Annotated in this window: 44 protein-coding genes and 1 tRNA gene (1 of these 45 running past the window's edge); 14 read left to right on the forward strand and 31 right to left on the reverse strand. The window is 72.5% G+C overall.

What is annotated here, in order from left to right; translation table 11 throughout:
• Positions 1-399 precede the first annotated feature (399 nt).
• Positions 400-864: a DUF3180 domain-containing protein gene (locus ACWD38_RS12895; RefSeq protein WP_184483523.1), complete on the reverse strand. Its 465-nt coding sequence runs from the start codon at positions 862-864 to the stop codon at positions 400-402.
• Positions 865-996: 132 nt separating this feature from the next.
• Here ACWD38_RS12895 and ACWD38_RS12900 point away from each other — a divergent pair, with 132 nt between their 5' ends.
• The gene (locus tag ACWD38_RS12900) at positions 997-1,944 is read left to right on the forward strand and encodes a helix-turn-helix domain-containing protein (protein WP_450124107.1); all 948 of its coding nucleotides are present in this window, start codon (positions 997-999) and stop codon (positions 1,942-1,944) included.
• 118 nt (positions 1,945-2,062) lie between these two features.
• Here the strand turns inward: ACWD38_RS12900 and folK are convergent, their stop codons facing one another.
• The 9 genes from folK to dacB form a co-directional block, all read right to left on the reverse strand.
• Complete coding sequence (gene folK, locus ACWD38_RS12905) at positions 2,063-2,557, reverse strand: 2-amino-4-hydroxy-6-hydroxymethyldihydropteridine diphosphokinase (RefSeq protein ID WP_184483527.1); 495 nt, start codon at positions 2,555-2,557, stop codon at positions 2,063-2,065.
• A gap of 8 nt (positions 2,558-2,565) precedes the next feature.
• On the reverse strand, positions 2,566-2,943 hold the full coding sequence (gene folB / locus ACWD38_RS12910) for a dihydroneopterin aldolase (protein ID WP_184483529.1): 378 nt from the start codon (positions 2,941-2,943) through the stop codon (positions 2,566-2,568).
• A complete protein-coding gene (folP, locus tag ACWD38_RS12915; protein ID WP_450124108.1) occupies positions 2,936-3,781 on the reverse strand; it encodes a dihydropteroate synthase in 846 nt (281 codons plus the stop codon). Before folP ends, folB begins: the two co-directional genes overlap by 8 nt.
• A complete protein-coding gene (gene folE, locus ACWD38_RS12920; protein ID WP_184485848.1) occupies positions 3,781-4,416 on the reverse strand; it encodes a GTP cyclohydrolase I FolE in 636 nt (211 codons plus the stop codon). Before folE ends, folP begins: the two co-directional genes overlap by 1 nt.
• A 100-nt stretch (positions 4,417-4,516) precedes the next feature.
• A complete protein-coding gene (ftsH, locus tag ACWD38_RS12925) occupies positions 4,517-7,018 on the reverse strand; it encodes an ATP-dependent zinc metalloprotease FtsH (protein WP_184483533.1) in 2,502 nt (833 codons plus the stop codon).
• Positions 7,019-7,234: 216 nt separating this feature from the next.
• Positions 7,235-7,792 (reverse strand): hypoxanthine phosphoribosyltransferase, encoded by a 558-nt coding sequence (hpt, locus tag ACWD38_RS12930; protein WP_184483535.1) that lies wholly within the window; start codon positions 7,790-7,792, stop codon positions 7,235-7,237.
• A gap of 34 nt (positions 7,793-7,826) precedes the next feature.
• Positions 7,827-8,804 (reverse strand): tRNA lysidine(34) synthetase TilS, encoded by a 978-nt coding sequence (gene tilS / locus ACWD38_RS12935; RefSeq protein WP_184485861.1) that lies wholly within the window; start codon positions 8,802-8,804, stop codon positions 7,827-7,829.
• A 121-nt stretch (positions 8,805-8,925) separates the two neighbouring features.
• A complete protein-coding gene (locus ACWD38_RS12940) occupies positions 8,926-10,032 on the reverse strand; it encodes a zinc-dependent metalloprotease (protein ID WP_184483537.1) in 1,107 nt (368 codons plus the stop codon).
• A gap of 58 nt (positions 10,033-10,090) precedes the next feature.
• Positions 10,091-15,298 (reverse strand): D-alanyl-D-alanine carboxypeptidase/D-alanyl-D-alanine endopeptidase, encoded by a 5,208-nt coding sequence (dacB, locus tag ACWD38_RS12945; RefSeq protein WP_450124109.1) that lies wholly within the window; start codon positions 15,296-15,298, stop codon positions 10,091-10,093.
• A gap of 297 nt (positions 15,299-15,595) precedes the next feature.
• Between dacB and ACWD38_RS12950 the strand changes: the two genes are divergently transcribed.
• Positions 15,596-16,084, forward strand: coding sequence for an inorganic diphosphatase (locus tag ACWD38_RS12950; RefSeq protein ID WP_184483541.1), 489 nt, complete (start codon positions 15,596-15,598; stop codon positions 16,082-16,084).
• 258 nt (positions 16,085-16,342) lie between these two features.
• Here the strand turns inward: ACWD38_RS12950 and ACWD38_RS12955 are convergent, their stop codons facing one another.
• The 3 genes from ACWD38_RS12955 to kduI are packed head-to-tail and all read right to left on the reverse strand — an operon-like array spanning position 16,343 to position 18,686.
• Positions 16,343-17,101, reverse strand: a complete 759-nt coding sequence (locus tag ACWD38_RS12955; protein WP_450124110.1) for an IclR family transcriptional regulator — start codon at positions 17,099-17,101, stop codon at positions 16,343-16,345.
• On the reverse strand, positions 17,098-17,856 hold the full coding sequence (locus ACWD38_RS12960; protein ID WP_184483545.1) for an SDR family oxidoreductase: 759 nt from the start codon (positions 17,854-17,856) through the stop codon (positions 17,098-17,100). Before ACWD38_RS12960 ends, ACWD38_RS12955 begins: the two co-directional genes overlap by 4 nt.
• Positions 17,857-17,864: 8 nt before the next feature.
• Positions 17,865-18,686, reverse strand: a complete 822-nt coding sequence (gene kduI / locus ACWD38_RS12965) for a 5-dehydro-4-deoxy-D-glucuronate isomerase (protein ID WP_450124111.1) — start codon at positions 18,684-18,686, stop codon at positions 17,865-17,867.
• Between the two features lie 169 nt (positions 18,687-18,855).
• Between kduI and ACWD38_RS12970 the strand changes: the two genes are divergently transcribed.
• Complete coding sequence (locus ACWD38_RS12970; RefSeq protein ID WP_343071607.1) at positions 18,856-20,541, forward strand: L-lactate permease; 1,686 nt, start codon at positions 18,856-18,858, stop codon at positions 20,539-20,541.
• A 405-nt stretch (positions 20,542-20,946) separates the two neighbouring features.
• On the opposite strand, the gene ACWD38_RS12975 is transcribed toward ACWD38_RS12970, so the two are convergent.
• On the reverse strand, positions 20,947-22,464 hold the full coding sequence (locus ACWD38_RS12975) for a hypothetical protein (protein WP_450124112.1): 1,518 nt from the start codon (positions 22,462-22,464) through the stop codon (positions 20,947-20,949).
• A 163-nt stretch (positions 22,465-22,627) separates the two neighbouring features.
• Here ACWD38_RS12975 and ACWD38_RS12980 point away from each other — a divergent pair.
• The 3 genes from ACWD38_RS12980 (at position 22,628) to ACWD38_RS12990 (ending at position 25,258) form a co-directional block, all read left to right on the forward strand.
• A tRNA-Thr gene (locus ACWD38_RS12980) sits at positions 22,628-22,701 on the forward strand.
• An 813-nt stretch (positions 22,702-23,514) separates the two neighbouring features.
• Positions 23,515-24,348, forward strand: coding sequence for a DUF4231 domain-containing protein (locus ACWD38_RS12985; protein WP_184483553.1), 834 nt, complete (start codon positions 23,515-23,517; stop codon positions 24,346-24,348).
• A 166-nt stretch (positions 24,349-24,514) separates the two neighbouring features.
• Positions 24,515-25,258 carry a hypothetical protein gene (locus tag ACWD38_RS12990; protein WP_184483555.1) on the forward strand — a complete coding sequence of 248 codons (744 nt, stop codon included), beginning with the start codon at positions 24,515-24,517 and terminating at the stop codon, positions 25,256-25,258.
• Positions 25,259-25,343: 85 nt separating this feature from the next.
• Here the strand turns inward: ACWD38_RS12990 and ACWD38_RS12995 are convergent, their stop codons facing one another.
• From ACWD38_RS12995 to ACWD38_RS13015, 5 genes are all read right to left on the reverse strand, one after another.
• Positions 25,344-26,585: a DNA polymerase III subunit delta' gene (locus ACWD38_RS12995; protein ID WP_450124113.1), complete on the reverse strand. Its 1,242-nt coding sequence runs from the start codon at positions 26,583-26,585 to the stop codon at positions 25,344-25,346.
• 137 nt (positions 26,586-26,722) lie between these two features.
• Entirely contained in the window at positions 26,723-29,707 is a 2,985-nt protein-coding gene (gene topA / locus ACWD38_RS13000; protein ID WP_184483559.1) for a type I DNA topoisomerase, read from the reverse strand.
• 190 nt (positions 29,708-29,897) lie between these two features.
• Positions 29,898-30,482, reverse strand: coding sequence for a hypothetical protein (locus tag ACWD38_RS13005; protein WP_184483560.1), 585 nt, complete (start codon positions 30,480-30,482; stop codon positions 29,898-29,900).
• A 158-nt stretch (positions 30,483-30,640) separates the two neighbouring features.
• Positions 30,641-31,318: a hypothetical protein gene (locus ACWD38_RS13010; protein ID WP_184483562.1), complete on the reverse strand. Its 678-nt coding sequence runs from the start codon at positions 31,316-31,318 to the stop codon at positions 30,641-30,643.
• Between the two features lie 211 nt (positions 31,319-31,529).
• Positions 31,530-33,839 carry a sodium-translocating pyrophosphatase gene (locus tag ACWD38_RS13015; protein WP_246458499.1) on the reverse strand — a complete coding sequence of 770 codons (2,310 nt, stop codon included), beginning with the start codon at positions 33,837-33,839 and terminating at the stop codon, positions 31,530-31,532.
• A gap of 599 nt (positions 33,840-34,438) precedes the next feature.
• Here ACWD38_RS13015 and ACWD38_RS13020 point away from each other — a divergent pair.
• Positions 34,439-36,802: a DEAD/DEAH box helicase gene (locus ACWD38_RS13020; protein WP_184483565.1), complete on the forward strand. Its 2,364-nt coding sequence runs from the start codon at positions 34,439-34,441 to the stop codon at positions 36,800-36,802.
• Between the two features lie 135 nt (positions 36,803-36,937).
• Here the strand turns inward: ACWD38_RS13020 and ACWD38_RS13025 are convergent, their stop codons facing one another.
• From ACWD38_RS13025 to ssd, 8 genes are all read right to left on the reverse strand, one after another.
• Entirely contained in the window at positions 36,938-37,582 is a 645-nt protein-coding gene (locus tag ACWD38_RS13025; RefSeq protein ID WP_343071608.1) for a bifunctional DNA primase/polymerase, read from the reverse strand.
• 367 nt (positions 37,583-37,949) lie between these two features.
• The gene (locus ACWD38_RS13030) at positions 37,950-38,402 is read right to left on the reverse strand and encodes an Rv3654c family TadE-like protein (RefSeq protein ID WP_184483569.1); all 453 of its coding nucleotides are present in this window, start codon (positions 38,400-38,402) and stop codon (positions 37,950-37,952) included.
• The gene (locus tag ACWD38_RS13035) at positions 38,399-38,758 is read right to left on the reverse strand and encodes a TadE family type IV pilus minor pilin (protein ID WP_184483572.1); all 360 of its coding nucleotides are present in this window, start codon (positions 38,756-38,758) and stop codon (positions 38,399-38,401) included. Before ACWD38_RS13035 ends, ACWD38_RS13030 begins: the two co-directional genes overlap by 4 nt.
• Before the next feature lie 107 nt (positions 38,759-38,865).
• Positions 38,866-39,069, reverse strand: a complete 204-nt coding sequence (locus ACWD38_RS13040; protein WP_425503618.1) for a DUF4244 domain-containing protein — start codon at positions 39,067-39,069, stop codon at positions 38,866-38,868.
• Between the two features lie 206 nt (positions 39,070-39,275).
• Entirely contained in the window at positions 39,276-40,040 is a 765-nt protein-coding gene (locus ACWD38_RS13045) for a type II secretion system F family protein (RefSeq protein ID WP_184483577.1), read from the reverse strand.
• On the reverse strand, positions 40,037-40,852 hold the full coding sequence (locus tag ACWD38_RS13050) for a type II secretion system F family protein (RefSeq protein ID WP_184483579.1): 816 nt from the start codon (positions 40,850-40,852) through the stop codon (positions 40,037-40,039). The genes ACWD38_RS13045 and ACWD38_RS13050 overlap by 4 nt, the downstream gene beginning before the upstream one ends.
• Positions 40,846-42,015, reverse strand: coding sequence for a TadA family conjugal transfer-associated ATPase (locus ACWD38_RS13055; RefSeq protein WP_184483581.1), 1,170 nt, complete (start codon positions 42,013-42,015; stop codon positions 40,846-40,848). Before ACWD38_RS13055 ends, ACWD38_RS13050 begins: the two co-directional genes overlap by 7 nt.
• Positions 42,000-43,118, reverse strand: coding sequence for a septum site-determining protein Ssd (gene ssd / locus ACWD38_RS13060; protein ID WP_184483584.1), 1,119 nt, complete (start codon positions 43,116-43,118; stop codon positions 42,000-42,002). Before ssd ends, ACWD38_RS13055 begins: the two co-directional genes overlap by 16 nt.
• Before the next feature lie 695 nt (positions 43,119-43,813).
• Between ssd and ACWD38_RS13065 the strand changes: the two genes are divergently transcribed.
• From ACWD38_RS13065 to ACWD38_RS13085, 5 genes are all read left to right on the forward strand, one after another.
• Positions 43,814-44,653, forward strand: coding sequence for an HAD-IB family hydrolase (locus tag ACWD38_RS13065; protein WP_184483586.1), 840 nt, complete (start codon positions 43,814-43,816; stop codon positions 44,651-44,653).
• Positions 44,654-45,170: 517 nt separating this feature from the next.
• Complete coding sequence (locus ACWD38_RS13070; RefSeq protein ID WP_450124114.1) at positions 45,171-46,976, forward strand: glycoside hydrolase family 3 protein; 1,806 nt, start codon at positions 45,171-45,173, stop codon at positions 46,974-46,976.
• Between the two features lie 4 nt (positions 46,977-46,980).
• Positions 46,981-48,228, forward strand: coding sequence for an exo-beta-N-acetylmuramidase NamZ family protein (locus ACWD38_RS13075; protein WP_184483588.1), 1,248 nt, complete (start codon positions 46,981-46,983; stop codon positions 48,226-48,228).
• 21 nt (positions 48,229-48,249) lie between these two features.
• Positions 48,250-49,998, forward strand: coding sequence for a serine hydrolase domain-containing protein (locus ACWD38_RS13080; protein WP_450124115.1), 1,749 nt, complete (start codon positions 48,250-48,252; stop codon positions 49,996-49,998).
• 102 nt (positions 49,999-50,100) lie between these two features.
• Complete coding sequence (locus tag ACWD38_RS13085; RefSeq protein ID WP_450124116.1) at positions 50,101-50,490, forward strand: PPOX class F420-dependent oxidoreductase; 390 nt, start codon at positions 50,101-50,103, stop codon at positions 50,488-50,490.
• 3 nt (positions 50,491-50,493) lie between these two features.
• Here the strand turns inward: ACWD38_RS13085 and ACWD38_RS13090 are convergent, their stop codons facing one another.
• Both ACWD38_RS13090 and ACWD38_RS13095 read right to left on the reverse strand, forming a co-directional pair.
• Complete coding sequence (locus tag ACWD38_RS13090) at positions 50,494-52,320, reverse strand: hypothetical protein (RefSeq protein ID WP_450124117.1); 1,827 nt, start codon at positions 52,318-52,320, stop codon at positions 50,494-50,496.
• Positions 52,317-53,954 (reverse strand): hypothetical protein, encoded by a 1,638-nt coding sequence (locus ACWD38_RS13095; protein ID WP_450124118.1) that lies wholly within the window; start codon positions 53,952-53,954, stop codon positions 52,317-52,319. The genes ACWD38_RS13090 and ACWD38_RS13095 overlap by 4 nt, the downstream gene beginning before the upstream one ends.
• Before the next feature lie 181 nt (positions 53,955-54,135).
• Here ACWD38_RS13095 and ACWD38_RS13100 point away from each other — a divergent pair, with 181 nt between their 5' ends.
• Together ACWD38_RS13100 and murQ are read left to right on the forward strand one after the other, a co-directional pair.
• The gene (locus tag ACWD38_RS13100) at positions 54,136-55,062 is read left to right on the forward strand and encodes a MurR/RpiR family transcriptional regulator (RefSeq protein ID WP_184483598.1); all 927 of its coding nucleotides are present in this window, start codon (positions 54,136-54,138) and stop codon (positions 55,060-55,062) included.
• On the forward strand, positions 55,059-55,988 hold the full coding sequence (murQ, locus tag ACWD38_RS13105; protein ID WP_184483600.1) for an N-acetylmuramic acid 6-phosphate etherase: 930 nt from the start codon (positions 55,059-55,061) through the stop codon (positions 55,986-55,988). Before ACWD38_RS13100 ends, murQ begins: the two co-directional genes overlap by 4 nt.
• Before the next feature lie 14 nt (positions 55,989-56,002).
• Here murQ and ACWD38_RS13110 read toward each other — a convergent pair whose 3' ends face one another.
• Entirely contained in the window at positions 56,003-56,935 is a 933-nt protein-coding gene (locus ACWD38_RS13110; RefSeq protein WP_184483602.1) for a nucleoside hydrolase, read from the reverse strand.
• 116 nt (positions 56,936-57,051) lie between these two features.
• Positions 57,052-57,671: the 3' portion of a Fic family protein gene (locus ACWD38_RS13115; RefSeq protein WP_184483604.1), read on the reverse strand. Its footprint extends 136 nt past the window's final position; 620 of the gene's 756 nt are visible here — the last part of the coding sequence; its start codon lies beyond the right edge, outside the window — the gene reads right to left on this strand; its stop codon occupies positions 57,052-57,054.

A 57,671-nucleotide genomic window follows, 5' to 3' on the forward strand; every position in this document is an offset into this window, starting at 1 on the left:
GAACCTCAGTGCCTTCCTCGCTGCGGGATCTTTTTCCCTAGTGGCTCCGCCACGAGGGAAAAAGCTGTCCTCGCGAGGAAGGCACTGAGAACCCGCGGGTGGTCGGCTTTTCGACGTGGGCTATGTGCTTCGCACATACAGGCACGGCCTTCGGCCGCGAGGCAGGCGTGGCTCTCGCCCGCCCACTGCACGGCTTCGCCGCGAAGCACGGCCTTTCGGCCGTAATGCAGGCTTTGCTTCGCCGCCTGAGGCAGGGCTTCGCCGCACGGCGCGGCCTTTGGTCGCGAGGCTGGCGTGGCTTGCTCGCTCTACTGCACGGCTTCGGCGCGAGGCGGGGGCTTGGTTCCGGTGCTCGGGGTTGGGGCGGTGGAGGTGGTTGTTCGCTTCGCGGGCGAGGGGTCAGTCTTCGTCTTCGTAGGGGTCTTCCGGGTCGTCGGGGTTGCGGAGGCAGTGCTCCAGCCAGAGGCCTGCTGCGATCAGGGCGGCCGCGCTGATCAGGCCTATCAGGGAGGCGGTCATGTCTTCGCGGGCGGCCTGGACCGAGTCCTGGAGCGGGAGCAGGTGGCCGAGCAGGCCTGTCCACACGCCGCACATGATCGCGCCGGCCATCGAGGACGCCTTCGCCAAGGCGACGGCGCGGGCCGCGGGCAGCGCGTCGACCGGTTCCGTGCCGGGCTTGCGCTGGATGCGGGGGCGCAAGGTCAGCGCCAGCACCACGTCGACCACCGCGATCAGCAGCAGCGTCGCGCCCGCGGGCGCGGGCAACCGGGGCAGCGCGCCGTAGGCCGACCGGGCACCGACGTACGCCAAGGCCGCCGCGATCAAGGCGGCCACGACCAACTGCCGCGCCTGCGTGAACGTCATCCGATCCTGCTGCCGAGGTGCCACGATTCCAGCATCGCACTTCGCGGGAACCGGACGGCAAGGCACCGGCCGACGATCCGCTCGCGAAAAGGACTTGAGTCTCCCCCGACTGGAAGGCCGAAGGTCTCACTCGTGGACGACACGCAGCGCTACACGATCGGAGAGCTCTCCCGGCGCACCGGGCTGAGCGTGAAGACCATCCGGTTCTACTCCGACAGCGGCGTCGTGCCGCCCACCGACCGCACGCACTCCGGGTACCGGCTCTACGACGTGACAGCGATGGCGCGGCTGGAACTGGTGCGCACCTTGCGCGAGCTCGGAGCCGGGCTCGACGAAGTGCGCCGAGTCCTCGCCGAGGAGACCACGGTGCGGCGGCTCGCCGAAGCGCAACTGGACCTGCTGGAGGACCAGATGCGGTTGCTGCGAACCCGCCGCGCGGTGCTGCGGGCGGTCGTGCACCTGAACCGATCGACCGAAGAGGTGAAACTCATGCACAAGCTGGCGACCATGTCCGACGCGGAACGCAACCGGATCATCGACGACTTCTGGGACGAGACCATCGGCGGGCTGGAGGTGAACGAGCAGTTCGCCGCCTGGATGCGGTCCGCGAAACCGGAGCTGCCGGACGACCCGAGCACCGACCAGGTCGAGGCGTGGATCGAACTCGCCGAACTCGTCGGCGACCCCGACTTCCGCGCCACGGTGCGGCGGCTGTGGGAGCAGCAGGCCGCGCAGCAGGGCGGCGGGGACGCCACCCCGGTGCAGACGAAGGAGGAGGCCGCGCGCTGGTGGACGCTGTTCGAAGACGTCGAGCGGGCCGAGGAGGCCGGGCACTCCCCGGATTCCGAGCGCGGCCGTGAACTGGCCGAGCACGCCGCCGAGCTCTGGGCGCGCCAGCAGGGCGCGACCGACGGTCCGGCCGCGCGCGCCGAGCTCGCGGACAGCTTCGGCGCGCCTTACGACGAGCGGCTGTCCCGGTACTGGGAACTGCTGGCGATCATCAACGAGTGGCCGCCGCACCCCACCACCGAACGGCAGGCGCACTGGCTCGCCGACGCCGTCCGCGCCACCCTGCCCTGATCGCGGCAGGGAACACGGCACCGATCCGGCTCGGGCGGAGCGGATTCCCGGGGGTGTCCGCGCCGGCCGGGCCGAACGGCCCGCTCGACCGACCGGTCGAGCGGGCCGTTGCGCCGGTTCAACTCAGGCGCAGGTCGTCTCGCCGGTGCACGGCGTCCAATTCCGCGGCGGGCAACGCCCGGACCAAGTCGCCCACCGGGCCGTGGCCCGGCAGCACCGCGTCCGGGTCCACCACCGACCACGGGATCAGCACCGTCGCCCGCGCGGGCGTGCCGGGATGCGGCAGCAGCAGCTCCGGGTCCTCGCTGCGCACGCCGTCCACGGTGACCACGTCCACGTCGAGCGTGCGCGGCCCCCAGCGGAGCTCCCGCACCCGCTCCGCCGCGCGCTCCAGCTCCTGGCCGCGGCGCAACCAGCCCCACTCGTCCACGTCGGCGGACGCCACGACCAGCACCGCGTTGAGGAAGTCCGGCTGGTCGGTGACGCCCCACGGCGCCGTCTCGTAGACCGGGGAGACCGCCACGACCGCGTCGCCGAACCCGTCCACCGCGGACCGCAAGTGCGCCAGCCGGTCGCCCAGGTTCGACCCCAGCGACAGCACCGCCCTGCTCATCGGCGCGCTCAGCCGTTCCGCGCCGCGCGCCGGGACCGGCGCATGGTGACCGCGACGTCCGCGAAGGTCAGCGGGATCGGCGCGGACGGCTTGTGGATCGTGACCTCGGCGGCGTGGGCGCGCTGATCGGTCATGATGCCGTCGGCGATCTCCGCGGCCACCGTCTCGATCAGGTCCCGCGACGGCCCGCTCACGACGTCCGCCGCGCGCTGGGCCAGCTCGCCGTAGTGCAGCGTCTGCGCCAAGTCGTCGTCGGCCGCCGCACCGGCCAGGTCCACCCACACCGTGATGTCGACCAGGAACTCCTGGCCGTCGCGCTTCTCGTGCTCGAACACGCCGTGGTTGCCGCGCACCCGCAACCCGGTCAACGTGATCCGGTCAGCCAACGGTCCCTCCGGTGTTCCACGCCGCGGTCACCGCGACCGCGTCCAGCGAACTGCGCACGTCGTGCACCCGCACCGCCCACGCGCCGCGGTCCGCGGCCAGCGCCGAGACCACCGCCGTCGCCGTCTCCCGGCCGGCCGGGGCGCGCGGAGTGCCGTCATCATCGGCCAGCAACTTGCCGAGGAACCGCTTCCGCGACGCGCCCACCAGCACCGGGAAGCCCAATCCGACGAACTCGCCCAGCCGGTTCAGCAGCGCCCAGTCGTGCTCCCCGGTCTTCGCGAAGCCCAAGCCCGGATCGAGCACGATCGCGTCCTCCCGGACGCCCGCCCGCAACGCCGCGTCGACCTGGGCCAGCAGCTCCGAGCGCACGTCGGCGACCACGTCGCCGTACTCGGCCAGCGAGTTCATGTCGCGGCTGTGGCCGCGCCAGTGCATCAGCACCCACGGCAGCCCGGTGTCCGCGGCGACCCGCGCCATGTCCGGATCGGCCAGCCCGCCGGACACGTCGTTGATCACCGAGGCGCCCGCTCCGGCGGTGGCCGCGGCGACCTCGGCGCGGGTGGTGTCCACGCTGACCGGCACCCCGCAATCGACCAGCTCCGCCACCACCGGCAGCACCCGCTCGATCTCGATCTCGGCCAGCACCCGGTCCGCGCCCGGCCGCGTCGACTCACCGCCCACGTCGATGATGTCCGCACCCGCCTCGAACATCTCGACGCCGTGCGCCACCGCGGCCTTGCGGTCCAGGTAGCGGCCACCGTCGGAGAACGAATCGGGCGTCACGTTCAGCACGCCCATCACCGCGCACCGGCCGGGCCGGGGAAGCAGCACGCTCATCACGAACCCCTGATCAACGACAACGCCTCGGCTCGGGACGAGGCGGAGCTGCGGAAGATACCGCGCACCGCGGAGGTCGTCGTGGTCGAACCCGCCTTGCGCACCCCGCGCATGCCCATGCACAGGTGCTCGGCGTCCACCACGACGATCACGCCGCGCGGCTCCAGCTTCCGCGCCAGGGCATCGGCGACCTGCGAAGTCAGCCGCTCCTGGACCTGCGGGCGCTTGGCGTAGAGGTCCACCAGCCGCGCCAGCTTCGACAGGCCGGTGACCCGGCCCTTCTCGTTCGGGATGTAGCCGATGTGCGCCACGCCGTGGAACGGCAGCAGGTGGTGCTCGCACTGGGAGTACATCGGGATGTCGCGGACCAGCACCAGCTCTTCGTGCGCCTCGTCGAAGGTGCGGTCGAGCACCTCGTCCGGGTCGGTGTAGAGCCCGGCGAACAGCTCCTGGTAGGCGCGGGCCACCCGGGCGGGCGTGTCCCGCAAGCCCTCCCGGTCCGGGTCCTCCCCCGCCGCGAGCAGCAGTTCGCGGACCGCCGCCGCCGCTCGTTCCTGGTCGAAAGCCGGTCGATCGAAACCGGTATCACCCGGCCGGGACTCGTCCCGTCCGGACTGCTCACCGAGATTGCTGATCACGTGTCGCTCCTCCACCGGCTCACACCGAACCGAGAAAGGGCACCGTCGACGTGCGACGGTGCCCCTTCTCGGTCTTGTCGCTCTCGGCGCGAGGCGGTCAGCGCCCGCCTTCGCCCTTGTCGTCTCCCCGCTGCTCCGATTCCGGAGCCTGCTGGGACTGCTGCGCGTCGGGCTGCTGGGCGCCGGACTGCTGGTCGGCACCCGCGTCCTGCCCCGACTGCGGCGTGCCCGGTGCCGCGGTGCCCGCTTGCGGGGCCTGCTGCGCACCGGCCGCGGGGTTCTGCTCCGCGGGCTGCTGCTGCGACCGCTCCCAGGACGGGACCCACTGCTGGTACGGCTGCTGACCGGCACCGCCCGGCGCCGTCGCCGGCGTCCAGCCGGGCGGGGCGCCGTAGTTCGGCGGCACGGCCTGCGGCTGGCCGTACTGGCCCTGCGGCTGGCCGTACTGCTGCTGGCCCTGCGGGTACTGCTGGCCCTGCTGCGGGTACTGGCCCTGCGGAGCCTGCTGCTGCCCCTGCGGGTGCGGGAACTGGACCGTGCCCTGCCCGCCCTGGGGCTGCTGGCCCTGGTTGTACTGACCCGCCGGGACGGCGCCCGCGGGCACCGAACCGTTCGGACCGGGAGCAGGGGCCTGCGGTGCCTGCGCCGGTTCGGGCGCGGGCGGGGGCCACGGCTCGCCGCGCTCGATGGCCAGCTCGCCCGGAGTCTTGATCGGCGGCTTCTCCGACGGGGTGCGCCCGCCGAAGTCGTTGAACGCCGTGATCCGGGGCCGCTTCTCGACCCTGGCGAAGATCCGCTCCAGGTCCTTGCGGACCAGCGTCTCCTTCTCCAGGACCTCCATCACGAGATCGTCGAGCACGTCGCGGTAGGTGTTGAGCACCTCCCACGCCTCGGTGTGCGCGGCCTCGATGAGCTTGCGCACCTCTTCGTCGATCTCGTGCGCGACCTCGTGCGAGTAGCTCGCCTGCTGCCCGGCGGAGCGGCCCAGGAACGGGTCGCCCTCCTCCTTGCCGTACTTGACGGCGCCGAGCCGAGCGGTCATGCCGTACTCGGTGACCATCGCGCGGGCGATCTTCGTGGCCTGCTCGATGTCGCTGGAGGCACCGGTGGTGGGCTCGTGGAACACGAGCTCCTCCGCGGACCGGCCGCCGAGCGCGAACACCAGGCGCCCGATCATCTCCGAGCGGGTCATCATGTCCTTGTCGTCCTCGGGGACGACGAGCGCGTGCCCACCGGTGCGGCCGCGCGGCAGGATCGTGAGCTTGTAGACGGGATCGACGTCCGGCATCGCCCAAGCGGCCAGCGCGTGCCCGCCCTCGTGATACGCGGTGATCTTCTTGTCCCGCTCCGAAATGATCTTGCTCTTGCGGCGCGGGCCGCCGACCACGCGGTCCACCGACTCCTCCAGAGCCGCACCCGTGATCAACTGACCGTTCTCGCGGGCCGTGAGCAGCGCGGCCTCGTTGACCACGTTCTCCAGGTCCGCGCCGGAGAACCCGACGGTCCGCTTGGCCAAACCGTCCATGTCGGCGTCCTGCGCCAACGGCTTGCCCTTCGAGTGCACGTCCAGGATCGCCTTGCGGCCGCGGATGTCCGGCGCCGACACGGGGATCTGCCGGTCGAAGCGGCCCGGGCGCAGCAGCGCCGGGTCCAGGATGTCCGGGCGGTTCGTCGCGGCGATCAGGATGATGCCGCCGCGCGAGTCGAACCCGTCCATCTCTACCAGCAGCTGGTTCAGCGTCTGCTCGCGCTCGTCGTGCCCGCCGCCGAGGCCGGCACCGCGCTGGCGGCCCACCGCGTCGATCTCGTCGACGAAGATGATGCACGGCGCGTTCTGCTTGGCCTGCTCGAACAGGTCGCGGACGCGGGAGGCGCCGACACCGACGAACATCTCCACGAAGTCCGAACCGGAGATCGAGTAGAACGGGACGCCGGCCTCACCGGCGACCGCGCGGGCCAGCAGCGTCTTGCCCGTACCGGGCGGACCGTAGAGCAGCACGCCCTTCGGGATCTTCGCGCCCAGCGCCTGGTAGCGGCCGGGGCTCTGCAGGAAGTCCTTGATCTCGTGGAGTTCCTCGACGGCCTCGTCGGCGCCGGCGACGTCGTTGAACAACGTCTTGGGCATGTCCTTGGTGAGTTGCTTCGCCTTGGACTTGCCGAAGTTCATCACCCGGTTCCCGCCGCCCTGGACGTTGTTCATCATCCACATGAGCAGCAGCACCAGCAGACCGATCGGCAGCAGATAGATCAACATCTGCGTCCAGAACGAGTCCTGGGTGACCTCGGTGTTCCACTTGTCGACGTTCGCCTGCCGGATGTCGTTGACCACCGCGTCGGTGGCGCCGGCAGGGTACTGCGCCATCAGCTGATTGCTGTTGGCGAAGCTCTGACCCTGTTTGAGGTTCAGCAGGACGCGTTGCTCTTTGTCCTGGATGGTCGCCTCGGCTACCTTGCCCTCGGAAATCTGCCGGAGAGCTTCGGAGGTCGAGACCTGCTGATAGGCCTTGGTCTCATCGAAGAGCACGCTGAGGCTCATTATCAGCGCTAACACCGCCAGGATCCAAAGCAGCGGGTTACGGAGCAGGCGCTTGAGGTCCATTCACTTGCGGCCGGCGGTCGGCCTCGACCCTCCCTGACTTCACTTCGGGCAACGGCACCGGTGAACGGCGCACGAACCGTCGCCGCCGTCAACCCCCTCGGACCAGCGTACCGGCCGCCGCGAGCGCGCCACCACGCCGAGCGTTGTGCAGGTCGACAAGCCTACCCCCGAACGGAACCGGACCTTTCCCACACCTGCTCCCAGCAGGCGCGCTCCTCACCGGCCGGAGGTGTACACCTTCGGATCGAGGGTGCCGATGTAGGGCAGATCACGGTAGCGCTCCGCGTAGTCGAGCCCGTAGCCCACGACGAACTCGTTCGGGATGTCGAACCCGACGTAGCGGACGGGCACGTCCACCTGCACGGCGTCCGGCTTGCGCAGCAGCGTGCACACCTCCAGCGAGGCGGGGTTGCGCGAAGCCAGGTTCTTCAGCAGCCAGGACAGCGTCAGGCCGGAGTCGATGATGTCCTCGACGATCAGCACGTGCCTGCCCGCGATGTCCCGGTCCAGGTCCTTGAGGATCCGTACCACTCCGGAGGACGAGGTCGACGAGCCGTACGAGCTCACCGCCATGAACTCGAGCTGCGTCGGTCGCGGCAACTCCCTGGCGAGGTCGGTCATGAACATGACCGCGCCCTTGAGCACGCCCACCAGCAGCAGATCGCCGCCTCTGGCGTCCTGGAAGTCCTCGGCGACCTGCTTGGCCAACTCGGCCGTCTTGTCCTGGATCTGCTGCTCGGTGATGAGCACTGAAGCGATGTCGCCGTCGTACACGGACCGGCTTCCCCTCTCGCTGTTGGGTGCACGTTCACCCGCCGCTCACCGGCCCGGCGGTTCCCCGTCCACCACGTTCCACCTGAAGCCTGCCATGCGCCCGGCGCAGCACAAAGCCGCCCGGCAGCGCACGAGGGCCCTGACCGCGCCACGCACCGGCCAGCGCGTCCGCCGCGCGGAGGTGGGCGTCGGAGAGCTCGGCGACCCCGCGCTCCAGCAACCACCCGCGCAGCACCCTGCGGCGCACCGCGGGCGGGTGCGCGGCCAAGGCCGCCGCATCCAGCTCCGCACCCCGTTCCACCTGCGCGCGAACGGTCGCGGCGACCTCGTCGAGGGCGTCGGCGTCCTCCCGCAGCTGGCGCGCGGTGCGGGCCAGCGCGCTCGCCACGCCGCCCTGCAGCACGTCCTCCAGCAGCGGCAGCACCTCTGTGCGCAACCGCACACGGGTGAACCGGCTCTCGCCGTTGTGCGGGTCCTGCCACGGACGCAGGCCGGCCTCGGCGCAGGCCCGCACCGTCGTGTCCCGCGAGACGCCGAGCAGCGGGCGCGCCCACGGCCGGTCCCACGGGCGCATGCCAGCGATGGAGCGGGCGCCGGAGCCGCGCCCGAGGCCGAGCAGCACGGTCTCCGCCTGGTCGTCGAGGGTGTGCCCGAGCAGCACGGCCGCCCCGGCGGGCCGGGCCCGGTCGAGCTCGGCGTACCGGGCTCGCCGCGCCGCCGCTTCCGGGCCGCCGGGGCCGGTCACCCGCGCCGCCAGCACCGCGACGTCGGCGAACCCGAGCCGCGCGAGCTGATCGGCGGCGCGCGCGGCGACCTCGGCGGAACCGTCCTGCAAGCCGTGGTCGACGACCCGGGCGCGGACCCGCAGCTCCTGCTTGCGGGCGCAGTGGGCGGTCGCGGCGGCGAGCGCGAGGGAATCCGCTCCGCCCGAGCAAGCCACCACCAGCGGCGCGTCCCGCACCTCGGCGGTGGCGGCGAGGAAACCCCGCACCGCGGAACGGACCTCGAGCATCGCGGGCCCCGCCTCGACGGGCGCGCGACGATCAGAAGCGGAGGTCACCGCCCCATTGTGGTCCCCGGCGGACGCGCACCGGGCGCTCGGTCCGCCGCTCGCCCCGAAGCGGAGCGGGCTTTCACCCGTGGACGCGGCGCAGCCAGGCGGCGGGGTCGGTGGTCTCGGCGCGGGTCGGCAGGTGCTCCGGTGAGGTCCACACCGCGTTGAACCCGTCCATGCCGACCTCCCGCACCACGTGCCGGGTGAACGCGGCGCCCTGCGCGTACTGGCGCATCTTCGCGTCCACGCCGAGCACGCTGCGCAGCAGCCGGTCCAGCAGGCCGCCGCCTTGGCGGCGTTCGGTGAACCGGCGGCGGATGGTCGCCACGCTGGGCACCACCTCCGGGCCCACCGCGTCCATCACGTGATCGGCGTGGCCTTCCAGCAGGGTCGACAGCGCCAGGATCCGATCGAGCGCGGCGCGCTGCCGGGGACCTTGCAGCAGCTCCACCAGGCCGAGCACGCCAGGACTGGACTGGGCGTCGGGCCCCGCCCGCACCCCGCGCACCGCGCCGGGCAGCCTGCTCAGCAGCTCACCGGGCGAGGAGTCCAGGTCGGACAGCAGCATGCCGAGGCTGTCGGCGAAGTGGTCCCGCAACCACGGCACCGCGTTGAACTGCAACCGGTGCGTCGACTCGTGCAGGCACACCCACATGGTGAAGTCGTCCGCGGGCACGTCCAGCGCCTGGCGGGCCGCGACGATGTTCGGCGCCACCAGCAGCAGCCGCCCCGGCCGGGTGCCCTGGTCGCTGGGCAGGAACGGGTCGTACTGCCCGAGGACCTTGGTGCCCAGGTACGACAGCACCAGCCCCGCTTGCACGCCCGCGCCGCGCACGCCGAGCCCGCCGAGCAGGTCGCTGCCGGTGGAACGGGAGTTCAGCGCGATACCGGTGAGCTCGGAGAGCCCGCGCGCCGCGGCCCGCACCCACTCGGTGCGGTCCACCACGTCGCCTTCGAGCACCGGCAGGTCCAAGCCGAGCCCGGTCAGCTCCCGCACGTGGGTCTCAGCGGCGACGCTCGCCCTGCGGAGCTCGCGCACCGCGTGCGCCGCCTCCGACCGGGAGACCTCGGGGCCGGTCTGCATCAACCGGCCCGCGGTGGCCGCGGCGAGGTCCCAGTCGAGCGTCCGCCGCGCTCCGTCCCGGCTGTTCGGTCGGGGCGGCAGCGTGGCGGATCGCGAAGTCACGAAACCGACCGTACTCCGGGTGAGCTGGGCCGCGACACCGCTGCGGCGGCGCGTCCGGTCAGCGGCATCCGCACTGCTGGATCGCGCCCGCGACCTCGTCGAGGGCGGGCCGGACCGAGTCCGGGGCGGCCGTGCTGTTGGACATCAGCGCGAACACGAGCAGCCTGCCGTCCTGGGTGAGGATCGTGCCGGAGAGGCTGTTCGCCCCGTCCAGCGTGCCCGTCTTCGCCCGGACCCAGCCGCGCCCGTCGCCATCGCCGTAGCGGTCGGCGAGGCTGCCCGAACCGCCCGCGACGGGCAGCCCGGTCAGCAGCGCCCGCAGCTTCGAGCTCCGCTGCGAGAGCCCGCCGTCGCGCTCGGGCGCGGTCGCGGTGGCCATCAGGTCCGCCAGCACCTTCGCCGGGATCCGGTCCTGGGTGGACAGGCCGCTGCCGTCGGACATCTGCACGCCGGTGAGGTCGACGTCGTTGCGCTGCAGCACTTCGCGCACGGCCTTCACCGAACCGGCGAAGGACGGCTCGTTGCCGGTCTTGATCGCGACCTCGCGGGCCAGCGCTTCGGCGAGCACGTTGTCCGAGTGGATCAGCGTGGTCTCCATCAGCTTGCGCATGGTCGGCGAGTCGACGGATCCCAGCGCCTGCGCGTTGTTCGGCGCCGTTCCCTCCGAGACCGCCGACGACGGCACCCCGAGCCGGGAGGCGAGCTCCTCGCCCGCCTTCGCCGCCGGCGAGAGGGTGCGCGTTCCGTAGTCGTCGGTCGGGTCCGCGCGACCTCCGTCGGCCATCACCGACTCCATCGGCGCCATGATCCCGGCCGGGATGTCCTCAGGCAGCCAGCCGGGAGCAGTCGACTCGCCCCGGTAGCGGCTGGTGTCGACCTGGATCGACGTGACCTGGCCGCCCGTCGCGGCCCGCACCTGCGCGGCGAGGTCGTCGAAGCGCGCCGCTCCCGGGTACACCGACTCCTCGCCCGCGGGCAGCGTCGTGAGGGTCGGGTCGCCGCCGCCGACGAGCACCACGCTGCCGGGCTCGGACCCGCGCACCACCTTGGTGGTGAACCGCGCGTCGTGGTCGAGCTCCAGCATCGCCGCGCTCATCGTGAGCAGCTTGCCGGTGGAGGCGGGCATCATCGGCCGGTTCTGGTCGCGTTCCCACAGGGTGCGCCCGGACTGCACGTCGACCACGGCGCCCGTGACGGGGGCGAGCACGGGGTTCGCCAGCGGCTCGCTCACTGCGGCCTCCACCCCGGACCGGCCGGGCTCGGGCGCGCTGGTGCCCACCGGGCGGATCGACGGGGCGAGCCGCACCGGCGCGGGAGCGTCGGCGAGCCGCGCGGCGTTGAGCCCGCTGATCAGCGCGGGCACCCCCACCGCGAGCCCCGCTCCGAGCACGACCACGGTCAGCACCGCCAGCAGCACCGTCGCCAGCTTGCGGCGCGGCGCGGGAGCGGCCGGGCGCTCGTCCTGGTGGTCGTGCTCGTCGTGGTCCTGCTCGGGTTCGGGCTGCGGTTCGATGCGCTGCGGCGTCGCCCGGTGCGCGTCCTGGTGCGGCTGCTGCTGGAAGGAAGCGGGCGCGGCGAAGTCCTGCGGCTGCGCGGGCGGCGGCGGGCTCGGCTGCTGCGGCGGCGCCGGTCGGGGCGGCGCGGGCCGGGCCTGGGCGGACTGCCGGGCCTGCGGCGCGGGAGGCGGGCCGGTGAAGTCGGGGCGGCGGAACTGCTGCGTCCGCTCCGCGTCCGACGGTCCCGGCACCGGAGGCCGCGCGGGCTGCGGCGGCGCCGGCGGGACGATCGGAATCCGGGTGGTCGGCGGGCCCGGGTCGAACGCCTGCGGTCGCTGCGGCCCGGGAGTCTGCGGGCCGGGCCGGTCGTCGGTGGCGGGGCCGTCGCCTTCGCGGAACGCCTGCGGCGACTCCGCGCGGCCGTCGGTCCGGCGGGAGTCCTCCGGCTGGCCCGCCTGCTCGCGGCGCCGGGTCTCCTGTTCGAGGTCGGCGAGGCTGAACCGCTGGGTGTCCTCGATCCGCCGGAACTGCTGGGTCTGCTCGACGGGCGCGGGGCCGATCGGGGTGCCGGCGTCCGCGGTGAACGCCGAGTCCACGGCGGGCGGCGGCTCGACGCGCGGCCGGGAATCGGTGGACGAGGGCGGCGACGCGGCGGCGTCCGCGGTGAACGCGGAGTCGTCGCCGTCGGACTCGGGTTCTTCGGGTTCCGCTTCGACGCGCGCCTGCTCGGCGGTGGGCCACTCGTCGCGGTCCGCGCGGCCGGTCTCGGCGGCGGTGTCCGGCGCCGGGCGGTCCCGCAGCGCGTCCTCGCGCTGGTCCTCGCGCCGCAGGTCGACGCGGGCGGTCGCGTCGGTGGCGGTGCCGAAGCGGCCGGTGGCGACGTCCGCGGTGGCGTCCCGCGACTCCTCGTCCGCGTCCCGGCGGTCGTCGACGTCCCGGCGGTCGTCGACGTCCCGGCGGTCGTCGACGTCCCGGCGGTCGTCGACGTCGCGGCGGTCGTCGACGTCGGCGGTCGCGTCCCGCTCGGTCTCGACATCGTCGGTCGCGTCCCGGTCAGCCTCGGCGTCGGCGGGCGCATCGCGGTCGTCGACGTCAGCGGGGGCGTCCTGGTCGGCGTCGGAGGGCGCGTCCTGAGCCGCCTCGGTGGTGGTGCCGGTCGCCGAGTCCGCGGCCTCCGGCTCGGCGGCGGGCGCCGCCTCCTGCGCCGCGGTGTCGTCGCGGCGCTCGGTGTCCGGCCGGTGCTCCGCGATCGCCCGCCGGTCGAGGCGCTCGGTCGCGGGTCCCGCGTCACCGCGCGACTCGGTCTCGGTGACCGGCTCGGTCCGGGAGTCGCCGGTGGTCCGGGGCTCGTCCGGGGACACCGCCCGCTGCGGGCCGGTCGTCTCGACGTCGTCGGTCGGCTCGGCCTGCGCTGCCGTCGCGGTGTCCACGGCGGAAGCGCCGGGCGCCTCCGGTTCGGCGGCCGGTACCGGCCGCTGCGGCCCCGTGACCTCGACGTCCTCGACGCGATCGGCCGGGACCGCGGGCTGCGGGCCGGTGACTTCGGCGTCATCGAGGGCTTCCGGTGCTGCGCCGGTCCCATCGGCGGGAGCCTGCTCGGCGGGCTCAGCCACCGCGCTCTCGTCCGCAGCGGTCCCGAAGGTCGCGGTCCCGGAGGTCGCAGGCTCGGGTGCCGCGGTCTCAGAGGTCGCGATCTCAGGGGCTGGGGGCTCGGGTGCCGCGGTCCCGGACGCCGTGTCCTCGGTCTCGGGCGCCGCCGTCGCGGCGGACCCAGCGGCCGGAGTCTCGGCGGGCGTGGTCCCGGTCGACGTGGTCTGGGCGGCCGTGGTCTCGGTCGACGTGGTCTCGGTCGACGTGGTCTCGGTCGACGTGGTCCCGGTCGACGTGGTCCCGGTCGACGTGGTCTGGGCGGCCGTGGTCTCGGTCGCGGTGGTCTCTGGCCAGGCGCCCGCGCCGATCCAGCTCGGTCGGCCGGAGCCGCCGGGCCGCTCCGAATCGCCCTGGTCCGGCTCCTGCTCCGCCGCTTCCGGTGCGGGTGGCTCGTCCTGCGCGGCCGTCTCCGGCCGGGACGAGTCGTCGCCGACCTCCGACGAGGCCGCCGGTCGCTGATCATCGTGCGTCCGCCCGGGTTCCTGCTGGCCGGCGGAGCTCGCGTCCTCCGAGTCGCCGGTGGGCGCGGGCTCGTCCGAGTCCGTCGTCGACTCGGCTTCCGCCTCGGCGGGACGCTCCGCCTGCGCCGGTGCACCGGTCGCGTCGGTTCGGGTGCCGTCCTGGGCGGAGGCCTGGTCCTCCCCGGCGTCCGAGCCGGTGGTGGACGAGGTGTCGTCCGGGCCGGTCGTGCCCGAGTCCGCCGCGGTGGATGCCGCGCTCCCCGATTCCGAAGTCCCGGAGTCGGCAGCGGTCGCGTCCGAGGACTCCGCCTTCGAAGTCCCGTCCTCCCCAGCCGTCGAGTCCGCGTTCTCCGGCTCACCGGCAGCGGAATCGGACTTCTCGGATGCGGAGGAATCGGTGGCAGCGGCGTCGGAGGTCTCCGATTCGTCCTTCGAACCCCCGGTGCCCTGCCCTGCCGAATCCCGGGTCTCCGCGGTCTCCGCGCCCGAGATCATTCCCGTGACCCGGGACCCCGTGGTCTGCCAGCCGGAGAAGTCGTGCGCGGCGGCCTGCCGCCCGGCGTTCGGCTCGACCGAGCCGACGAAGCCCACCGCTCGGGCCACCGGCGCGGTGCCCGGCGTGCTCGGCGCGTCCTCGTCGAGGGTGCCCCGCACCGTCGACCCGCTGCTCATCGCCGCAGCCGTGTCCGAGCTCGCGTCCGACGAGTCGTCGCGCTGCTCGGCCTCGCTCGACGAGCCCTGCTCAGCGGATTCCCCACCTGACGCGGCGTCCTCGTCCTGCGCCCGCGCGGCGCCCTCGGCCGCCACCGAGTACGCAGGCCGTCCGTCCGGCTCCGCGGAACCGCCCTCGGTCGTGCTCTCATCCGGCCGTTCCTCGGGCTCGGCGTCACCGCCGCCGACCGCACCCGCGGCCCCAGCCTCCGAATCGCCCCCGGCCTGGTCGTCGTCCGGAGTCGCGGAACCACTCGTCCCGGACTCGGCCGCGGAACCACCGGCCGTCGATCCGCCGGAACCGGCACCGCTCGCACCGGAATCGCCGGACGAACCGGCCCGCTCGGCACCAACGGGCTCGGCTTCCTCAGCGCCGGAACCACCGTCCCCGGAACCAGCCGCCCCGGTCTCAGCGTCCCCAGCGCGCGATTCGTCCGCGGAATTCGATGGTTCCACCGCGGTCTCGTCGGCCTGCTCCGAAGACGACCGCCCGGAATCCCGATCGCCGTCCGCCCGATCGGCCTTCTCGTCCTGGTCGATCCGGACCGTGCCCGTGATCGAGGCCCGCGCGGACGCCTTCTCGGTGTTCCCGCCGGTCGACGTGGTCTCGGCACCGGACGCTTCAGTGTTCACCGGCTGTTCATCGCCGGAAGAGGCCGACTCGTTCCGCTCGCCCCCGGCGGAAGCACCCGCCGCCGCCTCAGCGGTCGTCCCCTGGTCCTCCACCGGAAAGCCGGGATCGTCGCCCGCGGACTCCTCCGCCTGGTGCTCCGTCGGCCAAGGCTGCTCATCAGCACGCGCGCGATCCCGCTCGGGATGCTCGGCGTCCGCGCTCCGCCCCTGCTCATCGCCCTGCGAACCCGCCGTTGAGGCGGCCGCTTCCGTGGCGGGCTGCTCGGTGGCGTCGGGCTCGGACACCTCACCCCTGAGGCTGTGGGGTTCGGGCACGGGCTTCCTCCTCGACGGTTCGCAAGACTGCCAGATGCGAGCTGCCGCACTGCGGTGGGGCTCGGCGCGCGGCCGTGGTCCACACTAGACGTGGTCGTGCCGCATCACGGGCGGCCACTCCGACGTGTGAGCCTGCCGCTCGACCTCGGGTGACGCCGTGCGGTGAACGACGAAATCATCGCAGGTCAGGACACTGACGATGTACGGGACCGGGATGCGGGACCGGCCTGGCAACGGCGGCCGGACGGTCGGGCACAGTCTCGACGAGCAAGCTGGCGAGAACGAGTGAGGAACCGCGTGGACTTCGACGTCACCATCGAGATCCCCAAGGGGAACCGGAACAAGTACGAGGTGGACCACAAATCCGGCCGGATCCGGCTGGACCGGACGTTGTTCACCGCCACCCAGTACCCCGCCGACTACGGCTTCGTCGAGGACACCCTCGGCGAAGACGGCGACCCGCTGGACGCCCTGGTGCTGGTGCAGGAGCCCACCTTCCCGGGATGCCTGATCACCGCGCGCGCGGTCGGCATGTTCCGGATGCGCGACGAGAAGGGCGGCGACGACAAGGTCATCTGCGTCCCGTCGGACGACCCGCGCCAGGAGCACCTGCGCGACATCCACCACCTGGCGGAGTTCTACCGCCTGGAGATCCAGCACTTCTTCGAGGTGTACAAGGACCTGGAGCCCGGCAAGAGCGTCGAAGGCGCCACCTGGGTCGGTCGCACCGAAGCCGAGGCGGAGATCAAGCGCTCCTACGAACGAGCCAAGGAACAGGGCCACTGAGACCCGGATCTTCCTTGGAACGGCCTGCTTAGCGGGTCGCTCAGCGGAACCTCAGCGGCTTCCTCGCTGCGGGATCTTTTTTCCAAGTGGCTCCGCCACGAGGAAAAAAGCTGTCCTCGCGAGGAACCCGCTGAGAACCCGCCGGTGGTCGGCTTGCTCTAGCCGGTCACTGCTCAGCGGCTTCGCCGCTGACAGGACGAGGATCAGAAGATTGCACCGAAGGCCCTTCCCGGATCGGGGAGGGCCTTCGTCGTGGGGTCAGCGGGGTTGGTGGCCGAGGGCGGTGGAGACGTCCATGGCGGCGGCGCGGATTCGGTCGCCGAACTCGCGCAACCGGGTCATGTCGTGCTCCAGGGCGAGCGTCGAGACGCTTACTCCGCCGACGACGGCACCGGAGTGGTCGCGCACGCAGGCGCCGGTGCAGCGCACGCCGAGCTCGTTCTCCCCGTCGTCGAGCGCGTACCCGGCGGCCCGGACCTCGTCGAGCTGCGCGTGCAGCTCGCGCTGGGTGGTCAGCGAGTTCGCGGTGCGCGCGGGCAGGTCACCGGCACCGATGAGCTCACCGACGGCGTCGGCGGGCAGTTCCGCCAGCACCGCTTTGCCGATGGCGCTGGTGTGCCACGGCAAGTGCATGCCGATCCGCGAGCCCATCCGGTACGGCTTGTCCGGCTCGACCTTGTGCACGTACAGCAGCTCACCGCCGAAACGCATCGCGAAGTGCACGGTGCAGCCGGTGTCGTCGCGCAGCCGCACCAGCGCCGGATCGGCCTGCGCGGCCGGATCGAAGCGGTAGAGCACCTTTCCCGCCAGCGCGAGCACCCGGTCCCCGGTGCGGTAGCCGGTGTCGTCGCTGTGCGCGAAACCGGTCTCCACCAGCACCTGCAGCAGCCGGTGCACGGTCGACTTGGGCAGGCCGGTGGCGGCGGCGAGCTCGGTGACGCGGCCGTGGTCGGCGAGCGCTTCGAGCACGCGCAGCGCCTTGCGGACCGCGCCCGGCCCTTCGGTGGTGCTGGTCACCGGGCCATCCAACCACCGTCGACGACGAGGACGTGCCCGTTGACGTAGTTCGACGCGTCCGAGGCCAGGAACACCGCGGCCCCGGTGAGGTCGTCCGGTTCGCCCCAGCGCCCGGCGGGGATGCGTCCGCGCAGCTCCGGCTCGCGCTGCTCGTCGGCCTGCAGCACGGCGGTCTGATCGGTCCGGATGTAGCCGGGCGCGATGGCGTTGACCTGCACCCCGCTCGACGCCCACTCGTTGGCGAGCGCCTTGGTGAGCCCGGTGACCGCGTGCTTGGCCGCCGCGTACGCGGGCACCCGGACGCCGCCTTGGAACGACAGCAGCGAAGCGATGTTGATGATCTTCCCGTGCCCGCGGGCCAGCATCCGCTCCCCGGCGAGCCTGCTGAGCAGGAACACCGCGTCGAGGTCCACGTCGAGCACTCGCCGCCAATCCGCGTAGGACACCTCGGCGGCGGGTTCCCGGTGGATGATCCCGGCGTTGTTGACCAGCACGTCGACCTGCCGCTCGGCGAACGCCGCGCGCAGCCGCTGCTCGGCCGCCGCCGGGTCCGCGAGGTCGACGCCGACGGCCTCGGCCTCGGCACCGCGCCGGCGCACCTGCTCGGTCACCTCGTCGAGCGTGCCCTCGCGCCCCAGCAGGACCAGACCGGCACCGGCTCCGGCGAGTCCTAGGGCGATCGCCCGGCCGATCCCGGTGCGCGCACCTGTGACAAGCGCGGTCCGCCCGCGCAGCGAGAACAGTTCAGCGCTCATGCCCACCCCTACCGCAGTTCCGCGACGGCCACGTGGTCCATGTCGTCGAACGACTGGTTCTCCCCGGCCATCGCCCACACGAAACCGTACCGGTGCGTACCGGCTCCACTGTGGACGGACCAGCTGGGCGAGACCACCGCCTGCTCGTCGCCCACCACCAGGTGCCGGGTCTCGCCGGGCTCGCCCAGCAGGTGCAGCACCCGGTGCTCGGCGGGCAGGTCGAAGTACAGGTAGCACTCGGTGCGCCGGTCGTGGGTGTGGGCGGGCATGGTGTTCCAGACGCTGCCCTCGGCGAGTTCGGTGACGCCCATGACCAGCTGGTCCGAGGCGATTCCCGCCGTGTGCACGTACTTGCGCAACTCGCGCACGTTCGCGGTGGCCTGCGCGCCGAGCCGCGCGGGTTCGGTGTCTGCGTGCCGCGCGACCCGCGTCGGATGCGCCGCGTGCGCGGGAGCGGAGACCAGGTAGAACCGCGTGCCGTCGCCGCGGAACGCCACCTCGCGGGTGCCGACCCCGACGTACGCGCAGTCGCGGTGCTCCAGGCGGTGCTCGGTGCCGTCGGCGATGACGGTGCCCGGCCCGCCGAGCGCGATCACGCCGAGTTCGCGGCGCTCGCAGAAGAACTCGCCGCGCAGCGCGGGTTCCGCGGTCAGCTCCAGCACCTGCCCCGGCCCGGGAACGGCACCGCCGAGCACCACCCGGTCCTGGTGCGAGTGCACGGTGCGGATCTCGCCGGGCGCGAACAGGTCGGGCACCAGGTAGTGGGCGCGCAGCGCGTCGGTGTCGAAGCCGGGCACCTGGTCGGGGTGCGTGGCGTGCCGGTTCTCCATGCGGAGCCTCCTCGTTCAGGACCGGGCGGACCGGCCGTTCGCCGGGAATTGGGCCGGGCGGCCGATAGCCAGTCGACGGTGATCGGGGTCACCATGGCCGTCACCGAATATGGAACCCCGTTCTGCTTTTCGGAACAACCCGCCGTTCGGCGGGTCTGTGGAGGTCACCGTGCCGCCCTACCACCAGAGCCCCGATCCCACCGGCTCCCTGCTGCTGTCCGCGCTGCTCGCGCTGCTGCCCCTGGTCACGCTGCTGTTCCTGCTCGGCGGACTGCGTTGGAAAGCGCACTGGGCCGGGCTGGCGACCCTCGGCGTGGCGCTCGTCGTCGCCGTCGCGGGCTACGACATGCCACCGCTGCTCGCGCTCGACGCCGGGCTGTACGGCATGGCGCAGAGCCTGCTGCTCATCCTCTGGCTCACCTTCAACGCCATCTGGATCTACAACCTGACCGTGCACAGTGGACACTTTGCGGTGCTGCGCCGGGCGTTCGGCACGCTCGGCGAGGACATCCGGGTGCAGTCCATCGTCATCGCCTTCTGCTTCGGCGCACTGCTCGAAGCGCTCGCCGGCGGCGGCGGACCGGTCGCGATCTGCGCGGTCATGCTCATCGCGCTCGGCGTCTCCCCGCTCAAGGCCGCCGCGCTGGCGCTGGTCGCCGACACCGCGCCCGTCGCGTTCGGCGGCATGGGCAACCCGATCACCGTGCTCGGCGAGGTCACCGGCCTGCCCGCCGCGGAATTCGGCGCGGTCGCCGGGCGCCAGGTATCGGTGCTCGCCGTCGTCGTCCCGTTCGTGCTGCTGCTCGTCGCCGACGGGCGCCGCGGCGTGCGGCAGGCGTGGCCCGCCGCGCTGGTCGGCGGGATCTCGTTCGCCGCAGCGCAATTCCTCACCTCGAACTACCTGTCGTACCAGCTCGCGGACATCGTGGCGGCGATCGTGTCCGCCGGTGCGATCCTGCTGCTGCTCCGGGTGTGGCGCCCCGGCGAACCGGTCACGGCGGCGCTGCTCCCCGACGACCGGGACGCAGACGCGTCCGGCGCTCCGGCGCCCACCGAACCCGCGGCGCTCACCACGACCGCCCGCCCGCAGGCCGAAACGTCCGCGCCCGCAACGGATTCCCGCGCCGAAACGCTGCGCGCCTTCGCCCCCTACGCGATCATCGTGCTGGTCTTCGCGCTCGCGCAGTTCGACTCCGTGAAAGCACCGCTGAAAACGCTGACCTGGAGCTTCGACTGGCCCGGTCTCACCGTGCTCACGGCCGCCGGCACTCCCGTGGACACCGAGTACGAGTTCGCCATCGGCTCCGCCACCGGGACCCTGCTCCTGCTGTCCGGCCTGCTGGCGCTGCCGTTCCTGCGGGTGCGCCCGAAGGACGCCGTGCTCGTCTACGGCCGGACGCTGCGGCAGTTCGGCTGGGCCATCCTCGCGATCCTCGCCGTGTTCGCGCTGTCCTACGTGATGAACCTGTCCGGGCAGATCACCACGCTCGGCGTCTGGCTCGCGGGCACCGGGGCGTTCTTCGCGTTCCTCTCGCCCGTCGTGGGCTGGTTCGGCGTCACCATCACCGGCACCGACGCGGGTGCGAACGCGCTGTTCGGCGGCCTGCAGACCACCGCCGCCCAGCAGATCGGCGCGGACCCGGTGCTGCTGGGCGCGGCGAACTCCTCCGGCGGCGTGATGGCGAAGATGATCTCGCCGCAGAACCTGGCGATCGGCACCGCGGCGGTGGGACTGGTCGGACGCGAAGGCGAGCTGTTCCGCCGCGTCTTCGGCTGGAGCCTCCTGCTCCTGCTCCTCATGTGCACCCTGGTCTACCTGCAGTCGACCCCGGTACTGAGCTGGATGCTCCCTTGAGCGCCTGCCCTTGATCTCGACCTGCGCAGGGGGCGGGTGGCGGAACCTCAGTGGCTTCCTCGCTGCGGGATCTTTTTCCCAAGTGGCTCCGCCACGAGGGAAAAAGCCGTCCTCGCGAGGAAGCCACTGAGAACCCGCTGCGGTGCCGGCAGGCAGGGTGGTCACTGCTCAGCGGCTCCGCCGCTGACAAGACAACGACAAATACCCCCGCTCACCTGGAAAAGACACGGGCGCCGAGAACGAGCCTGAGGGGAGTGAACGGACTGTTCGTCCGGTCTGATCGGACGAACGGTCCGTTCACTCCGCGCTCCACCCTGCCGTCGGCGGCGTCCTCCCCCAATTCGGGGTAGGGGGACGACACCGCCGCACCGCAGATCATCGTCGCCGCGCGGTGATCTCGCCGGATCACTGCTGCCGGCGCGGCACCGCGGCGACGAGCACGCCGCCGAGCAGCAGCAGGCCGGTTCCGGTCCAGAACAGCGGAATCGTGTAGTACGCGCCGCTCGTCTTCGCCAGCGGCGGGGCGGCGGCACCCTGCGCGGGCGGCGCCGGTGCGGGCTGCTGCTGCGCGGGAACCTCGCACACCACGCCGCCTTCCGGCGCTCCCGCCCGAGCCGTCTGCTCGCCGAAGGTCACGTGGGCCAGCGCCGCGTCGGGCATGCCGAGCGCGGTCCCGGGCAGCAGCTTCAGGTCGAACAACCGCGCACCCGCCCGCATTTCGGTGCCCTGCGCCTCCTCGGTGAGTTCACCGATGCTCAGCCGCAGCACGCCGATGTCGAGCACGCGCTCGTTGAGCGCGGGCCCCACGACCGGCAGCTCGCCGGGCGCGCCCGGCAGCCCGATCGGCAGGTCCGCCGTCGGATTCGCCGCGTCGATCACCACGAGCTCCCGGCCGCCCTGCGACACCCGCAGCACCGGAGCCTCGTAATCCACAGTGGACGTTTCGGGGTCGCCCGTGGCGGTGACCGTCAACTTCGGCTCGCTCACCACGTCCACGCGCAGTTCCTGCGGAGTGCCCGACAGCAGCCGCACGCTCGCCAGCTGCATCGCCGACGTCGCCCGCACCGCCTTGCCCGCCGAACCCGGCACGTCGACGAGTTCGATGCGGGACTGCGCGCGCACCGCGTCCGGCACGTTCAGCAACGATCCCGCGCCCGATTCCGTCGGCGCACCACCGGAAAGCAGCCCGCCGAGCCGCGCGAGCGACCCCGGCATCTCCCCGGCGAGCGCCGCCTCCGGGGCGTCCCGCTGCTCCGCGGGCAGCAGCTCGGAGACCTGTTGCGGCCCGTCCGGCAACGCGGGCAGCACGTTCACCGCGGACAGGCTCCCCAGCGAACTGCTCGCCTCCGAGATCGGCGACACGCACGGACCGAGCCGGTCGTCCCACCGCGCGTGCGCGCTCCCCTCCAGCAGACCGAGCTTCACCAGCGCATCAGCGGGCGACGCGGGCGGCCGCACCCCGGTCACCGTCGGCTCCGCGTGGTCCGGCACCGCCGTCTGCACCACCGACGCACCCGGAACCTGCGGCGAATACCCGCCGATCGCGGCACCGAACGGCGCGGCCTCGGCGGTCGCCCGCTCGTGCGCCAGGTACGCGCCGGAGTCGGCCTTCGACTTCGCCAACCCCAGGCCGAGCTCGATCAGCGACTGCTTGCGCAACGCGTCCTCGTAGGCCGGATCGTCGAAGATGCTCTCCCCCGGAACCGTTCCCGGCAGCACCCGCACCACGCCGATCCCGGTGCCCACCTCCGCGGAGATCGGCCCCGGCTGCACCGGCAACTCCAGCGCGGGCGGCTGATCCGGGTCCACCGGCGTCGGCACCGGGGTGGTCTGCGCGAACGCGGCGGGCATCCCCAACCCTGCGACGGCCAGCGACACCGTCGTCACCGCGGTGAAACGACGCAGCGGTCGAACTGATCGCATCCGTATGCCCTCCATCGGCACATCGGTGACGAGCGTCACCGCACATATCAACGACGGCCCCCCGTCCAGGTGACGCTGATCTTCGCCGCAACCGGTGACGCCGCACACCGGCAACCCCTCCGCCGGACGCCCCCACCGGACCCGCTACACTCGTCCCCGCAACGCCGCCTTAGCTCAGTCGGCCAGAGCGACGCACTCGTAATGCGTAGGTCAAGGGTTCGATTCCCTTAGGCGGCTCGCTGAGAAGACCGCAGGTTCACTCCGGTGACCTGCGGTCTTTCTCGTTCGGCACCCGCATCCGCGGTGAGGGCCGCTCGCCGCCGGGCCCATCCGAACATCATCCGCGCACCGGGCCGCGCTCGATTCCGGAGAACCCGAATCACACCCGGAACCACTCGGGGAATTTCGAACGCCTTCCCGCGGGGCGACCGGCCACTACCGCGCGCGCAACCACCCGACGATTTCCGGAACGACACCGAAGTACCGAACTGAACTGCTGCAACGCCGTTCTGACCCGAAAATCGCGACACCTCGGAACCAGCCGGAGACCACAATTTTCCCGAGTTTCGAACTCCGCCGTCCGATCGCCCATCCACGCATTTCGAAAATCGATTCGCGGCACCGTTCGCACACCGAACCGGCGGACCGGATCGACGAATCCCACCTCCACGGCCGAGCCGTTCGCGACCGCTCGCGGCACCACCACCCCCACCGGACATCCCTCTCCCCACCCGGCCCACTGCACCCCGGACGCCCCTATAGCAGAGGGATCGCTGGGCTGATCGTGGCCCACGTGATTGGGCCGGACGGACGCGCTGCCACAGTGGAGAACCCCGATCCGGGGCGAGTAGTCGCGGCGACTGAGCACTTGCGCCATCGACTGTTATCACTGGCAGGTTTCGACGAAGATGCCTCGCGGTCGACCTGCGGTGATCACAAGGCGTAACAGGGTGTAGGCCGAACAGCCCATTCAGCTATCACCCGACCGGTCGATTGTCGTCGTACTTGGGGAACTACTTCGATCACAGTGACGCCGGAAGGATCGATGTGATGGAGCGTTGGGACGCGGGCACGGGCATCATTGGGGGCGGGGTCATCGCCGGGGAAACCCAACCGCAGGACTGGGAGCGCCGAATCAGCGAGCTGTCCGAACAGCTCTACCGAGCGCGACTGCTGCAACGACTTCTACTGATCTGGGCCTATCCGGGGAACGTGGCCCTCACCGGGCTCTCGATCTCCGGGATCGTGCTGCTCACGCCCCCGATAGCGGTATCGGTGGCGGCGGTGGCGATACCCGTCGGCTCGGTCGCGGTATCGGCGCGCACCGCCTACCGGCACCACTTCGCGGTGCGCTCGGTGGCCGCGGAGCTGCGCGAGTTCGAGCGAGCGCACCGCGAGCACCAGCTCGACGAGTGGAACGCCGGCGACCTGCTCGGCATGCGCAAGCGCTACCGGGCCGAGCTGCCGGACGTGATCGAGCGGTACCGCACCGAAGCAGGCAGCCACCGCTGGAAGGACCAGCTGCTGCAGACGGTGGTCATCTCCGGATCCATCATCAGCGCCACCGTCACCGCGGCCTCGGCCGCCGTCGTCGGCGCGCGCTGGGCCGCGGTGGCCATGAGCCTGCTGGTGGCGGTCGCGGCGGCGTTCGGCGGCTACTCGAAGTACCGGGAACGCGCCGCGAGCCTGCAGCAGACGGCCGATGTGCTGGAACGCGAATACCATTCGGTCGAATTACGGGCCGGGCGCTACAGCCGGTTCGACGACGAGAGCGACGCGTACGCCGAATTCGCCGACACCGTCGAGTCGTTGCGCGAAGAACAAGCCAAGCGCCAACAACACCTCAACCAGTCCGTGGACGTCACTTCCATCGTCGGACAGTAATTCCAAGATCACCCCACTCACACGAACGTGTCGCCCGCCGGTCACTCCGCACACTGCCAGTCGATAATCCGCGGCTGTCGTGATCGCTGATTAGTGGCCGGTCCCGGCTCCGTACGCTGCGACCTCTGGCGCACAGGTGAGCGCCTGTGCAGAGAGGAGCAAGGCGATGAAACGCAGCCTCACCACGGTCGCCGCAGTGCTGGCGGGCGCCGGTGCCGTCGGATTCTCCGGTACCGCCCAGGCAGCCCCGCAGTTCCCGGCCGAGCTGCCCGTGGACAACGGAATCGCGCAGACCGCCTTCCACGGCGCCGGAACCCTGCACGGCGTGCAGCGCACCGTCGGCGACGTGGTGCGCGCACCGCAGGCGCTGGCCGCGCAAGCCGGCGAGGCCTCCGGCCGCACCGGCGAGGGCAACGTCATCGGCGACACGCTGCACGACCTGTCCCAGGCGCACACCCACCCGGTCAACACCCAGGGCGCCACCATCCCGCTCGGCGGCGTCATCCCCGCCTCGAAGGCGCGCGCCGGTGCCACGCCGATCGACGGTGTCACCCAGGCCCCCGCCACGCGCGGCATCACCGACTTCGTCGACACCACCGGCAACGCCATGCTCGATCTGATCAACCAGATCCCGCCGGAGCAGCTCAACGCGAACAACAACATCTCCGCCGAGAACGGCGAGCCCGGCGCGGCGGGCACCGCCGGCCAGGACGGTGCCGACGGGAAGCCCGGCGGCACCTCGTCCGCCGTGAACACCCCCACCACCAAGCCGACGACGGCGGGCACCCCCAAGGGCGGACTGCTCGACCTGAGCAACGCCGGCGGCGCGGTCGGCAAGCCGCTGGCCGACGGCCTCACCGGCACCCCGCTCGCCGGGCTCGCGGGGCTGCCGCAGGGCGGCGGCGCCTGAGACGGCCCGAAACAGCCACGGCCCCCGTGCTCTGGGAGGAGAGCGCGGGGGCCTTTCCCGTTCCAGGGCGGCCGAACGAACCCGCTCAGCCGTGGTGCAGGGTCGCGACCATCGCCTCCACCGCGATGATCGGCTTCACGTTCTGGGTGAGCGCGGTGCGGCACTCCAGCACCGCCTCCAACCTCCGCAGCGCCGACTCCGAGGTCCACTGCGCCGCGGCCCTCGACACGTCCGAGGCGTAATCGGGGTGGTTCAACGGAGCTCCCGAACCCGACCGGGAGACCAGCACGTCGCGGTAGAAACCGGCCAGGTCCACCAGCGCCAGGTCCAGCGCGTCCCGCTGCGAGCGGGTGGCGCGGGACTTCTGCCGCTTCTCCAGCTCCTTGAGCGCGGCGTTCGCGCCGCGGGTCGCCGACGCGGTGCCCTTGCCGGTGCCGCCCGCACCCATCGCGGTGCGCAGCTCGTCCTTCTCGGCTTCGTTGCGGTCCTCGTTCGCCGCGACCGCCTCCGACTCGGAGGACTTCACCAGGCCGCTCGCGGCCGTGAACACGTCGGAGAACCGGCGCAGACCAGCCGGAATGCTCAGCACCTTGTCCCGCCGCTCGCGCGCGGCCGGGTCCGTCGCCAGCCGCCGCGCCCGCCCGATGTGCCCACCGCACACCGACGCGGCCCACTGCGCCATCCCGTCGTCGACGTCGTCGCGTTCCCGCAGCACCTCGGCGATGGACGCGGCGAGCGGAGTGCGCAGCTGCATCGCCCGGCACCGCGACCGGATCGTCACCGGCACGTCCTCCGGGTGATCAGAAGGCGCGCACAGCAGGAAGACCGTGCGGTCCGGCGGTTCCTCCACCGCCTTGAGCAGCGCGTTCGCCGCGCCCTCGGTGAGGCGGTCGGAATCCTCGATCAGCACCACCCGCCACTGCCCGGTGGTGGGGCGCCGCGCCGCGGCCTGCACCAGGGCCCGCATCTCGCGCACCGAGATCGTCAACCCCTCCGGCACGACCACCCGGACGTCGGCGTGCGTGCCCGACATGACGGTGCAGCAGGCGGAGCACCGGCCGCAGCCCGGCATGGCGTCCGCCTCCGTGCACTGCAGCGCGGCGGCGAACGCGCGAGCGGCCACCGATCGCCCCGAACCGGGCGGGCCGGTGAACAGCCACGCGTGCGTCATGGCTCCGGCGGGCGCGGGCTCACCGCGCACCTGCAGATGCGCGGCCTGCGCCGCGGCGAACAGCGTGCGCACGGCGACGGGCTGGCCGACGATGTCCGCCCACACCCCGGTGGCCGGTGGCACGGTGCCTTCGACCGGGTCAGGGGACTGCGTCATCACGTCACCTCCGGGCAGCGTCGACTCGCACTGTACGAGGCCGCACCGACACGAGATCAGCGGGTCGCGACCCGTCCTCGGGAGAGGATCGGAGCAGCGGCGGCGCCGAGCCGCGGCTCAGCAGGCAGGGGCTCGGCTCAGGCCCCGCCGGTGGACGAGGTGCTGCGCGTCGACGAGGAACGGGACCCGCTCGCACGCGACGACGGGCTCTTCGCCGACTTCGACGCCGTGGACTTGGACGCCGTGGATTTCGACGCGGTCGACTTGGACGCGGTCGACTTCGACGCCGTGCTCTTGGTCGCGGCGGACTTCGACGCCGACTTCGTCCCGGTGCTCTTCGTGCCGGACGCCTTGGACGCGGTCTTCGTGCCGGTGCTCTTCGTCGACTTCGACGTCGTGCTCTTCGCGGTCGACTTCGCGGGGGCCTTCTTCTTCGCCGGAGCCTTCGCCCGCCGCTCCGCGATCAGCTCGACCGCCCGGTCCATCGTCAGCGACTCGACGTCATCGCCCTTGCGCAGCGACGCGTTCGTCTCGCCATCGGTGACGTACGGACCGAACCGCCCGTCCTTGATCACCAGCGGCTTGCCGGTGTCCGGCTCGTCGCCGAGCTCGCGCAGCGGCGGCGCGGCGGCACGGCGACCGCGCTGCTTGGGCTGGGCGTAGATCTTCAACGCCTCGTCCACGGTGATCGTGAAGATCTGGTCCTCGGTCTCCAGCGACCGCGAATCGGTGCCCCGCTTCAGGTACGGCCCGTAGCGGCCGTTCTGGGCGGTGATCTCCTCGCCCGACTCCGGGTCCTTGCCCACCACGCGCGGCAGCGACAGCAGCTTCAACGCGTCGTCGATCGTCACCGTGTCCAGCGACATCGACTTCAACAGGCTGCCGGTGCGCGGCTTCGACTTGTCGCCCTCCGGGAGGATCTCCGTGACGTACGGGCCGAACCGGCCCTCCTTCGCCATCACCTCGTGGCCGGACTCCGGGTCGGTGCCGAGGCTGCGGCCCTCCATCGGCGTGGCGAACAGCTTCTCCGCGACCTCGGAGCTGAGCTCGTCCGGCGGCAGGTCGTCGGGCAGGTTCGCCCGCTGCGACTCCTCCGAGCTCAACGGGCGCTCCAGGTACGGCCCGTAGCGGCCCACCCGGACGTAGACCGTGCGGCCCTCGTCGTCGGTGAACATCGGGATCGAGTTCACCTCGCGCGCGTCGATCTGCTCGACGCTGGAACCGACCAGCTTCTTCAACCCGCCGGCGCGGCCGATCGAGTCGCCCGGACCGACCTCGCCGCCGAAGTAGAAGCCGGACAGCCACTTGGTGCGCTGCTGGCGCCCCTCCGCGATGCGGTCCAGCTCGTCCTCCAGCGCGGCGGTGAAGTCGTAGTCGACCAACCTGCCGAAGTGCTGCTCCATCAGGCCGACCACGGCGAACGCCACCCAGGACGGGACCAGCGCGGAGCCCTTCTTCCACACGTAGCCGCGTTCCTGCACGGTGCTGATGATCGACGCGTAGGTGGAGGGACGGCCGATGCCCAACTCCTCCAGCGCCTTCACCAGGCTCGCCTCGGTGTAGCGGGCGGGCGGGTTCGTGCTGTGGCCGTCCGGCTCCAGCTCGGCGGCGGTGATCGGCTGGTCCTTCGTGAGCTGCGGCAGCCGCGACTCGGCGTCGTCGGCGACACCGCCCGCCTCGGAGTCCACCGACTCGACGTAGGCCTTGAGGAATCCGGCGAAGGTGATGGTGCGGCCGGACGCGGCGAACGTGCACTCCTCACCGCTGCCGGCGGTGCCGGTGATGCGCACCGACAGCGTGGTGCCCTTCGCGTCCGCCATCTGCGAGGCGATGGTGCGCTGCCAGATCAGCTCGTAGAGCTTGTAGCCGTCGGTGTCGAGCTCCTTGGCGACCTGGCCCGGCGTGCGGAAGCTCTCCCCCGCCGGACGGATCGCCTCGTGCGCCTCCTGGGCGTTCTTGACCTTGCGGTTGTACTGGCGGGGCTGCGGGGACAGGTGGCTGTCGCCGTAGAGCTCCCTGGCCTGGTTGCGCGCCGCGCTGATCGCCGTCTCCGACAGCGTCGTCGAGTCGGTACGCATGTAGGTGATGTACCCGTTCTCGTACAGCCGCTGCGCCGTGCGCATCGTGCGGTCCGCCGAGTAGCGCAGCTTCCGGCTCGCCTCCTGCTGCAGCGTGGAGGTCATGAACGGCGCGTACGGCTTCCGCGTGTACGGCTTCTCCTCGACGCTGGAGACGCTGAGCCGGGCATCGGTCAACGCGTCCGCGAGGCGCCGGGCCTCCTGCTCGTCGAGCGGCCGGGCGTCGGCGTTCTTGAGCCGCCCGTCCGGGCCGAAGTCCCGGCCGGTGGCGACCTTCGCGCCGTTCACGGTGACCAGCCGCGCACCGAAGCGCGGCGGCTCGGCGGCGGAACCCGCGTCCATGGTGGCCGAGATGTCCCAGTACGAGGCGGGCACGAACTTGATGCGCTCCCGCTCGCGCTCCACCACGATCCGGGTCGCCACGGACTGCACGCGGCCCGCCGAGAGCTTCGGCATGACCTTCTTCCACAGCACCGGGCTGACCTCGTAGCCGTACAACCGGTCCAGGATGCGGCGGGTCTCCTGCGCGTCGACCAGGTCCTGGTCCAGGTCGCGCGGGTTCGCGGCGGCGGCCTGGATCGCCGATTCGGTGATCTCGTGGAACACCATCCGGCGCACCGGCACCTTCGGCTTCAGCGTCTCCATCAGGTGCCAGGCGATCGCCTCGCCCTCGCGGTCGCCGTCCGTGGCGAGGTAGAGCTCGTCGACTTCCTTGAGAGCGTCCTTGAGCTCGCTGACGGTGGACTTCTTGTCCGCGGTGACCAGGTAGAGCGGTTCGAAGTCGTTCTCGACGTCCACGCCCAGCCGCGCCCAGGACTGGCCCTTGTACTTGGCGGGCACGTCGGCCGCGCCGCGGGGAAGATCCCGGATGTGGCCGCGGGACGACTCCACCACGAAGTTCGACCCCAGGTAGGAGGCGATCTTGCGAGCCTTGGCCGGGGACTCGACGATGACCAACCGCCGACGTCCGGAGTCCGCCCCACCGGAGGACCCCGAAGCCCGGCCGTTGTCGCCGCTCTGCTTCGCCCGTGTCGACCCAGCCACGCTTACCTGCTCTCTTCTCGCGGAGGCGTCCGATCCGCCAGTGTGCACCGCATGCCGTCCCAGGTACCGCACCCAGGGAGGCACAGCGTGGCACACAACACGCCTGCACTCGCGTCTTCCGTCCCGTACGAACGTATCGGGTAGCGCTCATGTTCCGTTGTGTGACCTGCCGTGACCTGTGGGGTGATCCTCAGGACACCAGCGGCCACGTTCGCTCGATCGCACCATCGGGTGTCGGGCCGACGAGCTCGGCGAGGCGTTCGATCCGCCGCCTGCCGGTGACCCGCAACGCCGGCCCGCCCGCTCGTGGCCCCATGCACCGCGCGGGCAGCCCGGCCTTGGCCAGCGCCGCCGCCAGCGGCTCGTACGTCTCCGGGGCGTGCGGGTCCAACCCGAGCAGATAACCCCCCGGCACCGGCCGGCCGGCGGTCAGCGCCCACAACCGCAGCGCGGCGCCGTCCGGGGCGAAGCCGGCGGGCACCGACTTCACCGCCCCGCGCAGCCACTGACCGGCGAGTCCGGTCAGGTCGGAGCGGAACGCGGTGCGGACCAGCGGGTGGCCCTCCTCCGAACGTCCGAGCTCGGCGGCCACCCCCCGCTCACCGCACGCGCGCACCAGCGACCGGGCCCGCCAGTCGTCGACGACGACCACGGACAACCGGGCGGCGGTACCGCGCCCGAAACCGACCGCTTGTCCCGGGCCGCACAGCAACCCCGCGAGGTCGGCCACCCGGGGGTGGCGAGCCTCGGCGGAGTAGAAGGACAGCTGGTCCACGATCCGTGATCGTAGAACGTCCGTTCGAGCTTGACCAGGGCCTCCGCCCGGACGAGCGATCGATCGACCTCGTCCGGGCGATCTTCGCGACTCGACTACCGGCACCGGGCCGGAGCGGATCACCGGTGCTCAGCACCGGTCCCGCGCCGCCCGATCGATCAGCCCGGAGGCTGCTGCTGGGGCTGTTGCTGCTGCTGTTGCTGCTGCATCTGCTGCTGCTCGACCGCCGACTTCGTCAGCTCCTGGCACTCCGGGGCCTTCATGGCGGCGTCGTTGAGCTGCTGGTTCTTGGAGAACTCGGCGAACTGGGCGCTGAAGTCGAGCTGCTGGCCCTTCTTCAGCTCGTCCTGCACCCCGGTCATCCCGGCGGTGAACGCCTGCTCGTTCGAGGTGTCGACCTGCTCGGCCTTGCCCTTCGCGGTCGTCAGGATGTCGCGCACCTGGGTGAACCCGTCCTTGAAGGTGCCCGCCACCTGGTCGGCGCCCTCGATGGGCGAAGGGCCGATCTGCTCCAGGCCCGTCACCGTCTTGTCCGCGGCGTCGTACGCGGCGGTCATCTGCGCGACCGACGTGGTCTTGAAGGTGTCGGTGTTGGTCTTGTCCACCTGCGGCGCCTGCTGCTGCGACGCGGAGAAACCACCGACGAGACCGCACAGCTTGCCGGTCCAGGCCACGCCGTCCGCACCGGCCTGCGCCCCCTGGGGCTGCTGCTGTTGCTGTTGCTCCTGCTGCGGCGGGGGCGGCTGGGCGGGCTGCTGCGGCTGCTCGTTGGAGCAACCGGCCAGCGCCAGCGGGACGGCGGCGAGCACCGCGACGGACGTCGAACGGATATTCATGCGCATTCCCTCAGGTTGTTTCACCGTGCTCCCCGACTGTCCCGCATCCGCGGGGCCGCCTCCGGAACCGGGGGCCCTCCGGCTCCCGTTCGCGCTGCACAACCGGGATGAATTCGCATTCCGCGAAATTTCCCGGAATGCGGGAAAACGGTCGTGAGAACCGAAATGGGGCGCCCGGCGATTCGCCGGGCGCCCCATCAGCGGGTCGCACCTAGGCCGCGCCGTTGACGATCTTGTCGTCGTCCGCGGGAGCGTCCGAGATCGCCGTGCTGCGGCGCTTGGACACCACGATGGCGCCCACGATCACCGCGGTCGCCAGGACCGCGATGGTGATCCGCACCGGCACCGAGGCCGAATCGCCCACGGTCAGCGTGACCACCGCCGGAGCGATCAGCACCGACACCAGGTTCATCACCTTCAGCAGCGGGTTGATCGCCGGACCGGCGGTGTCCTTGAACGGGTCGCCGACCGTGTCACCGATGACCGTCGCCGCGTGCGCCTCGGAGCCCTTGCCGCCGTGGTGACCGTCCTCGACCAGCTTCTTCGAGTTGTCCCAGGCACCACCGGAGTTGGCCAGGAAGATCGCCATCAAGGTGCCCGTGGCGATCGCACCCGCCAGGTACCCGGCCAGCGGACCGACCCCGAGGCCGAAGCCCACCGCGATCGGCGCCAGCACCGCCAGCAGGCCCGGCGTCGCCAGCTCGCGCAGCGAATCGCGGGTGCAGATGTCGACGACCCGGTGGTACTCCGGCCGGGTCGAACCGTCCATGATCCCCGGGTTCTGCTTGAACTGCCGCCGGACCTCGTAGACCACGGCGCCCGCGGCACGGGACACGGCGTTGATCGCCAGCCCGGAGAACAGGAACACCACGGCCGCGCCGATCACGATGCCGACCAGGATGTTCGGCGCGAACACCTGGTAGGACGCCGCCGTGATCTCCGCGCCGACCTCGCGGGCCGCCTGCGTGATCGCGTCCTGGTAGGAGCCGAACAGCGCCGTCGCCGCCAGCACCGCCGTGGCGATGGCGATGCCCTTCGTGATGGCCTTCGTCGTGTTCCCGACCGCGTCCAGCTCGGTCAGGATCTTCGCGCCGTCGCCCTCGAACTCGCCGGACATCTCCGCGATGCCCTGCGCGTTGTCGGCCACCGGACCGAAGGTGTCCATCGCGACGATCACGCCGACCGTGGTCAGCAGACCGCACCCGGCCAGCGCGATCGCGAACAACGCCACCGTCAGCGTGCTGGAGAGCAGGAAGGCGCCGAACACGGCGACCCCGATCACCAGCGCCGTGTAGACGGCGGACTCGAACCCGACCGACAGGCCGGTGAGGATCACCGTGGCCGCACCGGTCTGGGAGGACCTGCCGACGTCCTGCACCGGGCGGTGCTCGGTGGCGGTGAAGTAGCCGGTCAGCTTCAGGATCACCGCGGCGAGCAGGATGCCGATGACCACCGCCACGAGCGCGATCAGCGCCGGGCTCCCGGAGCTGGCGCGGACCTCCTCGGACACGCCCGTCAGGGCCGAGAACGAGGACGGCAGGTACAGCAGCGCCGCCGCGGCGCACAGCACCGCCGAGATCGCGGCCGAGATGAAGAAGGACCGGTTGATCGCGGTCAGCGCGCTCTCCGTCGCCTTCGCCTTCGTGATGTACACGCCGATCACGGCGGTCACCACGCCGATCGCGGGCACGATCAGCGGGAACAGCAGGCCCTTGAGCCCGAACGCGGCGGTGCCCAGGATCAGCGAGGCCACCAGCGTCACCGCGTAGGACTCGAACAGGTCGGCCGCCATGCCCGCGCAGTCCCCGACGTTGTCGCCCACGTTGTCGGCGATGGTCGCCGCGTTGCGCGGATCGTCCTCCGGGATGTCCTGCTCGACCTTGCCGACGAGGTCGGCGCCCACGTCGGCCGCCTTGGTGAAGATGCCGCCGCCGACTCGCATGAACATCGCCAGCAGCGCGGCTCCGAAGCCGAAGCCCTCCAGCACCCTGGGCGCCTCACCGGCGTAGACCAGCACGACGAGGGAAGCGCCGAACAGGCCGAGGCCGACGGTGGTCATGCCGACGACGCCACCGGTGCGGAACGCGACGCGCATCGCCTTCTCCCGGCCCTCGCCGGGATCGTTGGACGCCGCCGCGACCCGCACGTTCGCGCGGGTGGACAGCCACATGCCGAGGTAGCCGATGGCCGCGGAGAACGCCGCGCCGAACAGGAAGAAGATCGAACGCCCGATGCGTTCACCGGTGCTGTTGGCGGGTAGTACGAACAGCACCAGGAACACGATCACGGCGAAGCCGCTCAGCGTCCGGAACTGCCGGTTGAGGTACGCGGCGGCACCTTCCTGCACCGCCTGCGAGATCTGCTGCATCTTGGCCGAACCCTGGCCGGCCGCCAGCACTTCCTTGATCAGCACGTAGCCGAAGGCGAGCGCCGCCAACGCGATGATCATGACCACGCCGACGATGGCGTAGTCGGAGCCGCTGAGTTCGAGTGCTCCGGGGGCGTTCTGAGCGAGGTCCATCCGGTGCGTCGAGCTCGGTGGTGCAGCGCCCTGGGCGACCCAGCCGGGCTGGACCGGGGACAGCAGGGACATCCGTCCTCCTCGGGTGTGGCTCGGTGGCACGCCGGAGGGGCGGTAGTGCGTCCACTCCGACGCTCGGTACGGCCTCGCCCGCGGCGCGGTCCAGCAAGGTCCGCCCGCGAGCGCTGTCGTGGCCGCGAAGTCTATTCAGGCCTGACGTGTCTTACTTCACGATGTGATACGCGCCTCTCCACGACGTGCTGCTTTGTTATCTGCGAATCGATCCAGTTTGGACTTGATCACCCGTTCAGCCACACTTCTATGTGGACCGAACGGGTTACTTCGTGTATCGCGTGTCGCTGGCCGGATCGATTCGGCGTGTCGCCTCATCGGCGGTTCCGCGACGAGCGATCGGCGCGGAGCCCGCCCGCGCGCACGGGCGGGCTCCGCGCGTCCGGTGGACACCTCACACCCGAACGGCCCCCGCACGAGCCCAATGCCAGCGCGTCGGCGGCCGAGTCCACCCGAACGAGATCATCGAGCGCCGTCCGCACCGAGCGCGTGCAGTGCGGGAACAGCGTTGTGCGACGCTCGACGGTGTGAACTCGGCGCACCGGAACGCGGGCAGGACGAGCCGCGGGAAGCGGTTGCTGGACCGGGTGCTGGCCGGGGTGCCCGCCGACGAGTCGCCGCTGCGTCACGTCGAACAGCTCCCCGACCGCCCCGCGCGGCACGCGGACTGGCCCGGTTGGGCTCCCGACGAGCTGATCAGCGCGCTGCGCGCCCGCGGCGCCGAACGTCCCTGGACGCACCAGGCCGAAGGCGCCGAAGCGGCGTGGGGCGGCGAGCACCTGGTGGTCGCGACCGGCACCGCCTCCGGCAAGTCGATGATCTACCAGCTGCCGGTGCTGTCCCGGCTGCTCACCGACGAGCGGGCCACCGCGCTCTACCTGTCCCCGACGAAGGCGTTGGGGGCCGATCAGCTCCGGACCATCACCGAACTCGGCCTGGACGGGATCCGCGCCGCCGCCTACGACGGCGACACCCCGCACGTCGAGCGGGATTGGGTGCGGGCCCACGGGCGCTGGGCGTTCACGAACCCGGACATGCTGCACCACGGCGTGCTCGCCCGGCATTCCCGCTGGGCGCGGTTCTTCCGGAACCTCGCGTACGTGGTCGTCGACGAGTGCCACACCTACCGGGGCGTGTTCGGCTCGCACGTGGCGCTGCTGCTGCGGCGGTTGCGGCGGATCGCCCGGTACTACGGATCGGAGCCGGTGTTCGTGCTCGCCTCCGCGACGGTGTCCGATCCGGCCTCGCTCGGGGAGCGGCTGATCGGCAGCGCGTGCCGCGCGGTCACCGAGGACGGATCGCCGCGCGGCGCCCGGACCGTCGTGCTGTGGGAGCCGCCGCTGCTGGAGCACGTCGCGGGCGAGAACGACGCCCCGGTCCGGCGGTCGGCTGGTGCGGAGACGGCCCGGATCTTGACCGAGCTGGTCGTCGAGGGTGCTCGCACGCTGGCGTTCATCCGGTCCCGGCGCGGTACCGAACTGGCCGCGCTGGCCGCGAGGCGCGCGCTGGCCGAGGTGGACGACGAGCTGGTGGGCAAGGTCGCCGCTTACCGGGGCGGTTACCTCCCGGAGGACCGGCGGAAGCTGGAGCGGTCGCTGCTGACCGGGGAACTGCTCGCGGTCGCCGCGACGAACGCGCTGGAGCTCGGCGTGGACATCGCGGGCCTGGACGCGGTGGTCGTCGCCGGTTATCCCGGCACGCTGGCCTCGTTCTGGCAGCAGGCGGGCCGGGCCGGGCGGGACGGCGACGATGCGCTGGTGATCTTCGTGGCCCGGGACGATCCGCTGGACACCTACCTGGTGCACCACCCTCCCGCCGTGCTGGACCGGCCGGTGGAATCGACGGTGCTGGACCCGGCCAACCCATACGTCCTCGAACCGCACCTGGCGTGCGCGGCGGCGGAGTTACCGCTCGACGAGGCGGCGTTCGAGATCTTCGGCGGTGCGCCCGCGCGCGCCGCGACCGAGGCGCTGACCGAGGCGGGCGTGCTGCGGCGCCGGCCGCACGGCTGGTACTGGACCTCGCGGGAACGTCCGCACCGGGAGGTGGAGCTGCGCGGGTCCGGCGGGCAGCAGATCGCCGTGGTCGAAGGCGACTCCGGGCGGATGCTCGGCACCGTCGACCCGGAATCGGCGTGCGCGACGGTGCATCCCGGAGCGGTGTACCTGCACCAAGGGCAGTCGTTCGTCGTCGACGAGCTCGACCTCGACGACGGGCTGGCGCTGGTGCACGGGGAGAACCCGGACTGGACGACCTCGCCGCGCGATCTGGTGGACATCTCGGTGCTCACCACGGTGCAGGAGCGGCATCCGGCGCCGGGGGTGACGGTCTGCCTCGGCGATGTCGAGGTCACCTCGCAGGTCGTCGGCTACCTGCGCACGCTGCCGTCCGGCCAGGTCCTCGACCAGGTTCCGCTGGAGCTGCCCGCGCGCAAGCTGGTGACCCGCGCCGTCTGGTACACGATCTCCGACGAGTTGCTGACCGACAACGCGCCGGGGGGCGCCGGGCTGGACCCGGCGCGCATCCCCGGCGCGCTGCACGCCGCCGAGCACGCGGCGATCGGCCTGCTGCCGCTGTTCGCGACCTGTGACCGGTGGGACATCGGTGGTGTCTCCACTGCCCTGCACGAACACACGGGGCAAGCCACTGTGTTCGTGCACGACGGTCACCCCGGGGGAGCCGGCTTCGCCGACCGCGGCTTCGCCGCGTTGTTCCCCTGGTTGGCCGCGACGCGGGAGGCGATCGTCTCCTGCGACTGCCCGGCGGGTTGCCCGTCCTGTGTTCAATCGCCGAAGTGCGGGAACGGCAACGAACCATTGGACAAGGCGGGGGCGGTGGCTGTTCTCGACGTGCTCTCGACCGCGCACGGGGGAGTCGCCGGGCAGGGCTGAGGGCCGACGGCGGATCGGGTGAGCGAGGGGGTTCGCCGGTCCCACTCGCTCCCGCCGCCGGCCCCTATCGGGGGTGCCCCTGGACGGGTCGGGCGTCCAGTGCCTTGCGACTCGGTTCGCGGTCGTCGCGGGGTATCAGCCCGCCACGACGAGTTCTGCCACGTCTGGGACGGCGTCCGCACCGGCGCGCAGGGCGTCACCGATGATCTCGGGCGACGGCAACCGCCACCCGCAGACCTCCGGCTTGACCCTCCAGTGCACGACGCCGTGGTGGAAAGTGCTCGGGGGAACCGGCAGCCAGCTGCCGGTGCTGTGCCTGCGAACCGCTCCCGCCGCCACGAGCTCGGGGCACGCCGCGGTAGCGGAACCACCGGCGGCGAGGAAGTACCAGCGGGCGTCGGGGGTGGCCACGATCGGGACCGGAACGCCCAGCGAGCGCAGTGCCCGCGCGGCGCGCCTGCCCAGCTCGGGGCCGGTTTCGAGCGCTTCGACCTGCTCACCGGTCGCGACGAGCAGGCTGTAGGGCTCCTCGGACCACCAGTTCGCGACCTGGCGCACGTCGGCGCCGAGCCGCTCCTGCCAGTCCGCGTGGACGGGAACGGGGTGGGTCGCTCCGCTCGGCCGCGCAGCCTCGGAACCGGACCAGACGGGAACACCCGCCTCGTAGCCGGCCGGGTACGTACCGGGCAGCACCGACCAGCCGCGGGATGCCAGCTCGATGGCCTGCACCCGCAACTCGATCCGGAAGGCGCTCGCCCATCCGGAGACACTGGCCTCCACAGCAGCACCGGCCCCTCCGGAAGCGTTCGCTCCGGAAGCACTGGGCCGCCTGTCCGCTGACCAGTCCATTACCTCTCCTCACCTGACCGTGGCGGATGCTTTCGCACCGGCGGGTCGCTGCACCGCGACCGTTCACCTGAGACCGACCACGATGTCGGGATCTCCTGCTCGCTTCCGCACCATCAATCAACGTCATCCCACCCACCCCCGTACACCCCCCATGTCGACGACCGGTCGCTCAGCGGCGACGAGCGTGCGGGTGCTGAGAGGGGCGCTGATATGCCGGAGTGTCGGTTCCCGGCCGCTCGTTCGCGATCATCGGTCGCTGGACCGGGAAGCGGGACCGCTCAACGCCGTCCCGCGACCGTCAGCGACGCACGGGACCTGCCCTCGATCGCGCCGTGACCTGCGTCGATAGCAGCTCCGCCCCGAGTCCCGCGCGGGTTGCGACGACGATCCGGGCGTCCGGCCCGTCGAGCGCGCAGTCGAGCAGCCGCACCCGCATCGCGTCCGCGACCGCACCCGCCGCCGCGCAGGCGTGCTCGGAACCGCGCGGAGCACGCGCCGCCGCCCCGAGCGCCGCGAGATCCGCGGCTCCTTCGGCCCGATGCCGCGCCAGCATGGCTGATCCGAGCACCAGACCGAAACCCGCGATCGCGACCAGCCCGAGGGTGAGCACCGCCGCGAGCACGGTGGCGACTCCGCCCTCCCGCCGCTCCCGCCGCTCCCGCCGCTCGGTCCGCTCGTGCCGCTCTCGCCGCTCGGCCCGGCGGTGGACGGCGGGCGCGCGTCGCGCCGCGCCCGCCGCACCGCTGGTCACGGCACCGCCTCCGGCCGCACGGGTTCGACGCTCCCGGATGCCTCCACCCCCGGTTCGACGACCGCCGACGCACGGCTGCGACGCCAGCCCTCCGGAAGCAGTCCCGTGCCGGGCGGCGCGGTGACCTCCGCCGTGGCCAGCTCGGGCCCGGTGGAGATCGTCAGCGTCGTGCCCGCCGGGGCGAGTCGCGCCACCGCGGCACGAGCTCCGTCCCGGTCGCCGCGAGCCGCCAGCCGGGCCGCTTCGACGGAGGCGTCGATGCAGCGCAACTGTCCCAGCAGCGCGCTCATCGCGGACACCGCGAGCAGGAACACCGCGACCACCGCACCGATGCCCAGCGCCGCTTCGACGGTCACCGCACCACCGTCCCGAGCGAGCCACGCTGATCCGCGGACCGTTCGGCCGGGCCGATCAGGGGCGGCCGTCGGACCGCGCGCGCTGCGGGACGAGGTCGCCGGGGCAGTCACTCGACACCGCTCTGCAGTGCGCGCTCGACGAGCGAGGTGAGCGCCGCGGTCACCGAATCCCCGGTCACCACGGTGTAGAGCAACCCGGCGAACGCGGCCGCGGCGACGGTCCCGATCGCGTACTCCGCCGTGCTCATCCCTCCGTCGCCGCACAGCAGCGCTCGCCAGCGCCGTCGAGCGAACTCGTTGCCGAACGCCACCCAGGCCAGCGGCCCACCGCCGCGTGCTCGGACCACCCTCACCGTCGATTCGGCCGTTCGAATCGCCATCGCACTCTCCTTGCTCCCACCGGCCGGTGCGGCCGGTCGTCCGTCGCCGAATTCCTTCGGCCTCGCCGCTGTTCCCGGACGCGCACGACCGGGTCCAGCAATCCAACAGTCCACAATGGACGAACTGCGGGCATTCATCACCAGGACATCGGCAGTCGTTGCACCATGCCCACCACCACCGGAAGCACGCCCAAGCACAGGAAAGCGGGCAGGAAGCACAGCCCCAGCGGGGCGGCGACCCACACGGCCGCCCGCTGCGCCCGCGCCTGCGCGCGGTCGGCCAACGCCGTCCGGGCTTCGGCCGCGAGATCGGTCGCGACCTCGGCCAGCGCACTGCCGGTGCGTGCGGTCCGCCGAGCCGCACGCCCCAGTTCCGCGGTGCCGGGATGGCGCAACGCCGGTTCCCACGCAGCGACCGGGTCGGCCCCGAGTTCGAGCAGCCCCGCCACTTCCCGCAGGGCCGCGCTCGCGGCACCGGTGAATTCCGCCGCCACCGCGCGGACCAGCACCACCGGCGGCAGGCCCGCGCGCATGCCGGCGGCGAGCAGGTCCCAACCGGCCGCCAGCACCAGCGGATCCACCGGGTCCGGCCGGACCCGACGCGCGGCGCGGCGCAGCCACCAGAACACTGCGGTCGCGACCGCGAGGCCCACCACCGGCCCGCCGGCCAGCGCACCGAGCACGCCGCCGGCGACTGCCGCGGAAACCACCGCCTGCCGCTCGCCGAGCCATCTGCCGGGGAACTGCAACCGGTTCGCCCTTCCGGGGCTCGGCGGCAATCGCGCCCGAGCTCGACGACGCGGAACCGCGAGCAGCGCGACCCCGCACAACGCCATCGCCCACGGCAGCAACGGCCCGGCGAGCGGGAACGCCGCGAACGGCAGTCCCGGGTGTGCGCTCATGGCCGCACCACCGACTCGGTCAGCCGCACGGTCCACACCACACCGGCGCACAGCAACGAGACCCCGGCGACCAGCAGCGCCTGCCCGAGCAACCCGTTCGCCAGAACGGCGAGCGGATCCGCCCCGGACGCCTGCCCGAGCGCCAGGCCGAGCAGCGGCAACCCGGCCAGCACCGCGGCCGTCGAGCGCGGGCCGGCCAGCTTCGCCTCGACGTCGTGCGCGAACGCCACCCGGTGCTCAAGATCGCGCCGCACCGAGTCGAGCAGTTCCGCCAGCGCGACGCCGTGGCGATCGGCCAAGGCCCACGCCCGGCCCGCTCGTGCCAGCGGCTCCCCGTCCCGCTCGGCCGGGGCGGATCCGGCGGCCGTGATGAGCACCGCCGCCGCGTCACCCCCGAGCCGCGCGGTCGCGGCCAGGTCCCGGAACACCCCGCCCACCGCGGGATCCGCTTCCGCAGCGGCGCCTTCCGCGGCGGCGGCCGGATGCGATCCGGCGCGCAGTTCCGCGACGAGCAGCCGGAGCCCGGCGGCGAGCGCAGCCGCGCGGGCCAGGCGTCGTCGATCGGCGCCGCGCCCCCGCCACCACCACAGCCCGACCGCGGCCGCGGCTCCGGACGCCAGCAGGCCGCCGACCCCGGCGAGCAGCGCCGCGACCACGATCCCGCACGGCACGACGATCGGTACCGCGCGGACGCGCGACGAACCGCGTCCCTCCCCTGGCGCGTTCGCGGGCCGCATCGCGGCGAGCCGAGTTCGGGCTCGTTGATCCGGCCAGCTCAACAAGGCCGCCGCGGGCACCAGCAAGCTCAGCACGGCACCGCACCTCCCCGGGACCGCAGCAGTGCCAGCAGGTCCGGGCGCCCGTCGCCCCATCCGGCGGCGTGGTCCCAGGCGGGCACCACCCGCACCAGGTCGTCCTCGCGGCGCAGCACGCCGACCGCAGCGAGGTACCTGCCGCGGCCGGTGGAACGCCGAACGTGCAGCACGACCTGCACGGCCGCCGCCAGCTGGCTGTGCAGCGCCTGGCGGGACAGCCCGCCCAACGCGGCCAGCGCCTCCAGCCGGGCCGGGACCTCGGCCGGGGAGTTCGCGTGCACAGTGCCGCCACCCCCGTCGTGTCCGGTGTTCAAGGCCGCGAGCAGCTCGCAGACCTCGGCGCCACGCACCTCGCCGACGATCAGCCGGTCCGGCCGCATCCGCAGGGCTTGGCGGACCAAGTCGCGCACCCGGATCTCACCCGCGCCCTCGACGTTCGGCGGCCTGGTGAGCAGCCGGACGACGTGCGGGTGTTCGGGCCGCAGTTCCCCCGCCTCCTCGACGCAGACGATCCGTTCGTCCTGGGGCACCTCGCCCAGCAGCGCGGCGAGCAACGTCGTCTTGCCCGCGCCGGTGCCACCGGTGACCAGGAACGCCAGCCGGTGGCGCACGATCTCCCGCAGCACCCCGGCGAGCTCCTCGTCGAACGCTCCGAGCCGGCGCAGCGCGGCGACGTCGTGCGAGGCCGGTCGCAGCACGCGCAGCGACAGGCAGGTGCCGCCCGCGGCGATCGGCGGCAGCACCGCGTGCAGGCGCACCGCCTCACCCGCCTCCGCGCCGGGCAACCACGCGTCGACCCAGGGTTGCGCCTCGTCCAGCCGCCTGCCGGTGGCGACCGCGAGCCGCTGGGCGAGCCTGCGCACCCCGTCGTCGTCGGGGAACGTGACCGGGCAGCGGCGCAGGCCGTCGCCTCGATCGACCCACACCTGGTCGGGCGCGGTCACCAGCACGTCGGTGACCCGCGGATCCCGCAGCAGCGGTTCGAGGACCCCGGCACCGAGGAATTCCTGTTGCAGCGCGCGAAGAGCGGTGAGCAGATCGGTGTCGGCGACCAGCCCGCCGGATTCCTCGCGCACCGCCGCGGCGACCGCGGACGGGCTCACCGGCGCACCGCTGCCCGCGAGGCGGCGCCGCACCCGCTCGATCAGCTCGGTGTGCACGACGCCACCGCCCGTCCGGACGCGAGCTCGTCGAGCGCGCGGAGGAGGTCGCCGGCGGTGCGCACGATCGGACCGCGGCTGCCGGACCTCGTCGCGCACAACCCGCCCCGGTCGACGGCGGACGCCAGGCTCGGCTGCGCCCGCAGCACCGACAGCACGTCGACGCCCACGGCCCGCTCGATGTCCTCGACCAGCAGGCCGCCGGGCGCCGGGCCGCGCACCACGGCGCACACCGGTCCGGCGGAGTGCTCGCGCACCAGCTCCGCGGTGCTCGCGGCGGCGGCGCACGCGCGGACCTCCGCCGGTACCACCATGATCGTGAGATCCGCCCGCCGCAGCACCGCCGCGGCCGGTTCGGACGGCGCTCGCGGTAGGTCGCACACCACGGTCTCCCCCGCTCGGCGTCCCGCGTCCAGCACGGCGCGGACCGAGGTCGCGGTCAACCCGTCCGACGAGCCGTCCCGGTCGCAGGACAGCACGGTGAGCCGGCCCGATCCCAGGCGCCGACCGGGCAGCGCCTCGTGCAGCGCACCGGACGGGACCCGGCCGCCGCTGATGGTCAGCCCGGACCAGCGCAGGCCGCAGGTGCGTTCGACGCCCACGGTCAGGTCCAGCCCGCCGCCCGCCGGGTCGCAGTCCAGCAACAGCGAGCGGGCACCACCGCGAGCGGCGGCCACCGCGGTCGCCGCGGCGAGGGTGGAAGCACCGGCGCCACCGGTTCCGCCGAGCACGGCCAGCACCCGCCCGGCACTCGATGACCGGACGCCGTCGACGAGGTCGGTGAAAAGGTCGACGAGGCGGAATTCCTGACCTGGCAGGTCGAGCAGCGCGTCGGCTCCGACTTCGAACGCCGGTCGCCACAGGGATTCCACCTGTCCTCTGGTCAGCAGCACGACGCCCGTTCTTCGCGGAAATCCCGCGGCCAACGCCTCCTCCGCGGCGGGCCCGTCGAGCAGGATGAGCGCGGCGTCCCGCCAGTGGCCGCCCGCCCCGTTGGCGCCGTCCCGTCTGCGCAGCTCACAGCCCGCCACGGCGGCGAGGCGGGTGACGTCCTCGGCGAGCGCGTCGTCCTGGGTGATGAGCATGGGAGTGGTCGTGGACATGCGCGGACCCCGTTCGAATCACGATGATCGCGGGGCCGGAAGTGTGCATCCGGTGAATTCCCGCTCGCCTTCAACGGTGACCCAGCCGGAACGCGTCGTCGATCCCCAATTCGCAAATCTGTGGATGAATCGAAGGCCTGTGGATAACCCGTCCCCCGGTCCAGTGAAGCCGAAGGTGAAAAGTTGTCGAAAAAGAACCCCTGGTCAGCGAAAATCGCACATGCACACCTGTCGGACAATGTCATGCGCAGCACGAGGAGACCGGTGACGAACGAAAAGAGAAGCGCCCGCGGCACACTTCGGGCAAAGTCGCGAAGCGGTTCGGGCGAAGCCCGCCAGGGGCCGGAGCGGCAGAGCCGTCGAATGCGCCGAGCCGGTCGGCGGGACGGGGAGAATAAGGACGACCCCCGTCAGGGGGGAGGGACGGGGGTCGTCGAGAGTTCAGCTCCGGGGGGTCGAGCTGAACTCATCCGGGGCTCCCGGACTCCCTAACTGTAGCGCCCCGCGACCCCCACACGCGCCCCGTCCATTAGGAGGAACGTCGGACTCCGGTCGCACCCCCGGAAACTCCGCGTGCAGGGCATCGGAACCACGCGCACGCCTGACTCACCCCACCCGGGAACCCCGTTCGACACCCAGGGTGACTGATGCATTCGGCGGAACGTGCAGCCGTCCGGACACCCCCGGGGTTTCGTATGCTGTGCGGCGTGACAGCGCCCGCGAACCCTCCGGCCGCCACCGAGCCTCGGGCGGCAGCGTTCTTCGACCTGGACAAAACGGTCATCGCGAAATCGAGCACGCTCGCATTCAGCAGGCCGTTCTTCCAAGAAGGCCTCATCAACCGCAGGGCGGTGCTCAAAAGCGCCTACGCGCAATTCGTCTTCATGCTGGCCGGTGCCGACGCCGATCAGATGGACCGGATGCGCGCGCACATCACCTCGCTGTGCGCCGGATGGGACGTCGAACAGGTCAACGCCATCGTCGAGGAAACCCTCCACGACATCGTCGATCCGCTGGTCTACAAGGAAGCCACCCAGCTGATCACCGAGCACAAAGAGCAGGGCCACGACATTGTCGTGCTCTCCGCTTCCGGGCAAGAAGTCGTAGCTCCGATCGCCACCCTGCTCGGGGCGAACCATTCCGCCGGCACCCGGATGGTGGTCACCGACGGCAGGTACACGGGCGAAGTGGAGTTCTACTGCTCGGCGGAGAACAAGGCCGCGGCGGCCCGCGAACTCGCCGAGGCGCACGGCTACGACCTCACCGCCAGCCACGCCTACTCGGACTCGGTGACCGACCTGCCGCTGCTGGAGGCCGTCGGCCACCCGACCGCCGTCAACCCGGACCGCGGCCTGCGCAAGGAGGCCGCGCAGCGCGGCTGGCCGTCCCTCGCGTTCGAGCAGCCGATCTCGCTGCGCGCCCGATTCCCCACCCCGTCCCGCGCCGCGGTCACCGCCGCCGGGGTCGGCGTCGGAGCCGTCGCCGCCGCCGGTGCGGCCTGGTGGGGACTGCGGCGCTTCCGCCGAGGTCGCTGAGCAGCGGGAACAACACCCGAAACGACCACGGGCCAGGGATTGCCGCGGTCCGCGCCTAGGGCTACAAAGGAGGTGCGGACCCTGGCTCGGCCAGGGACGGTGCGGAGGAGAAGCACCGTCCACCCCGGACCGGGCTCCGTGCGTAGAGACGGAGCACCCACGCGCTGCCGCCACGTGAGGCCGGTCGTCGACGGGGTTGCGTACCGGGACGCCGGACGCCTAGCCCGGAAGTTACGACATTCGTGCACGCTTGGTAACCCGTCCACCACGCGAAAGGCGGCGCTCGCCGAGGCGGGCGCCGCCGTTCATGCGCCAGGCCCGGCGCGGACCCTCGCTCCGATGAGCTGATCAGGGATTTTCCCCGCCACCGCCGCCGAATGGCGTTGACCGGGCAAAGGCATGTGGGTAGCTTCCGGATTCCACCCGCGTTGTGGTGGACGACTTTCCGCCCTCGCCCGCCGACCCCGAACCGGCGCCCCGCCACGGGACTGTGGGCAACAGCCCCAGGAGGTCCCCCGTGGGCTCGAAGCAGTCCCGCCGGATCACGGCGGTCCTCGGCAGCGCGGTCGCCGTGCTCGCCGTCGGCGGCGGCCTGTCCGCCGCGGGCGCCCAGGAACCGGCCGCCCCCACCGTGCACAGCGAGGTGGACCCCTCCGTCAAGGCCAAGGTGCAGGCCATGACGCTGGAGCAGAAGGTCGGCCAGCTGTTCACCACCTACGCCTACGGGCGCTCCGCCGACTCCCCGCACCCGGAGAACAAGGCCGAGTTCGGCGTGGACACCCCGGCTCAAGTGGTGCAGCGCTACCACCTGGGCGGGCTGATCCACTTCAACTGGACCGACAGCCTCCACGACCCGGAGCAGATCGCGGAGCACTCCAACGGCGTGCAGCGGGCCGCGCTGTCCTCCGGGGCCGAGGTGCCGCTGCTGATCTCCACCGATCAGGAGCAGGGCCAGGTGACCCGGATCGGGGAGCCCGCGACGCAGCTGCCCGGCAACATGGCGCTGGGCGCGGGCCGCAGTCCGCAGGACGCCGCGGCGTCCGCCCGGATCACCGGTGAGGAACTGCGCGCGATGGGGCTGAACCAGGACTTCGCGCCGAGCGGGGACGTGAACGTGAACCCGGCGAACCCGGTGATCGGGGTGCGCTCCTTCTCGTCCGATCCGGCGCTGGCCGCGCAGCTGTCGGCGGCGGCGGTGCGCGGCTACCAGGAACCGGGCGCGGAAGGCGTCTCCGCGGCGATCAAGCACTTCCCCGGCCACGGCGACACGAACCAGGACAGCCACACCTCGTTGCCGGTCATCGAGCACACCCGCGAGCAGTGGGAGCAGCTCGACGCGCCCCCGTTCCGCGAGGCGATCGCCGCGGGCGCCGACGTCGTGATGAGCGGGCACATCGTGGTGCCGAAGCTGGACGACTCGGGTGAGCCCTCGACGCTGTCGCCGACGGTGCTCACCGGGATGCTGCGGGACGAGCTGGGCTTCCGGGGCGTGATCTCCACCGATTCGCTGCAGATGGACGGGGTGCGCCAGCAGCACTCGGACGCGGAGATCCCGGTGCTGGCGCTGCAGGCGGGCGCCGATCAGCTGCTGATGCCGCAGAACCTGCCGGTGGCGATCGACGGCGTGCTGGGCGCGGTGCGCTCGGGCGCGTTGACCGAGGACCGCATCGACGCCAGCGTCGAGCGGATCTTGGAGATGAAGCGGGTGCGCGGCGTGCTCGACGCGCCGTTCGTCGACCCGGCGAAGGTGGACGAACTCGTCGGCAGCGCCGAGCACCGCGAACAGGCGCAGCGGATCACCGACCGCACGACGACGGTGCTGCGCAATGACGCGAACGAGCTGCCGCTGCGGGATCCGGGCCGAGTGCTGGTCACCGGCGCGGGGGACGAGGCGACCAAGTCGCTCGCCGAGCGGATCGGGGCGCGCGGGCCGCGGACGACCGCGCTGCCCACCGGCATGGCGCCGACGCCCGAGCAGATCGCGCAGGCCGTGGACGCGGCCAAGGGCCACGACACCGCCGTGGTGCTCACCAACGCGGCGTGGAACGAGGACAACGCACCGCAACGCGTGCTGGTGCGCGAGTTGCAGGCCTCCGGCGTGCGGGTGATCGCGGTCCCGGTGCGGGACCCGTACGACGCCGCCTACGTGGAGTCGGTGCCGACCTGGGTGGCGACGTACTCGGACAAGCCGGTGGCGATGGAGTCGCTGGCGCGGGTGCTGCTCGGCGAGATCGGCCCCACCGGGAGGCTGCCGGTGCCGGTGCCCGATCCGGACGCCCCCGGGACGGAGCGCTTCCCGTTCGGCCACGGATTGAGCTGGTGACCCGATGCCGCTGAACAGGCGGGGATTCCTGACGACGACCGCGCTGACCGCCCCGCTGCTGGGTGCGGGCACCGCGTGCGCGGCGGCGCCGGACGATCCGGCGACCGGGCCGGTGCGCACGGGCGCGGACGTGCTGGCCGCGGAGGGCTGGCAGCGGCTGGCCGGACGCAGGCTCGGGGTCGTCACCAACCCCACCGGGGTGCTGGCGTCGCTGGAGCACGTGGTGGACGCGATGCACGGCACCGAGGGGGTGGACATCGCGGCGGTGTTCGGCCCCGAGCACGGTTTCCGGGGAACGTCGCAGGCCGGCGGTTCGGAGGGCGACGTCACCGATCCGCGCACCGGCATCCCGGTGTACGACGCGTACGGCGCGGACGTGGCGACGCTGGCGGGCATGTTCCGCAAGGCCGGGGTGCAGCGGGTCGTGTTCGACATCGCCGACGTCGGCGCCCGCTTCTACACCTACATCTGGACGATGTACGAGGCGATGCGGGCGGCCTCCCAGGTCGGCGCGGAGTTCGTGGTGCTGGACCGGCCGAACCCGATCGGCGGGCACCAGGTGGCGGGCCCGGTCCTGGACCCGCGGTTCGCCTCCGGGGTGGGACTGCTGCCGATCGCGCAGCAGCACGGCATGACGATCGGCGAGCTGGCGAAGATGTTCGACGCCCAGTTCCTCGACGCACCGCTGGGCGACCGGTTGCAGGTGGTGCGGGTCGAGGGCTGGCGCGGTCGCGGCGCGCAGCCCGCGGTGCCGTGGGTGCCGCCGAGCCCGAACATGCCGACGCCGGACACCGCGATGGTGTACCCGGGAACCGGGTTGTTCGAGGGCACGGTGCTGTCCGAAGGCCGGGGCACGACGCGCCCCTTCGAGATCATCGGCGCTCCCGGCATCGACTGGCGGTGGGCCGAGGAGTTGAACGCCGCCGGGCTGGAGGGCGTTCGGTTCCGCGAGACCTACTTCGTACCGACGTTCTCCAAGCACGCGGAGGCGACCTGCGGCGGTGTGCAGCTGTACCGGCACGGCGAGCTCGACGCGGTGCGGGTCGCGATCACCATGCTGGTCTCGGTGAAGCGGCTGTACCCGCAGGTGTTCGGCTGGCGCCCGGACGGCATGTTCGACAAGTTGGCCGGTACCGACCGGGTTCGCACCATGATCGACGCGGGCGCGGGCGTGGACGAGATCGTCGGCTCGTGGAACGCCGAGCTGGCCGGGTTCCGCCGGTCGCGGACACGGTATTCGCTGTACCGGTGACGTTCGAGGGGTGAGGTCGTGATGCGCAGAACGCTGTCGGCGCTGGTCTTGGCATCGGTCGCCGCGGCCACCGCGAGTCCCGCGTGCGCTTCGGCACCGGAGGGCCCGGGAGGCCGGTTCGACCGCCCGCAGGAGGGCTTCGCGTCCTCGGACACCGTGCTGCGGCCCGGTTCCGCGCAGGAGGCGGGTCTCGACGCGAGGCCGATCGACGCGGCCATGCGGCGCATCGCGGCGTGGACGGAGGTGACTCCGGGGCGGCAGCACCCGATGTACGCGGGAGCGGTCGCGCTGCTGGCGCACGACGGCGTGGTGGTCCGCCAGGACGCGTTCGGCCGGGAGATCCGCTACGCCGACGGCCGGGGCACCGAACTGCCGCCGCAGCAGCAGGAGCCGATGCGCCCGGACACGATCTTCGACGTCGCCTCGATCACGAAGCTGTTCACCTCGATCGCCGCGTTGCAGCAGGTCGAGGACGGCGGGGTGGAGCTGGACGCACCGGTCGCACGGTACCTGCCGGAGTTCGGCGTCAACGGCAAGGAAGCGATCACCGTGCGCCAGCTGCTCACGCACACCTCCGGTCTGCAGGCCGAGGTGCAGCTGTGGAAGCTGCCGCCGCACGAGCGGATTCCGCACGTCATGAACCTGACGCCGCAGCACCCGCCGGGGTCGGGGTACGAGTACTCCGACCCGAACATGATCACGCTGGGCTTGCTGGTGGCGCGCGTGGCGGGTGAGCCGCTCGACGAGGTGGTGCGCCACCGCATCACCGAACCGCTGGGCATGGTCGACACGGGGTACAACCCGCCCGCGGACAAGCGGGACCGCATCGCGGCCACCGAGTTCCAGGCGGACCCGCCGCGCGGCATGGTCCGCGGCCAGGTGCACGACGAGAACGCGTGGTCGCTGGGCGGTGTCGCCGGGGAGGCGGGGATCTTCTCCACCGCGCACGACCTGGCGATCCTGGGGCAGGCGCTGCTCAACGGCGGCACCTACGGCGAGGCCGAGGTGCTCGACGAGGACTCGGTGGATCGGATGCTCACCGACTTCAACGGCGGTTTCCCCGGCAACTCGCACGGCTTGGGGTTCGAGCTGGACCAGCGCTGGTACATGGCCGGGCTCAGCAGTCCCCGGACCGCGGGGCACACGGGCTACACCGGGACGTCGCTGGTGCTGGACCCGCTGTCGCGTTCGGTGGTGGTGCTGCTGACGAACCGGGTGCACCCGTCGCGCGAGTGGGGTTCGAACAACGAGGCCCGGCAGGCGCTCGCGCAGGGCATGGCGGAGTCGCTGGCGGTGCGCCCGACGCGCGGTTCGCGGGAGTGGGCGGCTCCGGCGGCGGCGCCGGCGACGTTGACGACGCGCGAGCTGGGGCCGGTCGCCGGTCCCGCGGAGGTGACCTTCGATTCGTTCGTGGACACCCAGCGGGACGGCGACGGGGTCGACGCGCTCACCGTCGAGTCCAGCGCGGACGGCGGCAGGTCGTGGCGCCGCGTGCCGGTGACGGCGGCGGGCGCGGGCGCGCCGGACGGCCCGCAGCAGGAGTTGGCGGGGTCCGGGCACCGCGCGTGGTGGCAGGTGCGCGGCACGGTGGACGCGCAGCCGGGGCAGCGGGTGCAGCTGCGCTGGCGCTACTCCCCGGACGACCAGTACGTCGGGCGCGGAGTGCTGCTGGACGGCATCTCCGTCGCCGACCAGCGGCGCACGCTGCTCGACGGCGAGCGCGAACCCGGTGGGCTCGTCGCCCAGGGCTGGCGGCAGGTGGACCGCTGACGACTTCTTCCCGAACGGGGGAACCGCGCCGCGACGCGGAATAGCCGTCGCGAGCGCGGTGTCGTTCCTGGTGTTCGCAGTCGAGCGTCGGGAGGCAGTGCCATGTCCGTGATTCCCCGGGAACTGGAAGAGATCCTCGGCAAGCGCGCCTTCGCGCACGTCGCCACGCTCGGTCCGCGCGGCGAGCCGCAGTCCAGCCCGGTGTGGATCGACTGGGACGGCACGTACCTGAAGTTCAGCCAGACCACGGCCCGGCAGAAGTTCCGGAACCTGCAACGGGATCCGCGCATCGCGCTGTCCGCGCACGACCCGGACGACCCGTACCGCTACGTCGAGATCCGCGGCCGGGTCGTCGGCGCGGAACCGGATCCGGAGAACGCGTTCATCAACAAGATGGCGAAGAAGTACACCGGCGAGGACGTCTACCAGTGGGGACAGCCCGGGGATGAGCGCGTGGTCGTGCTGGTCGAACCGGAGCACGTGCCGGGCTGACGGTCAGTTGGATTCCGGACTGGGCAGGTGCGGGCCGAGGTAGCCGATGTGGACGGCGGCGGTGGGGCCGCGGGTGTCGTCGAAGTAGTGCAGCCGGGGAGCCACCCCGCCGCTGCGGTCGATCTTGACGTGGGCGCCGAAGAACGCGTGACCGGAGGCGTCTACCTCGGGCGGCACCGGGAAGGTGCGGGCGTTGCGGAACCGCGGAGTGTTGACCACCATCTCGGTCTCCCCCGAGGCGACGGAGGTCGCGCTGATCCCCCGCTCGCCCCCGTGCACCCGCACGTAGTGCGCGAAGCCGCGCAGGTCGAGACGGCCGTGGTCGGTGGCGGCGGCCCGGTCGCGCGCGTAGGAGTCCAGCAGGACCAGCACGTTCCAGGTGCGCCGCAACCACTGCGCGCTGCGGCGGTGTCCGTCCAGTTCGGACGGTTCGACCTGGGGGCCGACGCGCAGCGCGGGCAGGTCGCGGCGGACGGCGGTGAGCAGATCGGCGAAGTCCGCGGGGTCGGGTGCTCCGCTCGGCGGGGCGTCGCCGGGGTCCCCGTCCTCGACGGAACTCCCGCCGTCGCTGGAAGTTCCGCCCGCACCGGGGTCCTCGTCCGCGACGCGTTCCCGCTCGGCGATCCGGTGGCGCAGCCGGAGCAGCTCGTCCTCGACGTCGTCCAGCTCGGCCGCGTACAGCTCCGCCTCCAGTTCGGCGTCGCGCGCCGCCCGCCACGCCGCCGGGACCGAACCGGACCGCAACGCCTCGTCCGCCTCGTCGCGTTCCCGGCGCAACCGGACCGCCAGCTCCGCCAGCCGCCGCCGGGAACGCTGTGCGCGCTGCTCCCGCCCCCGCAGCCGTTGCGCGCGGGCACGCCGTTCGGCGAGCGCTTCGGCGGCGGAATCCGCCTGGTCGCGGGCGACGTCCTCCTGCTCGGCGGCGGCGCTGAGCCGGTTGCGCAGCACCCGCGCACCGCCGTCGTCCGCGGCGGGCAGCCAGTGCAGCATCCCGCCGCGGGCGTCCGCGGTGACGCGCCGGTCGTGCATCGGATCGAACAGCAGCGCCTGCCACGCCTCACCGGTCATGCGGATGGCGCCGCCCGCGCGCCACGTGCTCACCCGCAGCACCGCGTCCACCAGCTTCCGCCAGTCACCGGGCCGGGCGAACCGGTCCTGCGGGATCACCGGATCCGGTTCGTGCGCCACCCACCACGGCGGCAGGTACAGGCGAGCGGCGCGGGCCGGGATGCGGCGGTCCGCGGGCAGCAAGGCGTTCACCCGGTCGCGGACGGAATCGTCGGCGGGCAGCAGCCCGCACAGTCCGCGGGTGGCGTTGCGGAAGCGCACCAGCTCCGAGGGCAGCGACCGGCCGAAGTCGTCGTTGTAGACGAGCACCGGCGAGTCCCGCATGCCCTCGGCGAACGTGTGCACCAGGAACTCGACGTCGTCCAAGCCCACCAGCGGGTTCTGCTCGGTCAGCGAGTACACCCCGCGTGAATCCCGCAGCCCGCCTTCGAGCAGGCCCAGCTTCTGCACCGGGGTGACCTGGTCCCTGATCGACCAGGGCCGGGCGGCCTCCGCGTACACCCAGAACGCGTTCCCGCCGTCCGCGCCGCGGGACACCACGAGCGACGCGCGCACCGCGGCGGAGCCCTGCCCCCAGCTCACCCGCCAGCGCCGCGGCAGGTCACCGCCGGGTTCGCGACCCGCGTCGATCAGCCGCAGCTCCCCGGATTCGTGCGACCGGACGAGCCACCGCTCGGCGTCGCGCAGCGAAGCGTCGGCGTGCCCCGCCGCGCAGAACGCGGTGCGGCGCAGCGGTGCCGGACCACCGGCGTCCCCGTTCACGGCGCACCGGCCGCGAGTTCGGGTCCGACGTGGCCGACGTGCACCACGCCGGTGGGCCCGGCGGTGTCGTCCAGGTAGTGCAGCACGCACCGCGGATCACCGGCGTGGTCCAGCCGCGCGAACTCGGGGAACGGCGCCCACCCGGACGGATCGACTTCGGACGGCACCCGGAAGGTGACGGCGGCGTGCTCGACCGGCGACGGCACCCCCGGCGCGATCCCTTCGGCGCGCAACCGCTCGGCGAGCGAAGGGCCGGGTGCGGCGGCGTGCGCGGCGAGCAGGTCGAGCACCTGCCGGCACCGCCGCGCCCGCGCGTCGTCGAGGCGCTCGATCTCCGCGCCGACCCCCGGGCCGAAGCGCACCCCGGCGGGTTCCACCGGCCGGATCGGCTCGGGCACCGCGGCGCGGCCGAGCGCGGTGTGCGACCGATCCTCCGCGCCCCGCAACCGTTCCAGCTCCTGCTCCCGGTCGGCCAGCCGCCGCGCAGCGGCCCGCGCCGAGCGCACCGCCGCGTCCTGCCTGCCGCGAGCGACGCCGAGGGAGGTGCCCGCGAGCCGTTCTCGCGCGACGTCGCGTTCGGCGCGCAGCCGCAGTGCGGCGCTCGCCAGCCTGCGCCGGGACCGCTCCAGCCCGGCGAGCCTGGCGGTGGCCTGGTCGATCTCCGCGTTCAGCCCGCTCACCGCGTCCGCGCGCCGGGCCGCGGCCTCCTTCGATTCCGCTTGCCGCGCACCGGCTCCCTGGATGCGCTGGCGCAGGTCGGACTTGTCCGCGCCACCGGCGACCGCGAACCACCGCTCCCCCGGCCCGGCCGGGGTGTCGGCGACCCGCTCGTCGTGCCAGGCGGTGGTGAACAGCATCGACCACAGTTCGGCGTCCGCCGTGCCGGTCTCCCTGCGCCGCGACACCCGCAGCGCGAGGTCGACCGCCTCCGGCCACGCCCCGGCGCCTTCGGCGTCCACTTCGGACATCCGGGGGTCGTCGCGCTCGGCGGACCAGGCGCTCGGGAGGAACAACCTGCCGCCACGCCACGGGATCCGCAGCCGCTCCGGCAGTTCCGCGGCGAGCCGCCGCGCCACGGCGTCGCCGATGAACACCATCGACGCGCAGCCCATCGTCGCCTTCCGGAACTCCGCCGACCGGCGCGGCACCACCAGCGGGCTCCCCGGTTCCCGGTCGACGTGGCGCACCAGCACCGCCGTCTCCCCGCGCCGATCCCGCGTGGCCGCGAGCAATCCCGCCACGTCCTCCGGGTCGTCGCGCAGCGTGGAACCGGTGACGGCGAGACCGCTGCGCGGATCGGCCAGCGGGAACCGCGCCAGACCTGCCCGGATCAGCGGCGACGGCACGCCGTGCCCCCATCCGGCGGGACAGCGGGCGGCGAACCACAACCGCACCTGCTCGTCCCGCGCGAGCAGCACCAGCACCGCCGAGACCGGGTCGCCGTCGCGCTGCCACGTCATCCGGTGGCGCAGCGGGGTCGCCGGGTCCGCGGGGTCCAGCGCACCGCGGTCGTAGAGCCGCAGGGCACCGGCCTCGTGCTGCTGGAGCAGGAACTCGGCGTGCTCGGCGACGGACGTCGAGACCGACCCGGTCGCGCAGAACAACTCGGAGCCGAGGTCCGCTGGCCCGCTCATGTCACCCCGCTTCGCACCGTCGGCGCCTCTGCGCAGGGTAGCGAATCCGCGGTGCAACCCGGCGGGCGCCGAACACCGTCCCCCCGATGACAGGGCTCCACGCACCCAAACCGGCAAGATCCCGAACATCACGGAGATACCCGCATTGACCTGCGCAGATCGACGTTAGTAAGTTTCCCACATGGCCATTGACGACGCCCCCGCCGAAGCCGGTGCGACCAGCCCCCTGGTCCGCATCCGCTCCCTGCTCCCCGGTCTGGCCAAAGCCGAGCAGCGGGTGGCCAACATCGTGCTGTCCGCGCCCGCCTCCATCGCGCGGCGCAGCATCACCGACGTGGCCGAGGCCGCCGGCACCAGCGAGACCACCGTGACCCGGTTCTGCAAGGCCATCGGCGTCGGCGGCTACCCGGACCTGCGCATCGCCCTCGCCGCCGACACCGCGCGCACCTCCAGCCGGGACCGCGACCTGGGCGGTGACATCGAGCCGGACGACCGGCTGGACCAGATCATCGACAAGGTCGCCTACGCCGACGCGAAAGCGGTGGAGGAGACCGCGGGCCAGCTCGACGCGGACGCCCTGTCCGCGGTGGTCGACGCCGTCGCGCAGGCCCGCCGCATCGACGTCTACGGCGTCGGCGCCAGCGCCTTCGTCGCCCTCGACCTGCAGCAGAAGCTGCACCGCATCGGCTTGACCTGCTTCGCCTGGTCGGACACGCACGCGGCGTTGACCTCGGCGGCGCTGCTGCGCGACGGCGACGTGGCGCTCGGCATCTCGCACACCGGCGCCACCACCGAGACCATCGAGGCGCTGCGCGAAGCGGGCCACCGCGGCGCGGTCACGGCGGCGCTCACCAACTTCAGCCGCTCCCCCATCACCGAGATCGCCGACCACGTGCTCACCACGGCGGTGCGCGAGACGACCTACCGTTCCGGGGCGATGGCCAGCCGCATCGGCCAGCTCACCGTGATCGACTGCCTGTTCATCGGCGTGGCGCAACGACGGATCGACGACACGAAGGCAGCGCTGGAAGTCACCTACGAGGCGGTCGGCGCGCACCGGCTCGGTGCCCGCCCCGATCGCCGCAGGCACAAGGAGGACGGTCGATGAGCCGCAACACACCGGCGGACGAGCCCGCCGTGCGAGTGAACGCGCCGACGGAGCGCACCAACGACCGGACCAGGGACATCGACCTGCTGCCGACGCTGGACATCCTGCAGGTGCTCAACGCCGAGGACCGCACCGTGCCGGAGGCCGTGGGCCGGGCGCTGCCCGAACTGGCGCGGGCGGTGGACATGGCCGTCACCGCGCTGCGCGGCGGCGGGCGGGTGCACTACGTCGGCGCGGGCACCTCGGGGCGGCTCGCGGTGCTCGACGCGGCGGAGCTCATCCCCACCTACAACGTGCCCGCGGACTGGGTCGTGGCGCACCAGGCCGGTGGCAGCGGCGCGTTCCAGAAGCCGGTGGAGAACGCCGAGGACGACACCGAATCGGGCGCGGCGGCGATGCGCTCGGCGGTGACGAGCTCGGACTTCGTGCTCGGGCTGACCGCGTCCGGCCGCACGCCGTACGTGCTGGGCGCGTTGCGCGCGGCCCGCGAGATCGGGGCGGGCACGGCGTTGATGTCGGCCAATCCCGAATCGGCCGCCGACGCCCCCGCCGACCTGGCGATCGCGGTGGACACCGGCCCCGAACCCATCGCGGGATCCACCCGGATGAAGGCGGGCACCGCGCAGAAACTGGTGCTCACGTCGTTCTCCACGGCCGTGATGGTCCGGATGGGACGTACCTACTCCAACCTGATGGTCAGCCTGCTCGCGACGAACGCGAAGCTGCGCGGACGCACCGTGGGCATCCTGCGGGAGGCCACGAACGCCTCCGAGGACGACTGCGCGGACGCGCTCGGCGCCGCGGGCGGCGACCTCAAGACCGCGCTGGTGCACCTGCTCACCGGCGCCGACGTGGAACGCGCCGCCGCCGCCCTCGCGGTCTCCGACGGCCAGGTCCGCGAAGCCCTCCGCTCCCTGTCCGGCTGAAGATCCAGCGTGGGTCAGGACATTCCGGTGGCGACGTGGCTGAAGGCTTCGAGCAGGCGGTCCCAGAAGCGCTCGGTGTCGAGGACCGTCGCCACCTCGGCGTTGTGCCGCGCGGCCGGGGCGGCGAAGTCCGTGACGGTCATGCCCGAGGTGAACCGGCCGTGGATCTCCACGTCGACCCGCGCGGGCACCGTGGTGAACAGGCCCGGATCGAGCGCGTAGGCGACCGCGCAGGCGTCGTGCACCGCCGGTCCGTGCTCCCGGTAGTGCGGGTGCCGCCCGTAGAAGTCCAAGATCGGTGAGAGCAGCTCCGACTCCAACCGGCCCAGCACGGCGAACCGGTCGCGCACGTCGGCGGTGGCGCGGGCCTGGGCGGTCAGGTCGAGGCCGATCATCGTGGTGCGCCAGCCCGCGTCGAACACGACCGCGGCGGCCTCGGGGTCGGCGAGGACGTTGAACTCCGCGGCCGGGGTGCGGTTGCCGCGCGTGTACGAGCCGCCCATGATCACGAACTCGCGCGCCCACTCGACTATCCGGGGTTCCTTGCGCACCGCCAGCGCGATGTTCGTCAGCGGCCCCACCGCGAGCAGGCTGATCTGCCCGGGCGCGGCGGCCAGCTCGTCGATGAGGAAGTCGACCGCGTGCCGGTCGACCACCGGGGTCGCGGCGGCGGGCAGCACGACGCCGCCGAGCCCGTTGCCGCCGTGCACCTGGTCGGCGAGCACGCCCTCCCGCACCAGCGGCCGGTCGGCGCCCGCCGCGATCGGCACGTCCATGCCGTAGAACTCGGCGAGGCACCGCGCGTTGTTCGTGGTGTGCGCCAGGCCCACGTTGCCCGCGACGGTGGTGAGCCCGACGAGTTCGAGCTCCGGGCGGCCGTGCGCGAACGCGATGGCCAGCGCGTCGTCGATACCCGGATCGCAGTCGATCAGGACTTTCTTGGGCACGTCCGCTCCTCGGCGTTTCCAGCACGATGCGCGCGGCGCAGCTCCCGGCTGCGCCGCCGCTGACGACACGACGATCGGGGAAGCGCCCTGCGCGGGCTCCTCGCACCGACCTCGGATCAGGCTTCGACGGCGTCGGCGATGGACTTCGCCTCGCGCGCGCCGGTCTCCAGCGCCGTGCAGCAGTGCACGATCCACCGCGCGACCCCGTCGGGTTCGCCGGTGGCGAACGCCGCCGCCGCGGCCTCGTAGTCGGCCTGCCGCCGGAAGTACGCGACCTCCGGGACGACCAGGCCCTTCGGGTCGAGTCCGCTGCCGATCACGCTGAGCCGCGCGGCGGCCCGCGCCACGATGCCGTCGACCTCGCCGAACGGGGCCAGCGCGAGCAGCTCTCCGTGCACGACGGCCGCCTGCACGGGGCCCGGCACGACGCCTTGGGATTTGCCGCCCGCGTCCGCGACCACCTGGGAGAGCAGGTCGAGCCTGCCCGACACGGCCTCGTCGGCCCGCGGCCTGCCCAGCCGCTCCGGGTCACCGGGGAGGTCCGCGGCGGCCAGCACGTGCAGCCGCGCCAGCGCCTGCAGCGGCGCGCGCTGCCAGGTGGGCAGCAACGGCCCCAGCGCCTCCGCCACGCGCAGCGCGCCCGCCAGCAGCGGGTCGCTGACCTCGCCGCTGTCCGGGATCTCGGTGGCGCCACCGGCGACGGCGGCCGAGGCGCGCGCGGCTCGCACCGAGGCCT

It is taken from the genome of Saccharopolyspora sp. NPDC002578, from assembly GCF_053592695.1.

Excerpts from the sequence above, each read along its gene's own strand:
- ACWD38_RS12895 (WP_184483523.1), bottom strand. The coding sequence starts at position 864 with ATGACGTTCACGCAGGCGCGGCAGTTGGTCGTGGCCGCCTTGATCGCG.
- folK (WP_184483527.1), bottom strand. The coding sequence starts at position 2,557 with ATGAGCAGGGCGGTGCTGTCGCTGGGGTCGAACCTGGGCGACCGGCTG.
- folP (WP_450124108.1), bottom strand. The coding sequence starts at position 3,781 with ATGAGCGTGCTGCTTCCCCGGCCCGGCCGGTGCGCGGTGATGGGCGTG.
- ftsH (WP_184483533.1), bottom strand. The coding sequence starts at position 7,018 with ATGGACCTCAAGCGCCTGCTCCGTAACCCGCTGCTTTGGATCCTGGCG.
- tilS (WP_184485861.1), bottom strand. The coding sequence starts at position 8,804 with ATGCTCGAGGTCCGTTCCGCGGTGCGGGGTTTCCTCGCCGCCACCGCC.
- ACWD38_RS12960 (WP_184483545.1), bottom strand. The coding sequence starts at position 17,856 with ATGAGCGCTGAACTGTTCTCGCTGCGCGGGCGGACCGCGCTTGTCACA.
- kduI (WP_450124111.1), bottom strand. The coding sequence starts at position 18,686 with ATGGAGAACCGGCACGCCACGCACCCCGACCAGGTGCCCGGCTTCGAC.
- ACWD38_RS12975 (WP_450124112.1), bottom strand. The coding sequence starts at position 22,464 with ATGCGATCAGTTCGACCGCTGCGTCGTTTCACCGCGGTGACGACGGTG.
- ACWD38_RS12985 (WP_184483553.1), top strand. The coding sequence starts at position 23,515 with ATGGAGCGTTGGGACGCGGGCACGGGCATCATTGGGGGCGGGGTCATC.
- ACWD38_RS12990 (WP_184483555.1), top strand. The coding sequence starts at position 24,515 with ATGAAACGCAGCCTCACCACGGTCGCCGCAGTGCTGGCGGGCGCCGGT.
- ACWD38_RS12995 (WP_450124113.1), bottom strand. The coding sequence starts at position 26,585 with ATGACGCAGTCCCCTGACCCGGTCGAAGGCACCGTGCCACCGGCCACC.
- ACWD38_RS13010 (WP_184483562.1), bottom strand. The coding sequence starts at position 31,318 with ATGAATATCCGTTCGACGTCCGTCGCGGTGCTCGCCGCCGTCCCGCTG.
- ACWD38_RS13015 (WP_246458499.1), bottom strand. The coding sequence starts at position 33,839 with ATGGACCTCGCTCAGAACGCCCCCGGAGCACTCGAACTCAGCGGCTCC.
- ACWD38_RS13045 (WP_184483577.1), bottom strand. The coding sequence starts at position 40,040 with ATGAGCGCACACCCGGGACTGCCGTTCGCGGCGTTCCCGCTCGCCGGG.
- ssd (WP_184483584.1), bottom strand. The coding sequence starts at position 43,118 with ATGTCCACGACCACTCCCATGCTCATCACCCAGGACGACGCGCTCGCC.
- ACWD38_RS13065 (WP_184483586.1), top strand. The coding sequence starts at position 43,814 with ATGCTGTGCGGCGTGACAGCGCCCGCGAACCCTCCGGCCGCCACCGAG.
- ACWD38_RS13075 (WP_184483588.1), top strand. The coding sequence starts at position 46,981 with ATGCCGCTGAACAGGCGGGGATTCCTGACGACGACCGCGCTGACCGCC.
- ACWD38_RS13080 (WP_450124115.1), top strand. The coding sequence starts at position 48,250 with ATGCGCAGAACGCTGTCGGCGCTGGTCTTGGCATCGGTCGCCGCGGCC.
- ACWD38_RS13085 (WP_450124116.1), top strand. The coding sequence starts at position 50,101 with ATGTCCGTGATTCCCCGGGAACTGGAAGAGATCCTCGGCAAGCGCGCC.
- ACWD38_RS13095 (WP_450124118.1), bottom strand. The coding sequence starts at position 53,954 with ATGAGCGGGCCAGCGGACCTCGGCTCCGAGTTGTTCTGCGCGACCGGG.
- ACWD38_RS13100 (WP_184483598.1), top strand. The coding sequence starts at position 54,136 with ATGGCCATTGACGACGCCCCCGCCGAAGCCGGTGCGACCAGCCCCCTG.
- murQ (WP_184483600.1), top strand. The coding sequence starts at position 55,059 with ATGAGCCGCAACACACCGGCGGACGAGCCCGCCGTGCGAGTGAACGCG.